This is a genomic window from Streptomyces sp. NPDC107546, from assembly GCF_055639175.1.
Genome location: NZ_JBVKBA010000022.1, coordinates 1 through 56,725, shown reverse-complemented (window position 1 = coordinate 56,725; position 56,725 = coordinate 1). Strand labels below are relative to the sequence as shown.

General features: G+C 70.5%; 50 protein-coding genes and 4 pseudogenes (1 of these 54 cut by a window edge). 23 read left to right on the top strand and 31 right to left on the bottom strand.

The window, feature by feature from the left end; translation table 11 throughout:
• Positions 1-849, top strand: the 3' portion of a protein-coding gene (gene sbnA / locus ACZ7L1_RS27720) for a 2,3-diaminopropionate biosynthesis protein SbnA (protein ID WP_471440737.1). 195 nt of this gene lie to the left of the window's left edge; 849 of the gene's 1,044 nt are visible here — the last part of the coding sequence; its start codon lies beyond the left edge, outside the window; its stop codon occupies positions 847-849.
• A gap of 80 nt (positions 850-929) precedes the next feature.
• Here the strand turns inward: sbnA and ACZ7L1_RS27715 are convergent, their stop codons facing one another.
• The 3 genes from ACZ7L1_RS27715 to ACZ7L1_RS27705 form a co-directional block, all read right to left on the bottom strand.
• Positions 930-1,640 (bottom strand): 4'-phosphopantetheinyl transferase family protein, encoded by a 711-nt coding sequence (locus tag ACZ7L1_RS27715; protein WP_471440736.1) that lies wholly within the window; start codon positions 1,638-1,640, stop codon positions 930-932.
• A gap of 169 nt (positions 1,641-1,809) precedes the next feature.
• Positions 1,810-2,697, bottom strand: a complete 888-nt coding sequence (locus tag ACZ7L1_RS27710; RefSeq protein ID WP_471440735.1) for a YegS/Rv2252/BmrU family lipid kinase — start codon at positions 2,695-2,697, stop codon at positions 1,810-1,812.
• A gap of 61 nt (positions 2,698-2,758) precedes the next feature.
• Complete coding sequence (locus tag ACZ7L1_RS27705; RefSeq protein ID WP_471440734.1) at positions 2,759-4,354, bottom strand: FAD-binding oxidoreductase; 1,596 nt, start codon at positions 4,352-4,354, stop codon at positions 2,759-2,761.
• Between the two features lie 114 nt (positions 4,355-4,468).
• Between ACZ7L1_RS27705 and ACZ7L1_RS27700 the strand changes: the two genes are divergently transcribed.
• The 4 genes from ACZ7L1_RS27700 to ACZ7L1_RS27685 all read left to right on the top strand — a co-directional run bounded on the left by ACZ7L1_RS27700 (position 4,469) and on the right by ACZ7L1_RS27685 (position 7,698).
• The gene (locus tag ACZ7L1_RS27700; protein ID WP_471440733.1) at positions 4,469-5,068 is read left to right on the top strand and encodes a TetR/AcrR family transcriptional regulator; all 600 of its coding nucleotides are present in this window, start codon (positions 4,469-4,471) and stop codon (positions 5,066-5,068) included.
• Positions 5,065-6,663: a glycerol-3-phosphate dehydrogenase/oxidase gene (locus tag ACZ7L1_RS27695; RefSeq protein WP_471440732.1), complete on the top strand. Its 1,599-nt coding sequence runs from the start codon at positions 5,065-5,067 to the stop codon at positions 6,661-6,663. The genes ACZ7L1_RS27700 and ACZ7L1_RS27695 overlap by 4 nt, the downstream gene beginning before the upstream one ends.
• A 160-nt stretch (positions 6,664-6,823) precedes the next feature.
• Positions 6,824-7,549 carry a FadR/GntR family transcriptional regulator gene (locus ACZ7L1_RS27690; protein WP_471440731.1) on the top strand — a complete coding sequence of 242 codons (726 nt, stop codon included), beginning with the start codon at positions 6,824-6,826 and terminating at the stop codon, positions 7,547-7,549.
• Positions 7,546-7,698 (top strand): hypothetical protein, encoded by a 153-nt coding sequence (locus ACZ7L1_RS27685; RefSeq protein ID WP_471440797.1) that lies wholly within the window; start codon positions 7,546-7,548, stop codon positions 7,696-7,698. Before ACZ7L1_RS27690 ends, ACZ7L1_RS27685 begins: the two co-directional genes overlap by 4 nt.
• A 52-nt stretch (positions 7,699-7,750) precedes the next feature.
• Here the strand turns inward: ACZ7L1_RS27685 and ACZ7L1_RS27680 are convergent, their stop codons facing one another.
• From ACZ7L1_RS27680 to ACZ7L1_RS27645, 8 genes are all read right to left on the bottom strand, one after another.
• Complete coding sequence (locus ACZ7L1_RS27680; protein WP_471440730.1) at positions 7,751-9,607, bottom strand: GMC family oxidoreductase; 1,857 nt, start codon at positions 9,605-9,607, stop codon at positions 7,751-7,753.
• Positions 9,604-10,992 (bottom strand): hypothetical protein, encoded by a 1,389-nt coding sequence (locus ACZ7L1_RS27675; protein ID WP_471440729.1) that lies wholly within the window; start codon positions 10,990-10,992, stop codon positions 9,604-9,606. Before ACZ7L1_RS27675 ends, ACZ7L1_RS27680 begins: the two co-directional genes overlap by 4 nt.
• Positions 10,993-11,292: 300 nt before the next feature.
• A complete protein-coding gene (locus ACZ7L1_RS27670; protein ID WP_471440728.1) occupies positions 11,293-12,336 on the bottom strand; it encodes a zinc-dependent alcohol dehydrogenase family protein in 1,044 nt (347 codons plus the stop codon).
• A gap of 216 nt (positions 12,337-12,552) precedes the next feature.
• Positions 12,553-14,805, bottom strand: a complete 2,253-nt coding sequence (locus ACZ7L1_RS27665; protein WP_471440727.1) for an FUSC family protein — start codon at positions 14,803-14,805, stop codon at positions 12,553-12,555.
• A 202-nt stretch (positions 14,806-15,007) separates the two neighbouring features.
• Entirely contained in the window at positions 15,008-16,378 is a 1,371-nt protein-coding gene (locus ACZ7L1_RS27660; protein ID WP_471440726.1) for a vWA domain-containing protein, read from the bottom strand.
• The gene (locus ACZ7L1_RS27655; protein WP_471440796.1) at positions 16,375-17,232 is read right to left on the bottom strand and encodes an AAA family ATPase; all 858 of its coding nucleotides are present in this window, start codon (positions 17,230-17,232) and stop codon (positions 16,375-16,377) included. Before ACZ7L1_RS27655 ends, ACZ7L1_RS27660 begins: the two co-directional genes overlap by 4 nt.
• Positions 17,233-17,440: 208 nt before the next feature.
• A complete protein-coding gene (locus ACZ7L1_RS27650; RefSeq protein ID WP_471440725.1) occupies positions 17,441-17,656 on the bottom strand; it encodes a hypothetical protein in 216 nt (71 codons plus the stop codon).
• A gap of 625 nt (positions 17,657-18,281) precedes the next feature.
• Entirely contained in the window at positions 18,282-19,067 is a 786-nt protein-coding gene (locus tag ACZ7L1_RS27645; protein WP_471440724.1) for a helix-turn-helix domain-containing protein, read from the bottom strand.
• A 64-nt stretch (positions 19,068-19,131) separates the two neighbouring features.
• Here ACZ7L1_RS27645 and ACZ7L1_RS27640 point away from each other — a divergent pair, with 64 nt between their 5' ends.
• Positions 19,132-19,938, top strand: a complete 807-nt coding sequence (locus ACZ7L1_RS27640) for an SDR family NAD(P)-dependent oxidoreductase (RefSeq protein WP_471440723.1) — start codon at positions 19,132-19,134, stop codon at positions 19,936-19,938.
• Positions 19,939-19,982: 44 nt separating this feature from the next.
• The gene (locus ACZ7L1_RS27635) at positions 19,983-20,645 is read left to right on the top strand and encodes an SDR family NAD(P)-dependent oxidoreductase (protein WP_471440722.1); all 663 of its coding nucleotides are present in this window, start codon (positions 19,983-19,985) and stop codon (positions 20,643-20,645) included.
• 482 nt (positions 20,646-21,127) lie between these two features.
• On the opposite strand, the gene ACZ7L1_RS27630 is transcribed toward ACZ7L1_RS27635, so the two are convergent.
• Positions 21,128-22,297 carry a carboxylate-amine ligase gene (locus ACZ7L1_RS27630; protein ID WP_471440721.1) on the bottom strand — a complete coding sequence of 390 codons (1,170 nt, stop codon included), beginning with the start codon at positions 22,295-22,297 and terminating at the stop codon, positions 21,128-21,130.
• Between the two features lie 903 nt (positions 22,298-23,200).
• Between ACZ7L1_RS27630 and ACZ7L1_RS27625 the strand changes: the two genes are divergently transcribed.
• Entirely contained in the window at positions 23,201-24,970 is a 1,770-nt protein-coding gene (locus tag ACZ7L1_RS27625) for a PP2C family protein-serine/threonine phosphatase (protein ID WP_471440720.1), read from the top strand.
• Here the strand turns inward: ACZ7L1_RS27625 and ACZ7L1_RS27620 are convergent.
• The 4 genes from ACZ7L1_RS27620 to ACZ7L1_RS27605 form a co-directional block, all read right to left on the bottom strand.
• Entirely contained in the window at positions 24,958-25,863 is a 906-nt protein-coding gene (locus ACZ7L1_RS27620; RefSeq protein ID WP_471440719.1) for an NmrA family NAD(P)-binding protein, read from the bottom strand. The two genes, ACZ7L1_RS27625 and ACZ7L1_RS27620, sit on opposite strands and share 13 nt — an antisense overlap.
• A 100-nt stretch (positions 25,864-25,963) precedes the next feature.
• A complete protein-coding gene (locus ACZ7L1_RS27615) occupies positions 25,964-26,464 on the bottom strand; it encodes a hypothetical protein (RefSeq protein WP_471440718.1) in 501 nt (166 codons plus the stop codon).
• Between the two features lie 141 nt (positions 26,465-26,605).
• Positions 26,606-27,163: a hypothetical protein gene (locus ACZ7L1_RS27610; protein ID WP_471440717.1), complete on the bottom strand. Its 558-nt coding sequence runs from the start codon at positions 27,161-27,163 to the stop codon at positions 26,606-26,608.
• Between the two features lie 232 nt (positions 27,164-27,395).
• Complete coding sequence (locus ACZ7L1_RS27605; RefSeq protein WP_471440716.1) at positions 27,396-28,058, bottom strand: hemerythrin domain-containing protein; 663 nt, start codon at positions 28,056-28,058, stop codon at positions 27,396-27,398.
• Between the two features lie 290 nt (positions 28,059-28,348).
• Between ACZ7L1_RS27605 and ACZ7L1_RS27600 the strand changes: the two genes are divergently transcribed.
• Both ACZ7L1_RS27600 and ACZ7L1_RS27595 read left to right on the top strand, forming a co-directional pair.
• Entirely contained in the window at positions 28,349-29,410 is a 1,062-nt protein-coding gene (locus ACZ7L1_RS27600) for a type III polyketide synthase (protein ID WP_471440715.1), read from the top strand.
• A gap of 21 nt (positions 29,411-29,431) precedes the next feature.
• Positions 29,432-29,944, top strand: a complete 513-nt coding sequence (locus ACZ7L1_RS27595; RefSeq protein WP_471440714.1) for an isoprenylcysteine carboxyl methyltransferase family protein — start codon at positions 29,432-29,434, stop codon at positions 29,942-29,944.
• Between the two features lie 178 nt (positions 29,945-30,122).
• Here the strand turns inward: ACZ7L1_RS27595 and ACZ7L1_RS27590 are convergent, their stop codons facing one another.
• The 4 genes from ACZ7L1_RS27590 to ACZ7L1_RS27575 all read right to left on the bottom strand — a co-directional run bounded on the left by ACZ7L1_RS27590 (position 30,123) and on the right by ACZ7L1_RS27575 (position 32,483).
• Positions 30,123-30,371 carry a hypothetical protein gene (locus ACZ7L1_RS27590; protein ID WP_471440713.1) on the bottom strand — a complete coding sequence of 83 codons (249 nt, stop codon included), beginning with the start codon at positions 30,369-30,371 and terminating at the stop codon, positions 30,123-30,125.
• A 95-nt stretch (positions 30,372-30,466) separates the two neighbouring features.
• A complete protein-coding gene (locus ACZ7L1_RS27585; RefSeq protein ID WP_471440712.1) occupies positions 30,467-30,742 on the bottom strand; it encodes a DUF6158 family protein in 276 nt (91 codons plus the stop codon).
• 28 nt (positions 30,743-30,770) lie between these two features.
• A complete protein-coding gene (locus tag ACZ7L1_RS27580; RefSeq protein WP_471440711.1) occupies positions 30,771-31,310 on the bottom strand; it encodes a hypothetical protein in 540 nt (179 codons plus the stop codon).
• A 192-nt stretch (positions 31,311-31,502) separates the two neighbouring features.
• Positions 31,503-32,483, bottom strand: a complete 981-nt coding sequence (locus ACZ7L1_RS27575) for an alpha/beta fold hydrolase (protein ID WP_471440710.1) — start codon at positions 32,481-32,483, stop codon at positions 31,503-31,505.
• A 293-nt stretch (positions 32,484-32,776) separates the two neighbouring features.
• Between ACZ7L1_RS27575 and ACZ7L1_RS27570 the strand changes: the two genes are divergently transcribed.
• From ACZ7L1_RS27570 to ACZ7L1_RS27560, 3 genes and pseudogenes are all read left to right on the top strand, one after another.
• Complete coding sequence (locus tag ACZ7L1_RS27570; protein WP_471440709.1) at positions 32,777-36,949, top strand: beta-galactosidase; 4,173 nt, start codon at positions 32,777-32,779, stop codon at positions 36,947-36,949.
• A 193-nt stretch (positions 36,950-37,142) separates the two neighbouring features.
• A complete protein-coding gene (locus ACZ7L1_RS27565) occupies positions 37,143-37,649 on the top strand; it encodes a molybdenum cofactor biosysynthesis protein (protein WP_471440708.1) in 507 nt (168 codons plus the stop codon).
• Positions 37,650-37,726: 77 nt separating this feature from the next.
• A pseudogene (locus ACZ7L1_RS27560) lies at positions 37,727-37,869 on the top strand (carbohydrate ABC transporter substrate-binding protein); the annotation flags it as partial.
• Positions 37,870-37,878: 9 nt separating this feature from the next.
• On the opposite strand, the gene ACZ7L1_RS27555 reads toward ACZ7L1_RS27560, so the two are convergent.
• Positions 37,879-38,301, bottom strand: coding sequence for an ATP-binding protein (locus ACZ7L1_RS27555; RefSeq protein ID WP_471440707.1), 423 nt, complete (start codon positions 38,299-38,301; stop codon positions 37,879-37,881).
• 302 nt (positions 38,302-38,603) lie between these two features.
• On the opposite strand from ACZ7L1_RS27555, the pseudogene ACZ7L1_RS27550 reads away from it, so the two are divergent.
• A pseudogene (locus ACZ7L1_RS27550) lies at positions 38,604-38,783 on the top strand (response regulator); the annotation flags it as partial.
• A gap of 120 nt (positions 38,784-38,903) precedes the next feature.
• Here the strand turns inward: ACZ7L1_RS27550 and ACZ7L1_RS27545 are convergent.
• Positions 38,904-39,218 (bottom strand): annotated as a pseudogene (locus tag ACZ7L1_RS27545) (aminotransferase class I/II-fold pyridoxal phosphate-dependent enzyme); the annotation flags it as partial.
• A 410-nt stretch (positions 39,219-39,628) separates the two neighbouring features.
• Between ACZ7L1_RS27545 and ACZ7L1_RS27540 the strand changes: the two are divergent.
• Together ACZ7L1_RS27540 and ACZ7L1_RS27535 are read left to right on the top strand one after the other, a co-directional pair.
• Positions 39,629-40,366, top strand: a complete 738-nt coding sequence (locus ACZ7L1_RS27540; protein WP_471440706.1) for a flavodoxin family protein — start codon at positions 39,629-39,631, stop codon at positions 40,364-40,366.
• 10 nt (positions 40,367-40,376) lie between these two features.
• Positions 40,377-41,597 (top strand): low temperature requirement protein A, encoded by a 1,221-nt coding sequence (locus tag ACZ7L1_RS27535; RefSeq protein WP_471440705.1) that lies wholly within the window; start codon positions 40,377-40,379, stop codon positions 41,595-41,597.
• 94 nt (positions 41,598-41,691) lie between these two features.
• On the opposite strand, the gene ACZ7L1_RS27530 is transcribed toward ACZ7L1_RS27535, so the two are convergent.
• On the bottom strand, positions 41,692-42,462 hold the full coding sequence (locus ACZ7L1_RS27530) for a helix-turn-helix domain-containing protein (RefSeq protein WP_471440704.1): 771 nt from the start codon (positions 42,460-42,462) through the stop codon (positions 41,692-41,694).
• A gap of 70 nt (positions 42,463-42,532) precedes the next feature.
• Between ACZ7L1_RS27530 and ACZ7L1_RS27525 the strand changes: the two genes are divergently transcribed.
• Positions 42,533-43,345: a phytanoyl-CoA dioxygenase family protein gene (locus ACZ7L1_RS27525; RefSeq protein WP_471440703.1), complete on the top strand. Its 813-nt coding sequence runs from the start codon at positions 42,533-42,535 to the stop codon at positions 43,343-43,345.
• Positions 43,342-43,653 carry a hypothetical protein gene (locus tag ACZ7L1_RS27520; RefSeq protein ID WP_471440702.1) on the top strand — a complete coding sequence of 104 codons (312 nt, stop codon included), beginning with the start codon at positions 43,342-43,344 and terminating at the stop codon, positions 43,651-43,653. Before ACZ7L1_RS27525 ends, ACZ7L1_RS27520 begins: the two co-directional genes overlap by 4 nt.
• 336 nt (positions 43,654-43,989) lie before the next feature.
• On the opposite strand, the gene ACZ7L1_RS27515 is transcribed toward ACZ7L1_RS27520, so the two are convergent.
• Positions 43,990-44,988, bottom strand: coding sequence for a cyclase family protein (locus ACZ7L1_RS27515; protein ID WP_471440701.1), 999 nt, complete (start codon positions 44,986-44,988; stop codon positions 43,990-43,992).
• Positions 44,989-45,283: 295 nt separating this feature from the next.
• Entirely contained in the window at positions 45,284-45,916 is a 633-nt protein-coding gene (locus ACZ7L1_RS27510; RefSeq protein ID WP_471440700.1) for a CGNR zinc finger domain-containing protein, read from the bottom strand.
• Between the two features lie 306 nt (positions 45,917-46,222).
• Here ACZ7L1_RS27510 and ACZ7L1_RS27505 point away from each other — a divergent pair, with 306 nt between their 5' ends.
• The gene (locus ACZ7L1_RS27505; RefSeq protein ID WP_471440699.1) at positions 46,223-47,155 is read left to right on the top strand and encodes a 2-dehydropantoate 2-reductase; all 933 of its coding nucleotides are present in this window, start codon (positions 46,223-46,225) and stop codon (positions 47,153-47,155) included.
• Between the two features lie 141 nt (positions 47,156-47,296).
• On the opposite strand, the gene ACZ7L1_RS27500 is transcribed toward ACZ7L1_RS27505, so the two are convergent.
• The 3 genes from ACZ7L1_RS27500 to ACZ7L1_RS27490 form a co-directional block, all read right to left on the bottom strand.
• Positions 47,297-47,779, bottom strand: a complete 483-nt coding sequence (locus ACZ7L1_RS27500; protein ID WP_471440698.1) for a glycoside hydrolase family 2 protein — start codon at positions 47,777-47,779, stop codon at positions 47,297-47,299.
• 99 nt (positions 47,780-47,878) lie between these two features.
• On the bottom strand, positions 47,879-49,135 hold the full coding sequence (locus ACZ7L1_RS27495; protein ID WP_471440697.1) for a glycoside hydrolase 5 family protein: 1,257 nt from the start codon (positions 49,133-49,135) through the stop codon (positions 47,879-47,881).
• A gap of 110 nt (positions 49,136-49,245) precedes the next feature.
• Entirely contained in the window at positions 49,246-50,268 is a 1,023-nt protein-coding gene (locus ACZ7L1_RS27490) for a glycoside hydrolase family 3 N-terminal domain-containing protein (RefSeq protein ID WP_471440795.1), read from the bottom strand.
• An 882-nt stretch (positions 50,269-51,150) separates the two neighbouring features.
• Between ACZ7L1_RS27490 and phoU the strand changes: the two genes are divergently transcribed.
• Positions 51,151-51,822, top strand: a complete 672-nt coding sequence (gene phoU / locus ACZ7L1_RS27485) for a phosphate signaling complex protein PhoU (protein WP_471440696.1) — start codon at positions 51,151-51,153, stop codon at positions 51,820-51,822.
• A 136-nt stretch (positions 51,823-51,958) separates the two neighbouring features.
• Here phoU and ACZ7L1_RS27480 read toward each other — a convergent pair whose 3' ends face one another.
• The 3 genes and pseudogenes from ACZ7L1_RS27480 to ACZ7L1_RS27470 form a co-directional block, all read right to left on the bottom strand.
• The gene (locus ACZ7L1_RS27480) at positions 51,959-52,873 is read right to left on the bottom strand and encodes a restriction endonuclease (protein WP_471440695.1); all 915 of its coding nucleotides are present in this window, start codon (positions 52,871-52,873) and stop codon (positions 51,959-51,961) included.
• Between the two features lie 397 nt (positions 52,874-53,270).
• Positions 53,271-53,510: pseudogene (locus ACZ7L1_RS27475) on the bottom strand (ATP-binding protein); the annotation flags it as partial.
• A gap of 238 nt (positions 53,511-53,748) precedes the next feature.
• Positions 53,749-54,210 (bottom strand): MarR family winged helix-turn-helix transcriptional regulator, encoded by a 462-nt coding sequence (locus ACZ7L1_RS27470; protein WP_471440694.1) that lies wholly within the window; start codon positions 54,208-54,210, stop codon positions 53,749-53,751.
• Between the two features lie 123 nt (positions 54,211-54,333).
• Between ACZ7L1_RS27470 and ACZ7L1_RS27465 the strand changes: the two genes are divergently transcribed.
• From ACZ7L1_RS27465 to ACZ7L1_RS27455, 3 genes are all read left to right on the top strand, one after another.
• Positions 54,334-54,894, top strand: a complete 561-nt coding sequence (locus ACZ7L1_RS27465) for an NADPH-dependent FMN reductase (protein WP_471440693.1) — start codon at positions 54,334-54,336, stop codon at positions 54,892-54,894.
• A 108-nt stretch (positions 54,895-55,002) separates the two neighbouring features.
• Positions 55,003-56,067 carry an LLM class flavin-dependent oxidoreductase gene (locus ACZ7L1_RS27460; protein ID WP_471440692.1) on the top strand — a complete coding sequence of 355 codons (1,065 nt, stop codon included), beginning with the start codon at positions 55,003-55,005 and terminating at the stop codon, positions 56,065-56,067.
• Positions 56,068-56,353: 286 nt separating this feature from the next.
• On the top strand, positions 56,354-56,506 hold the full coding sequence (locus ACZ7L1_RS27455) for a hypothetical protein (protein ID WP_471440691.1): 153 nt from the start codon (positions 56,354-56,356) through the stop codon (positions 56,504-56,506).
• The last annotated feature ends 219 nt before the right edge of the window (positions 56,507-56,725 follow it).

The window sequence follows — 56,725 nt, the reverse complement described above, 5'->3', positions numbered from 1 at the left end:
GAGTCCTCGTCGGGCAACATGGGCGTGGCCATGAGCGTGATCGCGGCCAGCAAGGGCTACCGGTTCCTGTGTGTGACGGACTCGCGCTGCAACCTGTCGACCCGGTTGTTGATGGAGGCACTCGGCGCCCATGTCCACGTCGTCACCGAGCCCAGCCCGCACGGCGGTTTCCTCGGTGCCCGCCTCGACTACATCCGCAGGCAATGCGCTCGGAGCGGTAGGTACGTGTGGCTGAGCCAGTACACCAACGCGAACAACTGGAAGGCGCACTATCACCGGACGGCCCCGGCAATCGCACGCTCCTTCCCCGGCCTTGACGTGCTGTTCGTCGGAGCGGGCACCACCGGAACGCTCATGGGCTGTGCCCGCTGGTTCCGGCGCTGGCACCGCTCCGTGCGGATCGTCGCCGTCGACACCGTCGGCTCGGTGACCTTCGGCGGAGCGCCGGGGCGCCGGATGCTTCCCGGACTGGGGATGAGCATGCAACCGCCACTGCTGGACACGTCGTACGTGGACGAGGCGATAGAGGTCGAGGAGGCCGACACCATCCGGGCCTGTCACCGCCTGGCCAGGCACGGTTTCCTCTTCGGGGGCTCCACGGGCACCGTGGTCAGCGGGGCGGTCGACTGGCTGGCCCGATGTGACACATCGGACCTCACCGCGGTGGCCATCGCGCCGGACCTGGGTGAGCGCTATCTCGACACCGTCTACCAGGCCAACTGGATCCGGGATCTCTACGGCGACGCCGTCCTGGGCGACGATGTCGTGACGAGCGATGCGCAGATGCCTGCCGATCTCCCTGAAACCAGGCCGGCGTCCGCGGCGCGATGGCCGGGCAAACGGTCGTAGCCGCCGGACGCGGACTCTCGGCGCCTGACAGAACCGACGCGCCCCCCGCGAGGCAGTCAGGGGCGGTGCCGTTCCGGCTGTCACCGGTCTCCCACCCCCGAGGGGAGCGGCCTGGCCCGCGCCACGGTGACGGCCGTCAGCACAAGGTCGGCGCCCACCACGAAACACCCGTCGAAACCAGCCGGCGCCCTCTCGTCGACGACGCGCTCGAGCAGACGCCCGTGAAAGCTCCCATCGGAAGAGTGCACGGTGACGAACACCTCGGTGAAGTCGAGCCACGTACGGGTCAGCGAGAACCACGCCTTGTAGATGCTCTCCTTGGCGCTGAAGAGGACCCGGTCCCAGCAGACGGGCCCCGAGGGCAGATCCTCCAGAGCCGCCCGTTCCGCAGGGTCGGTGATCGCTTCCAGAACACCGGCCGGCAACGCCTCGTGAGGCTCGCCGTCGATGCCCACCGCCGCCAGGTCCTGCTCCAGCGCCACTGCCGCCGCGCAGTAACCAGGGCAGTGCGTGATGCTGCCGACGGTTCCCCGCGGCCACACCGGTTCGCGGTGCGCCCCGACCAGAATCGCCGATGCCGGCAGTCCCAGAGCGCGCAGTGCGCGCCGGGCGCAGGTCCTGCCGGCGGCGAACTCCCACATCCTGGCTTGCGGGACCGGGCCCAGAGCCGTGACCTCCTCGGGCAGGACCCGCACGTCGTCGTCCTGCCCCACGATCTGCGCGGTACGGGCGACGGCCGGCAGCAGCCCGCCCATCGACACCACCGGCTCGGGCACGGAAGGGACGGACATGGCACACCACCCCTGACACGCGCACCGGCCCGCCCCCACACCGGGACGGGCCGGGAGACGGCGACCTTTCCTTCTCCCCAGCACGACCGTGTTGTTTCCCCTTTGCCCCATTATCCGGCGGCCGGGGCGGTTCCGGAGCCGGGAGCCGGCGGGCCGCCTGCGAGCCGGGTCAGTCTCCCTGGCAGAGCACGGCGAGTGCTCCGGGCAGGATCCGGGCCGTGACGGGAAGGACGGCGTCGACCTCGCCGTCGGCGCCGCACGGCACTTCCCGGTCGGCCTCGATGCGAACCTCTCTTCCCTGCGCGATCCGCACTTCGGGGCGGTGGATGTGGGCCCCGGACTTGAGCTCGTTCATCAGGGTGAAGAAGAGCCGGCGTGGCGCTTCGCGGATCATCACCACGTCGAGCAGTCCGTCGTCGACGCGGGCTCCGGGGGCGATGATGCGGCCGGAGCCGTAGTAGGGCGAGTTGGCGGCGACGACGGTGTAGCCGCGGTGCGAGAGCTGCTCGCCGTCGACGGTGACCCGGTAGGCGGCCGGGCGCCAGGTGGCGACGGCTCTCAGTCCGCCCGCGTAGTAGGAGGCGGCGCCCTTCAGGAGCGCGGAGCGGTTGGCGTGACGGTTGGCGAGGGCGTCCACTCCCGCGTACACGCTGCCGAGGACGACACCGCGGCCGTGGGCGGACTCCACTTCGATGGTGTCCACCGACCGGGGAGCGCCGTGCAGCAGTACCCGGGCCAGTGCCTCCGGGTCGGTGGGCAGGCCGAGCGCACGGGCGAAGTCGTTGCCTCGGCCGGCCGGGATCAGGCCGAAGAGCGTGTCGGTGCCGCTGAGGGCCCCGCCGACGCCGCCGACGATGCCGTCGCCGCCGACCGCCAGGACCACGCGGTTTCGCTGCCCTGCCTGGCGGGCGAGCTCACCGGCGTGGGCCAGGCTGCGGCTGTACTCGGTCTCCAGCTCGGCCCCGGCCTCCCTCAGCAGCCGGGCCACGTGGAGCAGCACCGCGACCCCGGTGGATCCGCCGGCGGTGGGGTTGACGATGGCGGTGAACTGTCGCATCGGTGTGCCTCCAGAGGCGCCTGACGGCTTGTGGACGAAAGTCGGGGTGGGCGGGGGTGGGTCAGTCGGCGGGCAGGAGGACGCCGGGGTTGAGCAGACCTGTCGGGTCCAGCCGGCGTTTGACGGCCTGGAGGGCGCCGATGCCGAGTGGACCGGCCTCCCGCACGTACCAGTCGCGGTGGTCAGTGCCCACGCCGTGGTGGTGGCTGATGGTGCCGCCTGCCGTCAGGATCGCCTCGTTGGCGGCGCGCTTCGCCTGGGCCCAGTGCGCCAGGGCCTCCTCGCCCTGGGCGGAGACCACGGTGAAGTACAGGGAAGCGCCGTTCTCGTAGACATGGGAGATGTGGCACATCACCAGCGGCGGTGTGCCGGACCGGGTGAGCGTGCCGGTGAGCGCCTCGCGGACGGCGGCGTACAGTCCGGGGAGGCGGGACCAGAAGGCGGCCGTCTCCAGCGTCTCGGCGAACGCCCCGGCGTCCAGCAGTGCGTCCCGCAGGTAGGGAGCCGAATAGCGGCCGTGGGCCCAGCGCTCTCCCGGCTCCCGGCCCAGACAGGTGCCGCCGCTGTCGCGCAGCACGGCCGCGGCCCGTTCCCGGCGCTGCGCGGTGTCCTCCTCGGTGCCCTCGTATCCGGTGATGGCCAGGCATCCGGCGTTCTGCGGAAGGCCCGAGGCACCGATGGCGTCGGGCTGGGCGAGGCCGATCAGCGACTCCGTCTCGTCCGACAGGCGCAGCACGGTCGGCCGCGGTCCGTCCTGGGCGAGGTGCCGCAGGGCGGCTGCGCCCGCTTCGAAGGAGTCGAAGCGCCACCCTTCGTAGACGCGGGTGTGGGGGAGGGGACGGACCCGTACGGTCACCGAGGTGATGACGCCGAACGCGCCCTCGGAGCCGAGGATCAGCTGACGCAGGTCGGGCCCGGCCGCCGAGCGCGGTGCGCGGCCCACCTCGAGAGTGCCGGACGGGGTGGCGAGGGTGAGGCCGAGGACCATGTCGTCGAAGCGGCCGTACCCGGCGGAGGCCTGACCGCTGGAGCGGGCCGCGGCGAATCCGCCGATCGTCGCCCACTCGTAGGACTGCGGGAAGTGGCCGAGCGTGAAGCCGTGCCCGGCCAGGAGTGACTCGGCGTGCGGGGCGCGCAGACCGGGTTGGAGGGTGGCCGTGCGGGAGACCGGGTCGACGTCGAGCAGGGCGTCCATGCGGCGCAGGTCCAGCGCGACGAAGGGGCGCCGCGACTCGGGGGCGAGTCCGCCGACGACGGAGGTGCCGCCACCGAAGGGGACCAGGGCCAGGTCGTGTGTGGCGCACGCCGTCAGCACCGCGAGGACCTCCTCATGGCTCGCCGGGAGGACCACCGCTGCCGGGAGGTCGCTCACGTCGCCGTCCCGGATGCGCAGCAGATCCGGCGTGGACTTGCCGCGGGTGTGCCGGATACGGGACTCGGCGTCGGTGCGCAGATGCTCTTCACCGCCGACGGCGGTGAGCAGGGCCCGGCGTGCGGCCGGGTCGAGGAGCGGCTCGGGTACGGCGATCTCTTCCAGGGCGATCGGCTCCGCGCTGCGCGGTTTGACCCCGAGCAGGTCGCGCAGCAGCCCGATCACCGAATCGGGCAGCGGTGTCGCCCTGGCCGGGTCACCCCAGCCGCTCCACAGCATGTCCATGGCGCTTGTCCTCACCGGTCGTCGCGACGGGGGCGTCGCGAGTCAGTCGTCGCGGCAGTGCGGTCGCGGAGGAGCCCCGCCCATCGCACCGCCGAGGGCGTTACACTGTGACACATGACGCCTATTCGTCACAACGCCTCGGACGGCGATTCAGTGCTCGACGCGGTCCGCGACTGCGTCCTGGCCGTCGGCGTGCGGCGCACCACGCTGACCGACGTGGCCCGCCGCGCGGGCGTCTCCCGGATGACGCTGTACCGCCGCTGGCCCGATGTGCGCTCGTTGGTGGGTGACTTGATGACCCGGGAGTGGATTCAGGCGGCCACCGGCGCGATGCCGGACCCGAGGCCGGGCACGACCACGCGCACCCGGATCGTGGACGGCCTCGTCCACGGTGTGGACGCCTTCCGGAGCCACCCCCTCTTCCGCAAGATCGTCGACGTGGATCCCGAACTGCTCATCCCCTACGTGCTGGACCGGCGCGGAGCGAGCCAGGAAGCCCTCCTGGAACTGCTCGCCGACGCCCTGCGCGAGGGGCACGCGGACGGGTCGGTACGCCCCGGCCACCCCGAACGGCAGGCCAGGTCCCTGCTCCTGGTCGCCCAGTCCTTCACCCTGTCGCTGCGCACCATGACCGAGGAGGACGACGCCGAGCTGAGCGCGGAGGCCTTCTCCGCAGAACTGCGGACCATCCTCGAGAGGACCCTCACACCATGAGCTCCAGCAGCAGTCCGGCCTCCTCGCAACGAGCGGTTGCCGGCTCGTCCCTGACCGCGGGCCGCCGCCTGCGCGAACTGGCTGAGACCGTCGGTGGCGCGCCCGTGGACGTCCTGGTGGTCGGCCTCGGCGCGACCGGCACCGGGGCCGCCCTGGACGCCGCCGCCCGCGGACTGTCGGTCGTCGCCGTCGACGCCCACGACCTGGCTTTCGGCACCTCCCGCTGGAGCTCCAAGCTCATCCACGGCGGACTGCGTTACCTCGCCTCCGGCCAGCTCGACGTCGCTCACGAGAGCGCCCTCGAACGCGGCGTCCTGATGGAGCGCACCGCTCCGCACCTCGTGCGGGCACAGCCGTTCGTGCTGCCCCTGACCCCGTTGGTCTCCCGGGGCCAGGCGGCGTTGGCCTGGGCCGGTTTCCGCGCCGGCGACACGCTGCGTCTGGCGGCACGCACGGCGCGGGCCACACTGCCCGCACCACGCAGGCTCTCCGCTGCGGAAACCCGTCATCTGGCTCCCGCTCTGCGCGGCTTGGGGCTCCGCGGCGGACTGCTGTCCTGGGACGGCCGGGTGACCGACGACGCCCGCCTGGTCACCGCGATCGCTCGTACGGCGGCTGCGCGGGGCGCACGGATCCTCACCCGGGTGCGGGCGCTGGAACTGACCGCGTCCGGTGCCCGGATACGCGACGAACTCACCGGCGAGGAGGGCGACATCCGCGCCCGCGCGGTGATCAACGCCTCCGGTGTGTGGGCCGGCGGCCTCGTGGACGGGGTCCGCATACGGCCCTCGCGCGGCACCCACCTCGTCCTGCGCGCGGACCACCTGGGCTTTCTGCCGGCCGGCCTGCACATCCCGATCCCCGGCGAGACCAACCGCTTCGTCCTCGTCCTGCCGCAGGGCGACGGCCGGGTCTACGTCGGACTCACCGACGAACCAGTGGAAGGCGACGTACCGGACGTACCCGACGTGCCGGAGACCGACATCGGATTCCTGCTCGACGTCCTCGGCTCCGCCCTGGACGTCCCCGTCCACCGAGAGGACGTGGTAGGCGCGTTCTCGGGACTGCGGCCGCTGCTGGACAGCACCCCGGGCGGCGACTCGGGCGCAGCGCCGAGCACCGCCGACATCTCCCGCAGACACGCCGTGCTCACCTCGTCGGAGGGTGTGGTCACCGTGGTGGGCGGCAAACTGACCACGTACCGGCGCATGGCCGAGGACGCGGTCGACGCCGCTGTCGCCACCCACGGCCTGTCCGCCGGTACCTCCCCGACCAGCGCACTCCCTCTGGTCGGTGCCGCACCGCCCCGGGTGCTCGGCGCCCTCCGCGCGCCGCGACGCCTGATCAACCGCTACGGCACCGAGGCGCCGGCCGTCCACGCGCTGGCCACGGCCGACCCCCGGCTCGCGCGGCCCGTCCTGGAAGGGCACCCGGTGACCCGCGCGGAACTGCTGTGGGCCGTACGCCACGAAGGGGCACTGGACGCGGCCGACCTCCTCGACCGTCGCACTCGTATCGGGTTGGTCCCCGACGACCGAGCCACCGCGCTGGGAGCCGCACGGGAAGTACTCGACGAGTCCGGAGTCGGCGACTGACCGGGACCGTGCCACGACCCGCCCGCGAAGGACGCGGGCGGGTCGTGCTCGGCTGCCACATCGGGCGACAGGCCGGGCCTTGACCAGGTGTCGTGCCACTGTCTAGCGTGTTCGTGGTGGCTGAGCCACTGGTCCAGCGTGAGCAAAGTGGAGATGGTCCGTGGCGGCAGAGAGCATCCCGCGTCAGACGGTGGTCGACCTTCTGGAGTCCAGGCTGCGCGAGGACATCATCAGTGGGACCCACCCCCCGGGGTGTCTCCTGCCGTCGGAGCGGGAACTCGCGGCCGGATACGGTGTCACCCGAACGACGCTCAAGCACGCCCTCTCCCGTCTCGAACAGGCGGGCCTGCTGAGCACGCGGCATGGCGTCGGCACGCGGGTCCGTGACTTTCTGAGGGTCGGAGGGGCCGATCTCCTGCCGATGCTGGCCTCCCAGGACAGCGGCTGGCTGGTGGACATCTTCGAAGTACGGCGACACATCGGCGCACTCATCGCTCGTCGCGCGGCAACCCGGCGCACCGCGCGGCAAGCGCGCAGGCTGGCCGAGTTGTTGGAATCGGTGGACGCGGCAGTCGACGCCGACGCCGCTCAGCTCGCCGATGTGGAAGTCCACCGCGAGCTGGCTCGGTGCACCGGCAACAGGGTGTACCTGCTGCTCACCAACACGCTGTTCAACGCGTACCTGCCCGTCCGGGGCGCCCTGCGGGCGCCCTTCGAGGACCCGGCCAAGGCCGCTGCCCAACTCGGCCCCCTGGTGCGGGCCGTGATCGACCGCAGGCCACAGGACGCGGAGCGGGCAGCGGAGAAGTATCTGCGTGACACGGAGAAGGTCATGCTGGGGGCACCCGGGAATCGACGCTCCAAACAGTCGGCCCGTGTCTCCTGACCGGCCTGCGACCGCGGCAGTGGGTCTGCCTCGACGCCCGTACCGGCATCGACGCCGACGGACTGGGGATGGTGGAGGCCGCACTCCATGACACCCGCGGTGCGATCGGGCGCAGCGTGCAGAGCCTGTTCGTGAACAGCCGTGGGTGAGGCATCGGCAGAACGGCCATTGCGGTGGCTGCCTGCGGGGCGAGCGTGGTGGTCAGGCGGATCGGGTGGCGGCCGAGGCCAGGGCCGAGGCGGTCGCCATGATGGTCAGCTGAGGGTTCACCTCGGGGCAACTCGGCAAGGCGGATCCGTCGGCGATGAGCACACCGCGTACTCCGCGCAACCACCCGTGAGGGTCCGCGGGGGCGACCTGGTCGTTCGCACCGAGGGCGATGGTTCCCGTGGGGTGGAAGGCCGAGAGGTGGAGTTGACGAGGCGTCACATCGCCGAGTGCCGCTTTCAGTTCCCTGACGGAGCGGACTTTGGGCGTCGTGGGGAGTCCTGTGAGGACCTCGTCGGCGCCTGCCGCGAAGAGTACTTCGCCCATGGCGGCGATGGCGCGCAGCAGCGAGGAGCCGTCCTTCGGATCGAGGTCGTAGCGCAGCAGCGGGTACCGGGCGCCCAGGACCTTGCCGCCGGGCCGGTCGGCGATCATCGCTCCCAGGACGGCGAGGCGCTCGGCTCCCTCGAGCTCGGCGCGGAGGTCGCGTCCGGCGCCGGGCAGGACGAAGGAACCCATTCCGGGTGGCGGTGCGGTGGCCTCGATGAGGATGCCGTCGTCGTGCAGCTCCTCGACCGCGACGCTCTGCAACACCGTGGGGCCGTCACAGACGGCGTCAGGGAAACGGCCCGCGACACTGGTGGCCGGATGCACGGCGAGATTCCGGCCGATCCGCGGATGTTGTCCGAGCCCTGAGCGCCTGAGCAGGAGGGGGGATTGCAGGGCGCCCGCCGCGACGACGACCATCGGGCTGAGGATCTCGAACCGAGAGCCGTCGGCACGCCTCGCGGCGATTCCCGCGCACCGCGGACCGCCCGGGCGGTCAGGGTCGGTGAGGATGCGCTCCGCTCTGGCAGAGGTGACGATCCGGGCGCCGGCAGCGCACGCGTCGGGCAGCACCGAGAGCTGAACACTCTGTTTGGCGCCGGTCGGGCATCCCACGACGCACTCGCAGGAGCCCCGGCATCCAGGGGCGTTGCGGCGCACCGGGACGGCTCGCCAGCCCAGACGGCCGGCGCCGTCCAGGGCCAGGAGGCCGTTGCGGCCGAGGACGTCGAGCGGCTGTCGTGCCACACCGAGGACGCGTTCGACGTCGTTGAGGTGTACGGCGAATGCCGACGGGTCTGCGATGCCGAGGCCAAAGGTGCCGTGCCAGCGCGCAAGGACGCGACGAGGTGTGCGATAGCAGGTGCCGGCGTTGACGACAGTGGTGCCGCCCACAGCGCGTCCGGTGGGCAGCAGCACAGGCGGTCGGCCCCACATCACGGTCGTGCCGCCGTCGCGGTAGAGCTCGGTGAAGCGGTCCAGCGGCACACGCCGTGCGAAGTCGGCGGTGGTGTGCCTGCGGCCCTCTTCCAGGATGACGACGCGCATCCCCGCCCGGGCCAGGGTGCGCGCGGCGATCGCGCCGCCGGCCCCCGACCCCACGACGACCACGTCTGCCGTGGACCGGTCCGGCCACTGTGGGGAAGGCACGCAGTCCAGCGGAGGGTCAACCGGTGCCGCAGACGCGGGGCGTGTGCCGGCGGCTCTGTGCAGCATGCGCTCGGTGCTCCCGGCGAGCACGGCAGGGACTTTCAGGGCGTCCAGCAGGGGCAGCAGCGCGGGCCGGGCGGTGAGGGAGGCGAGGACCGCGTCACGGTCGCCGACGCAGAGGCGGTCCAGTCGTGCTCCGGTGCTCAGCGTGGCATAGGCGTCGACGGCGGCAGCCCCGCACCTGATCCCCACGCGGGCCGGCAACGGCAGCGACGCGAGCAGGGACTCCAGCCGGTGCGGGACGGCTGCGAGCCAGTGCTCCGTACCGTCGTCGGCGAGCAACGCGGCGACCAGACCCCGGAGACTGCGGCTCATCGCCGGCCCACTTCCGCATGGGCGGTCCCGGTCAGTGTCCAGCGTGCCTCGGGACGCCAGCCGCCCCACCACCGCTCCACGACGATGCGGGCGTCGGCGCGTTCGCTGTTGTGGCACACCAGCCTGCTGTCGTCGGGGTCGGTGTACTCGAGGGCCAGCGTGCGTTCCTCGGGTTGGGTGACGGTCACGCGGATGCGACGCAAGCCGGCCCGCCCGGTGACCGCCCACACCGGCAGACCGATGTGGGCGCGGAACCGCCCGAGTCCCGCCCACCCGACGGCGGTGCGCAGTCCGCGTCGCGGCCAGGTACGTCCGTCCTTGCTCAGGCGCAGGAACACCAGTGGCGGCAGCTTCCTGAGTCCGGGCCGCATCGCCACCGCGGCGACGACCTCCAGCACGTCTCCGCCACCGAGATCGGCATGCAGCCATGCCCAGCGACGCGCGTTGCCGTGCCCGTAGACCCGCGCGGTGGCTCCCGGCGCGTCGCACAGGTCGAGTCGACCGCCGGGATGCTCCACGACACCGGTGAACCGGGATCTCGACGCGGGGAGCATCTGCGCGGCGGGAAGGAGCGGGCGCCGCCAGGCCCACCGGGGAAAGGTGTAGAGCGGCGCGCCGTGCGAGGTTTGTTCCACGTCCCAGCGGAAGCGCCCGGCCGCACCGGACAACCGTCGCGGCCGCACCGTGACTTCGGTGGTGCCGAACCCCTGCGGAAACGCCACCCAGGGCTCGGGCCCGAACCGTGCGTACTCGACAGGCCCTTCGGGAGGGAAGACCGCGACCCAGCCGTGAGCGTACGCCGTCGCCCCGTCGATGGGCGCCGTGAGCTCATGGTGCAACCACACGCCGGTACCGGTGACGGGATCGGTGAGGGTGGTGTACCAGACCTCCGTCCGCCCCGGCGAGCCGTCCCAGCGCGGTGTGTAAGCGGTGGCGCTGTCGTCGCGGCGGGGAAAGCGCCAGCTCGCCAGGAACGGCACGAGCCGGCTCGCGAGAGGGAACCGCAACGTGCCCTGCCCGACCTGGTTCCCCTCCTCGTAGACGGTGTACGGGAGCACCGTCATCGACGCCACCGGATGGCGCAAGGAGACCGACTTCCAGCCCAGCAGCAGGTACTTGCGGTCACCGGCGGTGAAGCCGACACGGTAGACGATCCTGCGCCGGGCCAGCGGCGATATCTCCATCTCACCGACGGCGCCCGGGTCGTCGACCAGACCTTCTATGCGAACCCGCCCGGACACCCGGGCGGTCGTGCTCCCGAGCGGCCTGAGGGTGGACGCCGCCCGCACGGCGAGGTCCAGCCGGACCCGCCGAGTCCCCGTGTCGCCGGCGAGTCGCACGGTGCCGCACATCATCTCGGTAAAGGCTGTGCTGCGTGAGCTCATCCGGCAGGTCCTCCGCAGAGTGACGTGGCTGAGTGGTGTGGCTGAGTGGCTCAGCCACTGAAGCACCGGGCTCCTCCCGTGTCAATGGGCTCCCGCAGGGCCGAACGGCCCGCCCCGCGGCGGCTCTTGACGTCTGGCCGGCGGCGGGCCCCTACCGTTGCCTGGAGCCGCCGGTACGATCGCCCGCGGCGCGCGGCACCGCGGCGCGCATCGGGTCGGGTTCTTCGGCGGGCTCCGGGACGGGTCCAGGGGTGGTGGGGGTGTCCGGCAGAGCGACACGCTCTGCCGGACGGACCGGGATCAGAAGGTGATCCGAACCTTGAGGGCCGTGCGCTCGTCCATGGCGCGGTAGCCGTCCGGAACGCCGTCCAGATCCACCGTCCGATCGAAGACGAGGCCGGGGTCGATGGCACCGGAGAGCACGTCGGGCAGGAGCTCGGGGATGTACGCACGCGCGGGGGCGACGCCGCCGCGCAGCGAGACGTTCCGGTCGAACATCTGACTGATGTCGACGCCCGCGCTGCCGCCGTGCGGGACGCCGACGTAGCCGACCGCGCCGCCGTCCCTGGCGATGGAGATCGCGGTGCGCATGGACTCCTCGGTCCCGACCGCCTCCAGCACGGCGTGCGCACCCTGCCCGCCGGTCAGCTCCCGCACCGCATCGATCGCCGCGTCACCGCGCTCGGCAACCACATCGGTCGCGCCGAAGGCACGGGCGATGGCGGTGCGCGCACCGTGACGGCCGAGTGCGACGATTCGCCCGGCGCCGAGCCGGCGGGCGGCGAGCACGCCGCACAGACCGACCGCACCGTCACCGACCACGGCGACGGTGGCGCCCGGCCGTACCCCGGCGGCCAGGGCGGCGTGGTGGCCGGTGCTCATCACGTCGGAGAGGGCGAGCAGGGCGGGCAGCAGCTTGTCCTCGCCCGCCGCATCCTTCGGCAGCGCGACCAACGTACCGTCGGCGAACGGCACCCGAACCGCCTCGCCCTGGCCGCCGTCCGAGCCCACCTGCCCCCAGAAGCCGCCCTGCGGGCATGAGGTGTGCAGCCCCTCCCGGCAGAAGTCGCAGGTACCGTCGGACCAGACGAACGGCGCCACCACGAAGTCGCCCGGCCGGAATCCCGCCACCTCGGACCCGACCTCCTCCACCACGCCGAGGAACTCGTGGCCGATGCGCTGCCCGGGCTGCCGGGACGCCACGCCCCGGTACGCCCACAGGTCGCTGCCGCAGATGCAGGCGGTGACAACGCGCACCACCGCGTCGGCGGGGTGCCGGACGACCGGATCGGGCACCTCCTCGATCCGGATGTCGTTGGGACCGTGGATCACAGTGGCGCGCACGAGAAGAACTCCTGACGTTGTCGGCAGGCACAGGACCGTGCCTTTCGGCCAGGGTCGCCTTGGAACGTCCCTGTGTCCAGCCAACCACGACCCAGGGCATCACCTTCGGCGACGCCGACGAGCGCGTGGAGACCGCGCTCGCCGCTGGAGGCCGTCGCCCGCGCAGTCGTGGAAGCCGCCGCACCGCCAGGGCGCCGTCCCCAAAGGCGCCGCCCGTCACGGTTTTCGCGCGGCCACCGGCACACTCAGTGGGCGGGCCAGGCCGACCACCGCCTCGTCCAGGCGCTGCAGATGCCGCAGCACCCGGTCGGTGATCCGCCCGTACCGCGGTGTGCCGGCCGTGTCGGACTCCAGCAGGGAGGCGATGCTCGGCCCCGTCTCGACCTCGTCGGTGGCGTGTTGGTCCGCCACGTGCGCGCTGATCGCCGCGATGTTGTCCGTGATACGGTCACACGCCCGGCGCAGCCGCGGATCTGCCGCGATCGAGGGATGTGTGGCCAGGAGCTCGGCGGTCGCGGCCAGGCAGCGCGCATGGTAGGCGCATGTCTCCAGGACCGCGACGACGTACTGGGCCGTGTTCCGCCGCGCCCGCAGCGGTGTGATCGGGTGGGTGAGCGGCTGCGTGGCCGCCCGCAGGTCGCCGAGTGCCTCGTCCAGGTCGCGCGCCTTGTTGAGCAGACCGGCCCCGGGCCCGCCGCTGAGCTGGTCGACGGCGGCGTCGGTGACTTCGGCGAGCCGCTCCAGGACAGTGGCGAGCAGATCGTTCGTGCGGCGGTCCGTGCCCGTCGGAAGCACCATGGCCGCCGCGACGATCCCGCAGGCCGCGCCGAGCGTCGTCTCCTCCACGCGCAGTACCAGCACCGACAGGCTGTAGGTGTGCAGCAGCGTGTACAGCAGACCCAGCGCCGCGGTCACGAAGAACGACATCAGCGTGTACGACAGCGGGGCCGTGTAGAACATCGCGAAGACGAACAGCAGCACCAGCGCAAGCGCCGTCCACGTGTGGTGCCCCACCAGTCCCGCCAGGACGATGCCGGCCACGACGCCGAGGACGGTGCCCACCAGGCGGCGGTAGCCCTTGACCAGGACCTCGCCCGTCGACGAGGTGTTCATGAAGACGATCCAGCAGGTCAGCACCGCCCAGTACCAGCGATGGCTGGAGAGGAACTCGCCACCGACGATGGCCAGGGCCGAGCCCACGGAAACCTGCACGGCGGCACGCGTGGTGGGCCGCCGCAGCCCTCTCGGCTCCTGCTGTGTCTCCCGCTCGCTTTCCTGGGCGCCCTCGATGGCGGCGTTCTCGGCGTCCAGCTCCTCCCTCGAGCGCGTCGTGGCGGGCGTGTCGTCGGACTCGTCCTGCGCTTCCTCCAGCGCGACCCTGAGCCCCAGCACCGCCCGCGCGGCCTCGCCGACGCCCCGGAAGACGTCCTGCACGGCTCTCGACGCCGACGGCAGGTTCTCCTCGTCCCGGTAGCCGAGCAGCCGGTTGCGCAGATGGGCCGTCCCCGTCCCACCGCGCTGCCCGACGGGCTGCAGCACCAGCAGGCGGAGCGTCAGCAGTTCGCGGCGGAGCGTGTCGATCGCCTCGTCCCGCACCGGCAGGCGGCCGCCCGAGGGCACGTGCGCGCCGGGCAGATGCAGGGTGAGTGTGTCCGCCCGCTCGGCACTGCGGGCGTCGAGGAGGAGCAGCCCGAGCCGCTCGGCGGCGATCTCGGCGTCCGCGATCCGGCGCTGCAGCATCTGCGCCACGGCTTCGTCGGATGTCCCGTCGTCCAGCCGGCCCTGGATCATCATGGCCGTCTCGTGCAGCCGTGCGGTGCCCTCTCGCACCTCCTCCAGAGCCTTGTCCGCGTCTTCGGGGCCCGCGTCCAGCAGCTCCAGCTGCGCCGACACAAGCTGGGCGAGGCGCACGCGGAAGGCCTCGCGCAGTCGTTGCAGGATGCCCGCTGGCGTCTCGTACACGACCGCGAACCGTACGAAGGCGCTGCAGGCGAACGCGAGCGCGATGACGCCGTACAGCGCCGGCAGCGTCGGGACCGTGGCGCCGACGAACAACGACAGGAAGTACACCTGGAAGCCGATCAGCCCGAGCGCGGTGCCCCGGTCACCGAACCGACGGCTGTAGACCGCGCAGAAGATCAGGACGATGAAGAACACGTCCCCGGCCACGACGCGCGCATTCAGCAGCGCCCCCAGGGACACGGACACCAGGGCCACCGGCAGACCCAGGGCGAGCGTGACCGCCTGCCGACCGCGCTGCTTCTCCCGGATGGCGAAGGTGGCCACCATGGCCGCGATCGCGCCGGCCACCAGATGCGGCACGGGGGCGCGCAGCACGGCGAGCACGGCCAGGGTCAGAGCGATCGCGCCCGCCGTCCGCGACCCGGCGGCGAGTCTGAGCAGCCCGGGATCCGACGCGGTGATGCGATCCCGCAGCCGTGCCGCGACCGACCTTCCCGCTGCCTTCACGCCGCCGTACTCTCCCCACTCCGCCGGATGATCTGCTTCCCCAGCATGCCACTGCGAAGGCACCGCACGCGGTTCCGGCCGCGGCAGGCGGCCGGTCCCCGCCCTCACCGTCGTGCCGGCGACCGCAACTCCGCCTGCGGGGTCGTCCCGGCGCGTTGCCAACCAGGTCACTTCGTCCCGGTGCTCGCCGCCTGTCGCCTGGTCAGACCGGCAGCAGCCGTGCGATGAGCGCGCTGAGCTGCCTGGCGTTGCGGCACTCGTACATCGCGATGACATCGGCGTAGGCCGGTGCCGCCGAGTCACCCGTGCCCCACTGGGAGCGCGGCTCGGGGTTCAGCCAGTAGACGCGGCGGGCTCGCTCGGCGATGTGCCGTACAGCCGGCAGATTCGGATCAGCCATGTTGGTGCGGGCATCACCCAAGACGAACACAGTGGTGCGCGAGCCCACGGCCTCGCCGTACCGCTCGCTGAACTCGCCGAATGCGACTCCGTAGTCGCTGCTGCCGTGCCAGCCCGTCAGTGCCGCTTCAGAGCGGATCCGGGCGCCCAGAGCGTCGGGATCGGCCGCGCCGTGCACCAGCATTCTGGTCACCTCGTCGATCCGATTGACGAAGGCGAAGACCCGCACCTTGCTGAACTGGTCATGCAGTGCTTGCACCAGCAGCATCGTGAAGTCCGAGAACCCGGACACCGAACCCGAGACATCGCACAGCAGCACCAGCTCGGGCCGGACGGGACGGCGCCGGCGCAGCACGGGCCGTATCGGCACACCGCCCGTCGACAGCGACCCGCGCAGGGTGCGCCGCAGATCGATGGTGCCGCGCGCGGCACGCCTGCGGCGCGCGGCGAGCCGGGTGGCCAGTTTGCGTGCGAGCGGCTGAACGACCCTGCGCAACTCGGCGAGTCGATCCCGCCCGGCGGACAGGAAATCGACCCGGTCCGCAGTGGTGGCCACGGCCCGACGCGCGATCTCCTCCCGGCCGCGCCGCTCGGCGACACGCCGCCGCGCCTCCGTGGCGACCTGCCCCCGGAAGACCTCGATACGCCGGCGGATCTCGTCCTCGAGCAGCCGGTCGGTGAAGCCGGACCCTCCTTCCTGTGCCCGGATGCTGTCGCGGACCCGCGCCAGCAGCGTCTGCGGGCGGAGCCGCTCGAGCGTCTGGTACGACGACCAGCCGTCCGACCCCGGCGACGAGCCGTATCCGCCGAAGCCGTTCACCGCCTCAACCGCCAACTGCGCCATCATCCCTTGATCGTTGGCGGCCAGTGCCTCCGCGAGCCGGTTCCGCAGTCCCTCCCGGTCCGCAGGAGCTTCGGTGGCGTGGACCCCGACGCGAGCCGGGAAGTACACGTCGAAGACGGCGTCGAACACCCGTCGCTGCCCCTCGCTGTGCAGCAGCGTCGCCGCCAGCCCCTCACGCAGCAACTCGCGGTCGGCCAGGCCGAGTACTTCCACCGCCTGAGCGGCATCCAGGGTCTCGCCCGTGCCGATCCCCACGCCGTGCGAACGCAGCGCGCCGACCAGACCCGTCAGCCGCCCGGCGACACCTGTCGCCGGTGCGGAGGCGCTCACACGGCATCCAGGTCGAGCTTCGACGCCGCCTTCAGGACGTCCTCTTGATGCTTGAGGACCACGCCGAGGGTCTCGCGCACGACGGTCTCCTCGAGCGTGCCGGCGCCGAGGGCGAGCAGGGTGCGCGCCCAGTCGATCGTCTCGGCGACCGAGGGAACCTTGCGCAGGTCCATCTCACGCAGCGCCCTGACCACCCGCACCAGGGACTCGGCCAGCGCCTCGTCGATGCCCGGAACCTTGAGCCGGACGATGCGATGTTCCAGCTCCCCGTCCGGGAAGCCGATGTGGAGGAAGAGACAGCGGCGACGCAGCGCCTCCGACAGCTCGCGGCTCGCGTTCGAGGTGAGGACCACGAAGGGGCGCCTGGCCGCAGTGATCGTGCCCAGTTCGGGGACGGTGACCTGGAAATCGCTGAGCACCTCCAGGAGCAGGCCCTCCACCTCGACGTCCGCCTTGTCCGTCTCGTCGATCAGCAGCACCTTCGGTTCGTCCCCGCGGATGGCGGTCAGCAGCGGACGCGCCAGCAGGAACTCCTCGCTGAAAATGTCCGTGCGCGTCTCGTCCCAGGCTTCGTCACGGCCGGCGCTGATACGCAGCAGCTGTTTGGCGTGGTTCCACTCGTACAACGCCCTCGACTCGTCAATGCCTTCGTAGCACTGCAGCCGCACCAGCCGTGCCCCGGCGACCTGCGCGACGGCCTTGGCGAGTTCGGTCTTGCCGACCCCGGCGGGACCCTCCACCAGCAGCGGCTTGCCGAGCCGGTCGGCGAGGAAGACCGTCGTGGCCACCGCGGGCGACGCCAGATACCCGGTCTCGGCGAGGCGCGCGGAGACCTCGTCGACGGATGCGAACAGCAACGGAGCCTCCATCTTTGCGCGGTACACGTCCGTTGCCATCTAAGCGCTTGCTCACCTTGTTGTCACCCGGGATGGACGCATGCGTTGCCAGTGGCCGAGCCGGTCGCGTACGGCCTGCGAGGTCGGCGATCCGACGAGAGTCAGGCCGGCGGCGAAGGAGCCCACGGAGGCGTAGGTGAGGTCGAGGCACCCGCTTTGTGCTGGATCACAGCCGCCGGTTCCGCCGCTGCCATGCGGCCTGGGGAGCGGTGCTGGTGTAGTCGTCCTCTCGGCCGGCGGCGGGCTGGCAGGTGGAGCACAGCTCGTGGTGGCCCCAGTAGGTGATCACACTGCCCCAGCCGTTGCACACTTCGCAGCCGAGGGCGGAAGCGACGTCGGCACGGGGGTTGGGTTCGGGAGCGGCGTTCGCTCCGTGGATCATGCGGCTCTCCTGGCGTCGAGGCTGTCGGCGAGGGTGCGCGTCTTCGCTAGCGATGCCCACTTTATACCGTTTGCTGTCCGATTGCGCCCGGTTTTGGGATTTTTATGTCTATTTATATTGTGGCGGAGAAGGCGACATCACTGCGTGGCCCAGGCGGCACTTACCGTCACCGGGCCGGCATCGGGCAACGCCTGCCGCCGACAGCGTGCGGCCCGCTGTGTTCAAGGCGTCGGTCGTCGATGCCGTCGAGTGCCACGCAGGGGTCACCGTGGTCCGCGTGGTCCGGTGATATCGGCCGACGTGGCTGCTGCGTACAGCCCTCGTCGACATGCACGGCCCGGTACTCGACCGCATTCTGAGAGCGGCCCGATCAGGGGCCGAGAACCGGCCGAACCGGAGAGGTCTGTGATCCTGCTCGTCTTGCTCCTGCCCACCCTGTTGATCATCGTCCTCATGCGGGCGGCTCCGCACCTCATGGCCCGTCAGGCCCGGCACGTTCTGCATGACCCGCAGCGTCGGGTGCGGTGCCGGCTTCCGCGCCCACCCCCGCGTTGAGGCCCCACCGACGCCCCGTCGACGGCGGGAGCAGCCGTGCTGCCGAACAGGACAGCCCGGTCGGCGTGCGTCAGAAAAGTCGGGCGAGGGCGGCTTCGGAGGGGCTTCCCGGTGCCGCCTGGTAGGCGATGATCACTTGCTCCTCGGCGCCGCCGACGGTGAGGGCCTGCCGTCGCAGGGCGAGCTCACCGACGATCGGATGAACGAACCGCTTGAGCTCGTCGCGCGAGGGTCGCGCGTCGTGCCGCGCCCAAAGACGGCGGAAGTCCTTGTCCGCCTCCAGCTCGGCGACGAGGCGTGCGGTTCTGTGGTCGTGCGGGTCGGCCTCGGCGCGCAGGGCCGCGGCGGTCTGCGCGGCGATCTCCGGCCAGTCCGGGAGGAGTCGACGAACTCCCGGGTCGAGGAACATGTCCCGGGCGAGGTTGTGCCCGGGCTCGTAGATGGGAGCGAGTGCGCGGGCGAGCTTGTTCGCGGCCAGCACGTCGAAGCGCCGGTTGCGCACGTACGCGGGACTGCCCGTCCACGCGTCGAGCAGCTGGTGCACGTCCGGAGTGACCTCGGTCTCCGAAGGCCTTACGGGATGCGGGGCGGCGAGCGCGAACAGGTGCGCCGTCGTGTCGGCGTCCAGCTCCAACGCCCGCGCGAGCGCCCCCAGCACCTGCGGCGACGGGTGCCGGTCGACACCTTGCTCCAGCCGGGTCAGGTATGGCTCGCTGATACCGGCCCGCCGGGCAAGCTCGTCCCGGCGCAGCCCCGCGACCCGGCGCCGGCCGGGGGCGGGCACGTCCGCGTGCGAGGGCGGGACCCGTCCCCGCCGGGCCTTGAGGAACTCTCCCAGGACGTTGTCACTCGCCACGGAAGGGAGGGTAACCCTCCCGGGGTGCTGGCTGCGGAGCGGCGGGTCGCGCAGGGTGGAGGGCATGAAGACCTGGTTCATCACCGGCGCGTCCCGCGGTTTCGGCCGGATCTGGGCCGAAGCCGCCCTGGCCCGTGGCGACCGTGTCGCCGCCACGGCGCGCCGGCCCGAGTCCCTGCAACCCCTCGTCGGCACCTACGAGGACCGCGTCCTCCCACTCCGCCTGGACGTCACCGACCGGGCAGCGGCAACTGTCGCCGTGGAGCGGGCGGTCGACGCCTTCGACCACCTCGACGTGGTCGTCAACAACGCGGGCCACGGCCTCTTCGGCATGGTCGAGGAGACCACCGAGGAACAGGCCCGCGCCCAGCTCGATACCAACCTGCTCGGTCCGCTGTGGGTGACGCAGGCCGCACTTCCGCACCTGCGGGCCCGACAGCGCGGTCACATCGTGCAGGTGTCCAGCCTCGGTGGCCTCGCCGCGTTCCCCACCCTGGGGCTCTACAACGCCTCCAAATGGGCGCTGGAAGGGATGAGTGAGGCGCTCGCCCAGGAGGTCGGCCCGCTCGGCATCCACGTCACCATCGTCGAACCCGGCCCGTACGGAACCGACTGGTCCGGTGCATCCGCGGTGCACACCGAACCCATCACCGCATATGAACCGATCCGCGAGGCGCGCCGGGCCGGGGCCACCGCCCGCGCACCACAGGACCCGCAGGCCACCGCCGACGTCATCCTCGAACTCGCCGACACCGACGACCCACCCCTGCGCCTGTTTCTCGGTACGTACCCCTATCCCGTCGTCGAAGCCGCCTACCGGCAGCGACTGGACACCTGGAACGCGTGGCGACGGCTGGCCGCCAGGGCTTGACCGACGGAGTGTCACATCATGACCAGCCCGGCAGAGGAGCACACGTGCACGGCGAACGACTTGGACCGGTACACATCGTCGGCGCGGGCCCTGGGGTCGGTGCCGCAGTGGCGCGGCGTTTCGCCCGCGCCGGCCACAGCGTCGGACTCGTCGCCCGCGACCCCGACCGGCTTGCCGCCCTGACCCGGGATCTGACCGCGGACGGCATCCCGGCCACGTCGTGCCCGGCCGACGCGAGCGATCCCGCAGGCCTGACGCGGGCACTGGCGGGACTGGCGGAGCGGCAGAGCACGCCTCAGGTGCTGTGCTTCAGCCCCCTGCCGGACATCGGCCTGATCAAACCGGTACTGGAGACCGGAGCCGACGACCTGGACCGGGCCCTGGCACTGAACGTGGTGGGTGCGGCGGCCGCCGCGCGAGCTGTGCTGCCCGCCATGCGTACGGCAGGTCGCGGCTCTCTGCTGCTCGTCACCGGCGGTGCCGTGCTGCGCCCCAGCCCCGACCGCGCGGCGAGCGCGATCGTCGGGTCCGCAGAGCAGACCTACGTCGCGCTGCTGTCCCAGGCACTGGCCGACACGCCGCTGCACGCCGCCCACCTGGCAGTCCTCGGCGCGGTGGGCACCGGACAGAAACACGAGCCGGACACCGTCGCCGACCGCCTCTGGCAACTGCACGCCGCCGCCGAGCCTTACGCGGTGCTGGAGTAACCCGCGTTGGTCGAGTTCTTCCATCTCCTCGGAGTTCGTTCGACGCCGCCTACCGGGACAAGTACGGACAGGCGGCCGGCGCCCTCGTCGCGAGCCCCGCGGCACACGCCGCGACGATACGGATCGACCCGGCGCCCTCCGTCCGGCGAGACCGCTCGACAGGCTGAGAGCGCCACGATCTCCACATCCCGCTGGCCGGCGACGACCAGCAAGGACTGAGTTTCCGGGTCCCCGCCCGTACGGGGCGGTGCGACAGGACCAGAGGTACTGACGCGGAACGCGGTTCGGTGAACTTCGGTACGTCGGCGTCGTCGGTCGGGCAAGGTATGACCCGGGCTACCTGGACACGGGCGCCGGGAGGCGCGTCGAGGCAGACACCGCAGTCTCGCACCCGGTTGGAGGAGAGTGACGGGGCCGGCCCGCCGCGCTGGTGGGGACCTGCGTATGCCTGCCTGCCGGCTCGGGGCCGGTGCTTTCGGTGTTCACCGGTCAGCCGCCCATGCCCCCGGGGACCGGGCCGGGGCGGCCGGTGCCGTGGGCCGGGGCCGGTGCGGACGACGTGGGCCGACCGCACCACGGGTCTCTGCGACCATGAGGTCGATGCTGGCGAGCAGGTCCTCGGCCTCGGCCGTCCGCCGCAGCCGGTGCGCGGCGCTGCCGGTGGCCAGGATCTCCGCCAGGAGCTCTTGGACGACTGCCCAGTCACCGGAGGCTTCCAGCGCCGGGCGCAGCCTGACCATCATTCGCTGCAGGGCCGTGCGGGCCGGGACGGCGCGGCGGGTGACCGGGTCGATCAGGGTTCCCTCGAGGCCGGAGCGGGCGGCCCGCCAGGCCGCGGCGCGCAGCCACTCGTGGTGGCCGTCGCAGGCCCGGCCGCCCTCGCGGGCCCGTCGGTCGCAGGCATCCTGAACCAGCGCCCGGAAGAGCCCGCTGATCAGCACGACCGTCTCGGCACGGGGGCAGGCGTCGCAGATCCGCAGCTCGAGCGTCTGCTGGTGGGCGGAGGGGCGAACGTCGTGGTAGACCATTCCGGTGTCACTGATGACGCCCGAGCGGATCAGGTCCTCGATCGCGGCGTCGTATGCGGCGGCGTCCGGGTAGCAGCCGGCCGGGCCCGCGGTGGGCCAGCGCTGCCACAGCATGGTCCGCCAGCTCGCGTAACCGGTGTCCGTGCCGAGCCAGAACGGCGAGCTGGCCGAGAGCGCGAGCAGCGGTGGCAGCCACGGCGAGACCAGGCACATGGCGCGCACCGCGGTGTCCCGGTCCGGTACGTCGACGTGCACCTGCGCGCTGCAGATGAGCTGCTCGTCGGCGACTCTGCGGTACTCCTCCGCCATGTGCCGGTAACGGGGGTCGGCGGTGACGTCGTCCGAGGTGATCCGGGCCAGCGGGACCGTACCGGCCGCCGCGACCGCGAGGCCCAGTGAGGAGGCCGCCGCGTCCAGACGGCGTCGGGCCCCGGTCAGGTCCTTGTACAGGTCGTCCAGCGTGTGGTGGACCCGGCTGTTGCTCTCCACCACCGATCGATGGAGCTCGGTGGTGAACCCCGGTCGGCCCAGCCGCTCGAGTATGTCCCGGGCGCGCGGCACCAGTCGGCCGCTCTCCACGTTGACCACGTGGAATTCTTCCTCTGCTCCGATGCGCAATGCCACGGCTCTTCCCTTGCCCTGAGGCTTGTCCGGTCGCCGCTGTTCCCAATCCTGTGGGTCGTCTGGCCTCTGGGCACTCTCCAAGTGCCCTGTTGCCGCTTCCGCACGCCTCCTGACTGCACTCTCGTGCCATTGGGCGCTCAGATGAGCAATCACCTCCATTCCAGCGGAAGGAGGTGTGCGGGGGAGTGTCCGAAGTGGGGGAGTGGGGGGCGGGGTGTGTCAGTCGCGAACGCCCCCGGGCACGCACTGCTGATGAGGCGAAGCCGAGGGGGCCTTCAGGTGTATTTTATTCTGTTTTGTGCGGTCATAGATAGTGTCGCTCGTTTCGAGGGCATGGTGCCCATTGCGAGGGGCACTCGCGCCGCGTGGCAAGGGCACGGCGTTGCCGGGTGGCGGCCTCCGATCGCTGGTGGGACGAGGACGACGGCCGCTGGCTGCCCGGAGGCGAGGCGCACGCTTGGGAACCCGGAGCCCACCAGACGCTGTGCGGTCGCTCCGTCCACCGGTCGCGACTCGCCGCCTTCCACGGCGTCGACTGGCCCGCATCCTCCCGGAGACAGGCAGAGCCGCGGACGCCGTCCGCCGGGTCCGTCCCCGCTGTGCCTCCGTAGTCGGACGGCGTGACGTCGCCGCCGGCCGGGGCTGGCGGCGCACGAACCCCCGGCCGTGAGCCCGGCGGGTCTCCTCCAGGACGTCCAGTGCCACCACCCGCATGCCGGGACGCAAGACGCCCTCATGCTCGGCTCTACCGCAATCTCGCTGCCCCGACGCGTGACCGGCTGCGGTGATGCGGCTGATTCGCCTGCAGAGGGGGTAAGCGGGAGACAGAAGCAGGACGCGGCAGCACACCGCGTGCGGACGGCCGGGCGAGTGGTGCGTCCGTCGATGACCAAGGAGGCGCAAGTGGCGGGGCCAGAGGTGACCGAGAGCGTCGACGTGCGGTGCCTGCGCGGTGCTGACTCGGCGTCGGACGGGGCGCTGGCCGCCATCGGCACCGGGGCCTATGTGGTGGACGACAAGGGCTTCATCATCGCGGTCAACGCCCGAGCCGAGCGGTTGCTGAACCGGCCCGCCGAGGATCTTGTCGGCCGTGACGCGCACGATCTGCTGCACAGGGACGCCCATGGCCAGCCGCTGCCGACGAGCCGATGCCGCATGCGGCAGGCCTTCCACGCCGGGCGCAGCGCCCAGGCCGAAGGGGACTGGTTCGCGCGAGGAGACGGCTCCCTGCTGCCCGTCTCGTGGCTGATCACGCCGTACGACCTCGGCGACGACGAGGTCGGCACGCTCGTTCTCTTCCACACTCCCCACCACCTGGCACCAACCGGTTCGTGGCCGGGGCAGGCCGCCGCGCCGCTGTCGGAGCTCGAACGGCTGGCCCTGCTGGCGGAGACCACCACGCAGCTGACCTCCACCCTCGATGTCGACGAGGCGCTGCGCCGGCTCGTGGCGCTGGTCGTGCCCCGGCTGGCGGACTGGGTGGTCATCGATCTGATCACGGAGCGCGACGAGGTGTGGCGCACCGCCGTGGTCCACGCTGAATGCGACACTCTGGTGCACCGTGAGGACCTTCAGGGACCGATGCCGCCGGTGCCGGAGGAATCCCCTATGCCGCTGTCCCGAGCCCTGCGCGGGGTCGCCTCCACCCTGGCCGGCCCGCAGACCTACCATCAGCCACCCGACTCCGGTATAGCGCTCGAACAGCGCCGCCTGTTCGAGGCCACCGGTATCCGTTCCGCGGCCATCGCCCCCATCCGCAGCACCCGAGAGGTCCTCGGTGCCCTCACACTGGGCCGCGCCGACCGGGCGGGGGAATTCACCATGGCGGACCTCCCGCTGATCGAGGACATCGCACGCCGCGCCGCGGTCGCCCTGGACAACGCCCGCCTCTACCAGCGTCAGCGCAAGGTCGCCGAGACCATGCAGAACCACCTGCTGCCCCAGCTGCCGCGCGTGCCCGGGTTGCAGATGGTCGCCCGCTACATGCCCGCACCCGACGCTTCACAGGTCGGCGGTGACTGGTACGACGCCTTCCGCCTGTCCGACCGCTCCACCGCCCTGGCCGTCGGGGACGTCGTCGGCCATGACCTGGAGGCAGCGGCCGGCATGGCACAGGTGCGCAACATGCTCCGCGCCTACGCCTGGTCCCAGCATGAACCTCCCAGCCAGATCGTCGAACGGCTCGACGAGGCGGTCATGCACATCGCCGACGTGACCATGGCCACCATGATCTTCGCCCGGCTCGACGAGGCGGAAGACGGCCAGTGGGAACTCTCCTGGACCAACGCCGGCCACCCACCGCCCCTGCTGATCAGCCAAGACGGACTGGCGCACTACCTCACCGACGGCCACGGCATTCTCCTGGGCACCGGAGCGAGCAGACCCCGCCCCGACGCCACGGTCCGGCTGCCGCCCGGATCCACCCTTCTGCTGTACACCGACGGCCTCATCGAAGCACCACGCCACTCCCTCGACGAGGGCTTGAACCGACTGCGCCAACACGCGGCCGCCCTCGCCCATCGCCCCCTCGCCTCCTTCACCGACGAGCTCCTGCATCGGGTCCGGCCTGCCGAGAACGACGACGACGTCGCCCTCCTCGCCCTGCGAACTCCCACCCGAACGCTCGCACAGGGGCGCGTCCGGCAGGCGACGGGTGGGGTTCAGCCCAGGTAGAAGTCCTTGCGTTGGGCCACGAACGCCTCGATCGTCTGTGCGGGTCTGCCCGTCACGCGTTCGACGGCGTCGGACGCGCGGTCGTAGCGGTTCTCACGGTGCAGTCGGGCCATGGTGGCGATGTGCTGTTCGGTGTGCGGCGGCAGGCCCACCTTGGCGAGCACTTCCGTACGCCACTGCTCCAGTGGCACGTCCACATAGGACACCGGACGCCCCAGCGCGCGAGAGTACTCCTCGGCCATCTCGTTCATGTCGACCGTGCGTGGCCCCGTCAGCTCGTAGACCTGCCCTAGGTGCGGGGCCGGCTCGCGGAGCACCGTGGAGACGACTCGGGCGACGTCCCGTACGGCGACCGGTGATGTGCGCCCGGTCCCGAACGGTAGCTCGATCGTTCCGTTCTTCCGGATCGACTGCGCCGCCAGCGAGGTGAACAGCGGGTTGTCCAGGAACGACGTCGGCCGGATGTGCACCACCGGCAGGCCCGACCAGTTCAGGACCTGCTCTGCCAGCCAGTGCAGCCGCTGCTGGCGGGACTCGGCGGTGCTGGTGGCGGTCATCTGTGACACCGTCATCTGTGACATGTCCACCAAAGCTTCCAGCTCTCCGTGCTCGCGGGCCACGCTGGTCACCACGGTCGTCGCCAGCAGATGGTCCGGCGACACCGGCATGGCGAAGTACATGCGCCGGACTCCGGCGAGTGCGGGCGCTACTGTCTCAGGTCGGGTCAGATCGCCGATGACCACCTCCGCGCCGAGCGCACGCAGCTCCACGGCACGATCGTCCTCGCGGCGAAGCATGACACGCACCGGTGCGTCCAGCGCGCACAGCTCCTCGAGGACCGTTCGGCCGACACCACCGGCGTTCGTGATGAGGACAAGGTCGCTGGCAGGCATGGTCGATCTCCTCATGAGTAGCTGAGTAGCTGAGCAATGGAGTAGCTGAGTAGTGAGTGCCCGAGCAGTCGCGTGAGCAGTTGGGGGAGCTCGGCCCGAGTCAGGCGGCGGGCGTCGTGCGTCGCCGCGTCAGGCGGGCGCGCAGGCCGAGCAGCAGCGCGGCGACGACGGCCCATACAGCGAGTGTGACGACGGGTCCTGCCGCGTGCGAGCCGTCGAAGTAGCTCAGGTCGGTGATCGCGCGGACGGCCGCGCCGGGCGGCAGCAGTGCGGAGACGGCTCGGGCCGCGGTGGGCAGCAGGTCGGCGCCGATGGTGGCGCCACTGGTGGCGTTGCCGACGGTGAGGAGCAGGAGGGTGGCGACCGGAAGCCCGATGGGGCCGAGGTGGGTACCGAGCAGCTTGGTGGTGAAGGCGGCCGCAGCCGCCAGCAGGGTCAGAGTGAGGACGAGCGGAACGACCGGGGCCGGGACCGCTCCCAGAACGGGACCGGCGATGATCGCTGCGACCGTCCCGATGCCCAGCGAGACACTGCCCAGAAGCCAGAACCGATGGCGCAGGTACAGGAGGCCGGCCAGACCGACGGCGTTCGAGCCGAGCACGAAACCAGGCGTTCGGCGCCGAGGACGCTGCCCGCCTGCGAGCTTCCCTGGCAGCCGTCCTCGACACCGGCTTCACGCCCTGGGCCGAGTAAGCGCACCGGGCTCCACGCCTGCCGGATCCGCGCCCGTCCAGTGCGTGGTTCAGCTCCCGGTGGGGCGCGGCTGCCCGCCGTCGGTGAGCAGGTCCTCCAACAGCGCGCGGTAGTGGACCAGGGCGTTGCGCAACTGCTCGGTGTCGGCCTTGTGGCGGGTCCCGAGCTCGTCGATCGCGTGGGCGGCGCGGTAGTGCTCCAGCGTGCGGCTGTGCTCGACCGAGAGGTCCCTCAGCTGTTCCTCGAATTTCTCCGTAGGGTAGCCGCGCTCGCGCATGAGCGAGGTCACCAGGCGGTCCGCGTCGTGCACGGCGTCCTCGGGCCGGTCCACGAACTCCTCCTGCACGGTGGCCCACTCCCGGGTGTAGCGGTCGCGGATGCTGGTGGGCAACGGTTTGACGTCCAGTGCGTCGTGCCGCATCTCACGGTCGATCAGGTCACGCTCGGCGGCCCGTCGGCTGCCGGTCTCCTCGACCGTCCGCCGGTACTCGGGGCCGAAGCGGTCACGAAGGCGGCGACGGCGCATGAGAAGAGAAGAGCCGAGTGCGATCAGGGCGATGACCGCCACGACCGGAACGATGATCGCCAGAATTGTCCCAGTTGTCATCGGGCCCACGTCCTTGAGCCAAGCGCCCGAACGGTTTCATCTCTGCCATTCTCGGGCGGTTTTCCATGAAACAGAAGGCGTCGGCCACGGCGACGTGACCCGCGTCGGGGGGTACGGGCGGCAGGGAGGACCACCCAGCTCCGTACGCGCCGGACGGGGCGATCCCGCCAGGTCGCGTGACTGCGGAACGTGCCGCGCACCGGTGCCGGTGCGCGGCCGCTCCTGCTGAGCGTCAGGAGGCCATGCGGTGGCGGACGGCGTCCAGGGTTCGGTCGAGGGGACCGAGGACTGGCCCGACCAGCTTGTTCGCGGCCTCGTTGTTGACCCAGCGGTGCGGCCGGGTCGGCGCGTATGCCTGGGTGAGCTTGACCTCGGCGCCCAGCATGCGCAGCCGGGCCGGGCTCACGACCTTTCGCAGCGCGGCGAATTCCTCCCGTTCCTCACGTGCCGCGTGCCGGGCGACCGCACGCCGGACCTGGTTCAGCCGCCGCAGATACCCGGCCCCGTTCGGACCGGTACGCCAGAGCGCGACCAGCAGCTGCTTTGCTTCCTTCTCCTCGGTGAGGCGGCGCTGGGCCAGCTCGCTGCCGTGCTGCAGGGCCCGGCGCGCCACCGGGTGGACGTGCGCCTCTTCGGCGGCCTCGTGCACGGCGAGCAGGCGCATCAGCCGGTCGAAGTTCCGGCGGCGCCACGGCCCGGGCAGCGCGGCCTGCAGGAAGCCGAGCCTGATCTGCCGATGCTGACGTGTGAGCACGTCGACGACGTTCTCGCCGCCGAGGGTGCGCACCATCTGCAGGGACCGGGCGGGAACGGTCTTCGCGGCCTTCGCCGTGGCCTTTGCGGTGAGCAGCGGCTTCGTCGCGCTCATCCCGGCCGTCTTTCTGAGCATGCCCATGATCCCTCCTCACTCCTGTGTCGGGAGTGCCGGGTACCCCCACGCTGTCACCCTCACGCGCTCACGTGCGGACCGGCTGATGGTCGACTCGGACCAGCTACCGCACCGCATCGGCACTGACGCGGCGCGTCACAGCCGCCGGACCGCGCGGCGACCCAGATGCCGGACTGGGTACTCGTGTTCCTGAGGCTGGGATCACCAGGGGCTGGGATCACGGCCCGCCCGCGACAACCACGCCTGAGGGCCCACCCAGCAGCCGGATTGCCGTCACACGTCGATCGGAACCTTGTATGAGCCGCATCGTCGCCGTACAGAAGGTCCTGGCACCCCATCGGTACCGTCAGCGCGACATCACCGATCAGGTGCGCTCAAGCCTGACGGGGGCGGACCGGTCGCTGCTCGACCGAGTGCACGCCGCGGCAGGAGTGCGGTTCCGTCATACCGTGCTGCCCTTGGACGCCTACGCCGAGCTGGACGGCTTCGGTGCGGCCAACGACGCCTTCATCGATGCCGCGGAGCGGATGGGGGCCGAAGCGGTCAGGGGTGCCCTCGCCTCCGCCAGGCTGGCATCGGGCGCGGTGGATCTGATCGCCGTCGTCTCCACCACCGGCCTGGCCGCTCCCTCGGTGGACGCCCGGCTGATGGGTCCCCTGGGGCTGCGACCGGACGTCAAACGGCTCCCGCTGTTCGGACTCGGGTGCGCCGCCGGTGCGGCGGGGCTCGCCCGTGTCCATGACTACCTGCGGGGCTGGCCCACGCACACCGCCATCCTGCTGTCCGTGGAGCTGTGCTCGCTGACATTCCAGCGGTCCGATCCCTCGCCGGCCAATCTGGTGGGCAGCGCCCTGTTCAGCGATGGCGCCGCCGCTCTGGTGGCCCAGGGGAGCAGGGCTCCGGACGAGCCAGGGTCCCCGCTCGGCCCCGTGGTGGTGGCAAGCCGCAGCCGCTTCTACCCGGCCACCGAGCGCGCCATGGGCTGGGATGTCACCGACAGCGGGTTCCGTATCGTGCTGGACCCCGCAATCCCGGGCATCGTCCGCGCACATCTGGCGGAGGACATCGACACCTTCCTCTCCGGCCACGGCCTGGCCCGGCACGACATCGGAACCTGGGTGTGCCATCCCGGCGGCCCCAAGGTGCTGGACGCGATCGCGGACACGCTGGACCTGCCGCCCGGGGCACTGGACGTCACCTGGGACTCCCTCGCGGAGGTCGGGAACCTGTCGTCCGCCTCCGTCCTGCATGTGCTCCAGGACACCCAGCGACGCAGGCGGCCCCCGCCCGGCACCTGGGGCCTGCTGCTCGCCCTCGGCCCGGGCTTCTGCGCCGAACTGGTCCTGCTCCGCTGGTGAGACGGAGGGAGGAATGACCGGGTGATCTGGTATGCGCTCCTCGTCGCGGCCATCGCCGCCGAGCGGCTGGCCGAGCTGACTGTGGCCCGTCGCAACACCCGCTGGAGCACGGCCCGCGGGGGCGTTGAGACGGGGCGAGGGCACTACCCGGCACTCGTCGTGCTGCACACGGGTCTGCTCGTGGCCTGCCTGGTGGAAGTACGGGTCGTCGGACGGCCGTTCCTTCCGGGCGTCGGCTGGCCGATGCTGGCCTTGGTCGTCGCCGCCCAGGGGCTGCGCTGGTGGTGCATCGGCACGTTGGGACGGCAGTGGAACACCCGGGTGATCGTCGTGCCCGGCCTGCCCAGGGTGACGAAGGGCCCCTACCGCTTCCTGCGCCATCCCAATTACCTCGCCGTGGTCGTCGAGGGAGCCGCGCTGCCGCTGGTGCACGGTGCCTGGCTGACTGCGACGGCGTTCACGGTGTGCAACACCGGGCTCCTGGCCGTACGCGTCCGCTCCGAGGAATCCGCGCTCTCGGCAGCCGCTCGGTAGGCGCGCCCCCCGGACGAGCGCCACGCTGCCCGACAGGGCGACGCGGGCCGGACGTCGCCGCGATGACGGATGCGCGGACATCAGGCCCGGTCGCAGCGTGCTCAGGGCGGGACGGACTCGGACCAGCGCGCCCTCCTTCTGTCGACGTACGCGGGGCTGCCGACTGCTGCGCCGGGGCTCAGGCTCCCAGTTTCCCGACCATGTCCCTGAGCGCTTGCGTGACGAGGACCAGATCGCGCTCGGTCGGCGCCGAGGTGCCCAGACGGTCCAGGAGCTCGCCCTTCGTCATGAGCACCGCCGCTCCCGCGTCGCGCTGTTCGGCATGCTCGGTGGCGCTCACGACCTCGGCACTGCCCTGTACCAGGATCAGCACCGCATCATCGTCCTGCGCGCCAAGAAGCTCCCGGATGTGCCTCTCTTCGATCACGCGTCGGCCTTTCCGGTCGATCGCGGGTGTTTGGGCTCGCGGTCGGGGGCGTACCCCGGCCGGCGCCTACGCCGAGGAGCGGCACAGAGCGGTGGTCATTCTTCGCGCGCCCGGGCCCCCGCACGGGTCCGATCCGCGGTCACGAGCCGCTGGGGATGGCGCCGGAGGTATTCCTCCTCCAGTTCGGCCATCCGCCGGGTGTGGGCGTCCAGCGCGTCCTCGGAGCCGTGCAGGAAGGTGTCGTGGCGGGTGCGGTGTACGGTCTCCAGTTCCCGCATCAGTTGGTGATCGCCCAACGCCGAGGGGTCCAGGCCTGTCTGGTCGCTCTCGGAGCGCTCGCCGGCCGCCTGGGAAGGGGTGATCTCACTCATCAGCTGCCTCCGATGAAAACCAGTGTCCTCACCTTGTCCGCAACGCCTTCTCGGCATGCTGAAGACGCAGTTCCTCCAGCGTGCGCAGCTGCCGCCGGGCCCGTTCGATCAGGTCGTCGAGCTGCTGCCGGTCAAGACGCCCGTCACTCTCCGCCAGTCGGCGCAGCATGCGCCATCCGGCGGCTTTTCCCTCGACTCCGAGCTGGAGGAACTCGAGTTCGACCACCGAGGTCAGCGCAGAGCGGCGGAGGAGGCGGCCGTTCGGCTTCAGGCGTCCCGCCCTCTCGGCCGTCTCCGCTGCCAGGATCTTGTATCGGCGTGCCGGAACGCCCAGTCGGCTCATGATGTCCAACAAGGTCGCCCGGTCCTGGGCGATCTCGCCGGCGATCGGCCGCAACGCTTCGGCGAGCGGGGAGCCGCGCAGTGCCCGGACCATGTAGTGGATGCGGCGACTCCCGATGGTCGACCCTGCCAGGTGGTCGTTGAGGTAGATACCGAGCAGGTCGGTCCGTGCCTGCCCGTCGGCGTTCTGCGTGCTGGTGCCGCTGCCCTGGCCGACGTCACTCATCCCGGCCCTCCAGGGACGACCGGACCGGCCGAAGGCCGCCGCGACATGAACTGAGCATGGCTGGTCTCTCCCTGACTGTCGTGCCCGCTGATGGCCATGGGAGCGGACGAGTACCCGCATCACCGCATCCCACGTGTGACGCCTCGCATCCGTCGCGTGTTTTCGACAAGGGTTGGCGGGGGCGCGAGTGCGTCAGGCAGGCAGTGTCGTGAGCCAGTCGGTCAGGAGTCGATTGACCTCGTCGGGGCGTTCTTGCTGGATCCAGTGGCCGCAGCCGTCGAGGAGGTGGGAGGAGACCAGGCCCGGCAGCGTGACCGGGTACGCGTCGATCGCGTCGGCCAGCCATGTCGTGGAAGCGTCCAGGCTGCCGCCGATGAACAGGGAGGGCTGGGTCAGGGGGGCACCGTCGAAGGCGGCGAGGTCCTCCCAGTCGCGGTCCATGTTCCGGTAGCGGTTGAGCGCTCCGGTCAGGCCGGTCCGTTCGAACTCCCCGGCGTAGACGTCGAGGTCTCCCTCACTGAGCCAGGCGGGCAGTCGGCCGATGGGGAACCGTTCACGCATCGTCCCCTCCCTGCTGACGAAGTGCGGATCGGGGGCACCGGGCGCGGGCATGGTGTCGGCGGACAGGGCCGCGTAGAGCCCCGCGAGCCAGCCGCGAACATCGGGTTCGATCTCGGCCTCGGCGCGGCCCGGCTCCTGAAAGTACGAGACGTAGAACTCCTCATCCCCGCCCATCCGAGTGAAGACGTCGCTGGGGCGGGGCCCGCCGCGCGGGGTGTAGGGCACGCTCAGCAGTCCCACTGCGCGGAAGACCTCCGGCCTGAGCAGGGCGGAGTTCGCGGCGATGGTCGCGCCCCAGTCGTGGCCGACGACCACCGCCGACTCCTCGCCCAGGGCGTGCACCACCGAGACGTTGTCCTCCACCAGGTCGACCATCCGGTACGCATCCGTCGCGGCCGGCTTGGAGGACCGGCCGTAGCCGCGGACATCGATGGCGACCGCGCGGTATCCCGCCGCCGCGAGCACCGGCAGCTGGAGGCGCCAGGAATACCAGGATTCGGGGAAGCCGTGCACGAGCAGCACGAGCGGCCCGATTCCCTGCTCCGCGAGGTGAATACGGCCTTCCGGCGAGGAAACCAATCGGTGCGTGACCTCCGCGACGTGCTCCGACATGCGTCTCCTCCAGGTCCGTTGGCCTGCTCTTGGCCACCGATCATGCGCAAGACGCTGCCCGGAAGGCGAGTTCGTTTGCCGATTCAGCAAGCCCGGTCCTCTGCGGGCCTCCGTATCCCGTGACGAGCCGTCAGCGACCAGGACAGTGCCGTGACATGCGGCTTCCCAGCCGGCCCCGGGCTCACCTCGACCACGTTGCCCCCGCCCCATTGTGCCGTGCCCCACGCCCCCTTAATGTTCGACTTTGCCTGAGTCTGTTTGATGTTGATTGCTCAGACGGTATGGAGGCCGCAGTGCGGAGTATTCGGATCGGTTCAAAGGCTGCGAGACCCGGCAGCCGTCGATGGTGGAGGGCGGTCCTCGCGACAGCCGCGACCATCGCCCTGGCCGCGGGCATGGCCGCGCCCGCCGCGGCGCAGGACGTCGGCGGGCAGGCATCCGCCGCCGCGCCCGCCGCCGGCCCGCGGGCGCACACGGTGAGTCTCGACGGCTACTCGTTCCTCGTCGACGGCAAGCGCACCTACCTGTGGTCCGGCGAGTTCCACTACTTCCGGCTCCCGAGCCCGGACCTGTGGCGCGACATCTTCCAGAAGATGAAGGCCGCCGGATTCAACGCCACCTCGCTGTACTTCGACTGGGGATACCACTCGCCGAAGCCGGGTGTGTACGACTTCAGCGGGGTGCGCGACGTCGACAAGCTGCTCGACATGGCCCAGGAGGCCGGGCTCTACGTGATCGCGCGCCCGGCGCCCTACATCAACGCGGAGGTCGACAGCGGCGGCCTGCCCGGCTGGATGACCACCAAGGCCGGGCACAACCGCAGTGACGACCCGCAGTTCCTGAAGTACGCGGACGAGTGGCTGACCCAGATAGACCGGATCATCGCCCGCCACCAGATGACCAACGGCAGCGGGTCGGTCATCGCCTACCAGGTCGAGAACGAGTACTACAACGGCTCGGCCGCCGGCCGCTCCTACATGCAGCACCTGGAGGACAAGGCCCGCGCCGACGGCATCACGGTACCCCTGACCGGCAACAACAACGGCACCTTCAACTCCGGCGCGGCCGCCCTCGACGTCGACGGCCCGGACTCCTACCCGCAGGGCTTCAACTGCTCGAACCCCTCGAAGTGGAACGGCGTCCCCGACATCAGCTACGACCACCCGGCCGGCAAGCCGTTGTACTCGCCGGAGTTCCAGGGCGGCGCCTTCGACCCCTGGGGCGGCCCGGGCTACGACAAGTGCGCCCAACTGATCAACGACCAGTTCGCCAACGTGTTCTACAAGCAGAACATGGCGGTCGGGGCGACCGCGCAGAGCTTCTACATGACCTACGGCGGCACCAACTGGGGCTGGCTGGGCATGCCGGAGAACTACACGTCCTACGACTACGGCGCCGCGATCCGCGAGAACCGCCAACTGGACCCGAAGTACTACGAGGACAAGCTGATCGGGTACTTCACGCAGTCGGTCGCCCCGCTGACCAAGACCGACGCGATCAAGACCGCGCCGCCGGACGACTCCGCGGTCGTCGACACCGCCCGGATGAACCCCGACACCAAAACGCAGTTCCACGTCCTGCGGCACGGGAACTCCACGTCCACGGCCCTCGACAGGACCCACATCTCGCTGGACTTCAACGCCCAGCCGTCCACGGACACCACCTACACCTGGGACGACCCCGACTCCGCGCTGCAGTACACCGGTTCGTGGTCGCACGTGGCCGACCAGAGCTACACAGGCGGCGACTACAAACACACCGAGTCGTTCTCCAACAAGGCCGGTGACTCGGTCACCGTCCCCTTCGACGGCACGGCCATCCGCTGGATCGGGCCGAAGACGAACAACCACGGCTATGCCGACGTCTACGTCGACGGCACCAAGGAGGCGACGGTCGACGACTCCGGCGGCGAGAACCAGGCGGTGGTCTTCCAGAAGACCGGCCTGACGCCCGGGACGCACACGCTGAAGATCGTCGTCGACGGGAACCACAGCTCGGGGTCCACGGACAACTACGTGTCCATCGACGCCATCGACGTGCCGACGGCCGGCACCGCGGCGCCGACCTACCCGGTCGTGCCGCAGCAGCCGGGCACCGCGATCATGCTCGACGGACGCGACTCGCATGTGATCGTGGCGAACTACCGGCTCGGGGACGCGCAGTTGCAGTACTCGACGTCCGAGATCATGACCAACGCGACCATCGGGAACCGGGACGTCGCCGTGCTCTACGGCAACCCGGGGAGCGACGGCGAGACCGTCCTTCGCTACTCCTCCGAGCCCACCGTGGTCACCAGCGACGGCACGGCCACGACCACCTGGGACGCGACCACCGGTGACCTGCGGCTGAACTACACGCACAAGGGCCTGATCCGCGTCAGCGTCAGCGGCGGCGGAAAGCGCCCGCTGCTGCTGCTCATCGGCGACAAGGACACGGCGAAGACCTACTGGCGTCAGGACACGGCGACCGGCCCCGTGCTCGTGCGCGGCACCCATCTGCTGCGCGCGGCGACCAGCCTGGACGGAGGCCACACCCTGGCGCTCACCGGCGACAACGCCGATGACAAGAACATCGAGGTGTTCACCTCCGCCGACCACGTCACCTGGAACGGCCGCGCGTTGGACACCCGAGCCACCGACACAGGAAGCCTCACCGGGGAGATATCGGTGGCTGCGCCGATACACCTGCCGACGCTGACGAACTGGAAGCACGCCGCGGAGTCCCCCGAAGCGGCCCCGGGTTTCGACGACTCCAGCTGGCAGGTGGCCGACAAGACGACCACCAACAGCGTCTCCGGTGTCAACTCGCTTCCGGTGCTCTACGCGGACGACTACGGGTTCCACACCGGCAACACCTGGTACCGCGGCCGCTTCCGCGCCACCGGCAAGGAGACGGGCATCCACCTGGTCTCGGACTCCGGCGGAAAGGCCCAGGCGCTCTCCGCCTGGCTGGGCGGCACCTTCCTGGGCAGTTCCACCACGGGCAGCGCCGACTTCGCCTTCCCGCCCGGTTCGGTGAAGTCGAAGGGCGACAACGTCATCTCCGTGCTGACCGTGAACATGGGGCACGAGGAGGACTACAACTCGACCAACGGCAACAAGACCGCGCGCGGCCTGACCAGCGCCTCCCTCGTCGGGGCGCCGCTGACCTCCGTCACCTGGCGGCTGCAGGGCGTACGGGGCGGCGAGGACCTGCAGGACACGGTGCGCGGCCCGCTCTCGACGGGCGGTCTGTACGGCGAGCGGGCCGGCTGGTCCCTGCCGGGCTACCCGGACGGCAACTGGGACCGGGTGTCCCTGCCGACGACCGACACCCGCCCTGGCGTCTCGTGGTACCGCACCGACGTCGACCTCGACCTGCCGCACGGCCAGGACACCTCGCTGGGGCTTACGTTCACCGACGACCCGTCACGCAAGTACCGTGCCACGATCTTCGTGAACGGCTGGCAGGTCGGCAACTACGTCAACTACCTCGGCCCGCAGAGCACCTTCCCGGTCCCGAACGGAATCCTGAATCCGAACGGCCGGAACAGCATCGCCATCGCCGTGTGGAACCTGGACGGCAGCACCGGCGGGCTCGGCAAGGTCTCGCTCACCAACTACGGCAGCTACGCATCGTCCCTGCGCGTCGCGCAGAACGACAGCCCCCGCTACAACCCCCGCACGTACGCGATGCCGAAGCGTCCGGGAGCGGATGTCACCTTGGACGTGCCGGACACCGCTCAGTCGGGGCAGGCCTTCACGGCCGAGGCGACGGTGCAGGTGCCTGAGGACAAACCGTCCGCGTCCCGCCTGACGGCCTCGCTCTCCGCGCCCGACGGCTGGAGCGTGAGTGCCACGAGCCCCATGTCGGTGGGGCGCCTGCTCCCGGGCGGATCGGCCACCTTCACCTGGAAGGTCCAGCCGCCCGCCGGGGAGCTGCCCTCCGCCTCGGCCCTCACCGCCACGGTGCACTACCTGCAGAACGGACGACAGGCTGCCGTCGGTGACGAGCGCGTCGTCGGCGGGATCCCCCCGGCTCCGTCGGCCGGGAAGAACGCCGTGAGCGACCTACCGTTCTTGTCGTCCACCAACGGGTGGGGCCCGGTGGAGCGTGACAGCAGCGTCGGTGAGCAGGCGGCCGGGGACGGCCATCCGATCACCATCGCCGGTGTCAGCTACCCGAAGGGCCTGGGCACCAACTCGATCAGCGACGTCGAGCTCTACCTCGCCGGCAAGTGCAGGCGGATGACGGCGTACGTCGGTGTCGACGACGAGACCGGCGGTGCGGGAACGGTGACGTTCTCCGTGATCGCCGACGGCAAGACCTTGGTCACCACCCCGACGATCCGGGGCAAACAGGCCGCGGTGCCGATCGACGTCGACGTCAGCGGCGCGCAGGTGGTCGACCTCAAGGTCGGTGACGCCGGCGACGGCAACGGCAACGACCACGGCGACTGGGCCGTGCCGACGCTGACCTGCGGCTAGATGTGCGGCCGACGGACGCCTATGACAGCGGGTCCTGGATCTCCTGGTCGTAGGCGTTCGTCGGGGGCCGGCCGGCGAGGCGCCGTGGGCGCGATGACCCGGCCGGCCTCTGGCAGCGTGGCGCGAAGGAGATCTTCAGCGGTCTGGCGTCACCATGCTCCGCCTCGAGGGCCTCGGGGCTAGGCTCGGTGACGTGGAGCAGGTGGAGATCGTTCAGCTGCTGGTCTCTCCCGTGCATCGTCTCCAGGGCCGTCCAAGCGACGGTGTCCCGGAACTGCCGCGGGAGGAACTGGTGGCCACGGCGCAGGCGCGCAAAGGGCTGGGCATCGTGGGCGACCGGTACTTCAACCGTCCGGCCCATCGCAGTGCGTCGGTCACCCTCATGGCCGCCGAGCGCCTGCCGCAGGCGGTCTCCGGCGAGGCCGACCTGTGCCTGACCCGGCGCAATGTCCTGCTGCGCGGCGTGGACATCGACGCGTACATCGGCGAGACGGTCTTCCTGGACTGCGGCAGTGGACCCGTGGTGCTGGCGGTCCGCAGCGCGGCCAGGCCGTGCGCGTGGATGGACAGCACCATCGGACCCGGCGCGCAGCGGGCGCTGCGCGGCGGCGGAGGCGTCCGCTGCTTGCCGCTGTCCGACGGGGTCCTCACCGTGGGGCCTGCTGCGTTCGGGGTGTGCACGGACTCCGGCGAGGAGTGACGAGCTCAGCTTCGGGCAGATGGCGGCCGGGCCCGCCGATCTTTGGTCGGCGGGCCCGGCAGGCGGTGTGCTGTTGGTTCATGGACCGCGACAGCCGCCCGGACTTCACCTCCACGGTGTGCAGCCCGCGCTGCGGAACTTCGTCCGTAACCCCAAGGGCGTGGACGGCATCCTGTCGTCCGTCGAGCGCCAGAAGAAGGCGATCTTCGCGTCCTCGTGAGCACGAGGGTCAGCTCCTGGTGGTGATGTCGGCCCAGTGGATGGCGTGCCCGGCCTCCTGACGGCCACCGTGTGCCTCGGCGAGCAGCTCGATGATCATGAGTCCGCTGCTGTGCTCGTCGTCGGTGCGCTCGGTTGCCCGGCGGCAGTGCGGGACGGTGGGGCCGCCGTCGGACACCTCGATGTGCACCTGCCCGGCCGTGGGGTCGCAGCACAGTGCGAGAACCAGGGGAGGCCGGGCGTGCCGTACAGCGTTGGTGACCAGTTCGGAGACGACCAGCAGCACCGAGTCGGCCACCTCGCCGGTGACCTTCCAATGGGTGAGCAGGCGCCGGGAGAGCCTGCGGGCTTCCCCGGCGGCCTCTGGACGGTGCGCCAGGGCCCAGGTGCGGCCGGGTGTCGACGTGTGCTGGGTTCCAGTCTGCTGGGGCAAGAGACCTGGAGGACAGACGTACATCGCGGCCATCACCTTCTTCGAGCACGTGGTGCCGTCGGTCTCGCGGCGCTGGTTGGGCTGGACGTGACCACCTTCCCGTGCATCCGTGTGGTGTGTCGTCGTGGCCAGCGCCCGACCTCTTTACCGGCCAGCGGGAATACACGGGCCGCAGTCAGCACCAAAGGAGCAGGTAGCCGAAGCCACGCTCGGCCGGCACGTTGCGGTAACAATGGAAGGCATGACGGGAAGGGATCCGGACCCACGAACCCGGGTCCGGGCGCGGTGCTGACGGATCGGTCATGAGCGATCTGCGGGTGGTCCTCGCCGACGATGACGTGCTGCTGCGCGAAGGGCTGGCCAGCCTGCTGCAGCGCTCGGGCCTGGCCATGGTGGGGCAGGCCGGTGACGCCGTGCAGCTGCTGGAGGTCGTCCGGCAGGAAGAGCCGGAGCTGGTGGTGATGGACATCCGGATGCCCCCGAATCAGGCCATGGAAGGGCTCGAGGCGGCGCGCACCATCCGCCGGGACTTCCCCGACATGGGCACCGGCATAACCCAGGTACGCCTCGTCGATCCACCAGCGCGTTCGGACCGGTGCGGTGGCGATCACCGAGCGCAGCTCTGCGGCCGGCGCGTGGCGTCCGGTCGGGTTGTTGGGGTTGACCACCATCACGAGGTCGTATCGGCCGCTCGCGACGGCAGCGGACAGCCGGGCCGGATCGATCCGCCAGCCGTCTTCGCGACGCAACCGGAACCGGTCCACCCGGCATCCGATCACCCGCTCCGTGACATGGGCGTACTCGCCGTAGCTCGGGTCCGTGAGAAGCACCCTGCTTCCCGGGGTCAGCCACCGGCCGAACGCCCTGTAGATCAAGTCGGACGAACCGGCGCCGACCGCGAGCGTCCGAGCCGGCAGTGCCCGGGCCGTGGCGATTTCCGCCAGCAGGCCCTCGGCGCCGGCCGGCGGCGAGGTCGAAGCCGCCCGGCCGGATTCGGCTCATGCTGGCCCAACTCCTGTGCATACACTCGGTGACGCAGTTCGTGGATCCACTCGAGATCCTCCGGAGCAGCAACATGCAGCTGTAGGTCGCGGCCCATAAGCACCTCTCGCGCGGGGGCACTCCATCCTGGGCAACACAGAGCGGCCGCGTCAGGGCCAAGTGACGCAGCCAGCTGAGTCACGTACTCAGGTGCAGTCGCCCCCCACGTGCTTGCGTGCGCGGGACCATTCGGACGCCGGATGGTGGCGCCGCACTCCGCCGGTCCGCACGCTGGACGTGGACGCGCCGCCATGCACAGCGTGGCGGCAGGACTCCGGGAGGACCTGTGACCGTTTCTTCGCCCGCCACCGACACACCGCCCGCCCGGTACGACGACCTGCGGGCCCTGGTGATCAACTGCACCCTCAAGAGGTCGCCGGAGCCCAGCAACACCCAGGGACTCATCGACCGCAGCACCGCCATCATGGACGCACAGGGAGTGCGGACCGATGTGGTACGGGCCATCGATCACGACATCGCCACCGGCGTGTGGCCCGACATGACCGAGCACGGCTGGGAGACGGACGCCTGGCCCGGCCTTTATGAGCAGGTCCTCGCTGCCGACATTCTCATCCTGGCAGGTCCCATCTGGCTGGGTGACAACAGCTCCGTGATGAAGCAGGTTATCGAACGCCTTTACGCATGCTCCAGCTTGCTCAACGAAGCCGGGCAGTACGCCTACTATGGCCGAGTCGGCGGCTGCCTGATCACCGGCAATGAGGACGGTGTCAAGCACTGCGCCATGAACGTCCTCTACAGCCTGCAGCACCTGGGCTACACCATCCCTCCCCAGGCCGACGCCGGTTGGATCGGCGAGGCGGGCCCCGGCCCCTCCTACCTCGACCCCGGCTCGGGCGGTCCGGAGAACGACTTCACCAACCGCAACACGACCTTCATGACCTGGAACCTGCTGCACCTGGCGCGGGCGCTGAAGGACCTTGGCGGCATCCCCGCCTACGGCAACCAGCGCACCGCCTGGGACGCGGGCTGCCGTCGCGACTACGAAAACCCCGAGCACCGGTAGGACGCCGGCGGTGAGTGAACGCGCCGGCGGCCCGCCGGGCGGCAGGGTTCCGGTCGGGCCTTTGCTGCGGACGATGGTCCGGCGGGACCCGACGGAAGCGCACCGCGTCGCGACACCGCTGGAGCTCTTGTTCGATCTCTGTTTCGTGGTGGCCGTCGCGCAGGCCGGTGGCAAGCTGGTGCACGCCGTGGCGGCGGGGCATGCCGGGCAGGGTGTGGCCGGCTACGCCATGATCTTCTTTGCCGTCTGGTGGGCCTGGATGAACTTCACCTGGTTCGCCTCCGCGTACGACACGGACGACGTGCCCTACCGGCTCACCACGTTGGTGCAGATCGCGGGCGTCCTCATCCTGGCTGCCGGGGTGCCGCGCGCCTTCGACCGCACGGACTACTCCATCGTCGTCATCGGCTATGTGGTGATGCGGCTGGCATTGACGACTCAGTGGGTCAGAGCGGCCCGCAGCGAGCGGGGCGGCGCCCGAGTCACCGCCCTGCGGTACGCCGTCGGCGTCGTCCTCGTGCAGAGCGGCTGGGTGGCGTTCGGGTTCCTGCCGCACACGGACGTCAAGGTGTGGGTGTTCATCGTCCTCGCGGCCGCGGAACTCGCCGTGCCCGTGGTGGCCGAGCACCACAGGCCCACTCCCTGGCATCCCCACCACATCGCCGAGCGCTACGGACTGTTCACCCTGATCGTCCTGGGCGAGACGGTCGCCGCCGCGACGGTGGCCGTCCAGGGGGCTCTGGACAGGGGCAGTTCGACGCAGCTGTTTCCGATCGCCGCGGGGGGTCTGCTGATCGTGTTCGCCGCCTACTGGATCTACTTCGTCGTGCCCATCCACCAGCACCTGCGGACCGGCAGACGTGCTTTCCTGTGGGGCTACGGGCACTACCTGGTCTTCTCCACGGCCGCCGGTATCGGCGCCGGACTCGAAGTGGCGATCGAGCAGGTGGTCGGCCAGGCCCACGTCGGAGCCACCGGCGCCGCCGCCTCGGTCACCGTCCCGACGGCCGGATTCGTCCTCTTCACCTGGCTCCTGCACGCACGCCACTACAAGTCGTCACCGCGGCAGCAGGCCGTCCTGCCGCTGGCCGCGGTCGCGATCCTGGCCTGCACGTTCGCGGGCTCCTGGGCGGTGCTTCTTGCCGGACTCGTCGCGGCACTCAGCGTGGCCGTTTCCTTGATCCAGCACCGCCGCACCACCCAGTCGTCAGACGCTGCAGCCGTTCCCTGAGCTTGTTCGAAGTGCCCGACACAGATCCGTCAGGTCGTCCCGCCGCTCCCACCGAGCCGCTCGAGCGAGCCGCCCGCCGGTGCCGGAGCAAACGTCACGTCTCGAACCCGCGCAGGGCACGCGGTGAGGCTCCGAACTCGCGTCGGCACGCCTTGTTGAACGCTTGGAGGTCGGGGATGCCGACGGAGGCGGCGACCGCGGAGATGGAGAGAGTCGAGGCGCGCAGCAGGTGATGGGCGCGGTCGAGTCTCCGGCTGCGGATGTAGCCGACGACCGTGTCGCCGGTCGCGGTGCGGAAGAGCCGTGTCAGGTGGTTGTGCGAGACCCCCGCGGCCCGTGCGACATCCGGCACGGTGAGCGGCGTGGCCAGGTGCGACTCGATGTAGGCGATGGCCGTGCCGACCGCGGGGTGTGGACGGGGCCGCTCGGCGGTGGGAGCCAGGTGGGCGATGCGCCACAGAGCGGTCCAGATCTCGGCTCTGGTGCGCTGCGGATCGCGGGGCAGGGCGGTGACCGCCTGCCGCAACAGGGAGTCGAGGGCCGGGAGTTCTGGGCCGGCGTCCTGGACGACCGGCACGGTGCGGGCAGGGCCGGCGGCCACGATGCGCAGGTGTGCGTAAAGATGCTCGGAGCGGCCCTGGTAGCGGTAGCGGACCGTGGCCCCGGGCGGTACGAGACTCACGCGGCCGGGTCGGATGGCATACGGAGTGCCGTCGACGTCGAGCTCGGCGTCGTACTGGTACAGATGCAGCTGCCACAGCTCAGGGAGCCGGAAGACGTCGGTACGGCTCACGACACCATGGACGCCGACGCCGGCGTTCGCCACGACGGGCGGTTCACCGAGCTGGAGCTCCGTCTTGAGCATGGTGAAAAGCTACCAGTAGTGGTGAGCCGCGCCCACGCGTCGAGCGGCGATTGCTGCTTACGGTGGCCGCATGGCAGACATCCCATTGCTGAGCTCGGTCGAGATGGCCCACTTCGTCGCGCACGGCTCGTTGCGCCTCGACGCCGTCGTGCCCCCGGACATGAACGAGGAGGGGATCGGGGTCCTGCGCGACGGTATCCCCGATGTGCCCTACGGCAGCAGCGTTCAGGACGCCTATCCGGACGGATCGTTCGTCCGGCGTCTGATCGAACTTCCCGCCGTGGCGGGAGCGCTGCATTCCCTCGTCGGCCCCGGGCCGAGCGTCGACCACCACGCCGTGCACGTGCGCGACCCCCACGAGGGGCGGGCTCAGCCGCTGCACGGAGACGCGATCATCGATGTGCGCACGGACGCCTTCGACGTCCAGTTGATGTACTACCCGCAGGACGTGACGCTTGCCATGGGCGGCACCCTCAGCGTGCCCGGCAGTCATCTGCGGCGTACGAACGAGTCGGACACCGGCCGCTACCAGAACCTGCGCGGTCAGTCCAGGCTCGTCTGTCCGGCCGGCACTGTGGTGTTTTTGCACCACGGACTCTGGCACGGTGGACGGCGCAACGACAGTGACGTGGAGCGCTACATGTTCAAGATCCGTTTCAATCCGACGGTGCGGCAGCGGCGCTTGTGGGACACCTCCGACCTCGACGACCCACGTGTCGCCGAGAACCTCACCGCCTACTTCCCCTGGTACGAGCCCGCCACCGCACGCCTGGAGTTCTACAACCGCGTCCTGCTGTGGCGCGAACTCACCGGAGACGACTCCTTCGACCTGGAGCACTGGGTGACCCGGGTCTCCAACCGCCCTACGAAGGAGGTTGTATGAGCGTCCGTCAGCAGGTTCTGGTGCTCTACCTGGCCACCTCCGCGCTGGATTCCGAGACCGTGGGCTGGTCGCGGTACGACGGCACGGCACGCACCTCGCCCACGACCGGGGACGGCGACGAACCGCCGTACAAGTCGGGCGTGCATGCCCTGGAGGACGGCTGGCGGCTGTTCCAGGCCGCACAGTTGATCCCGCCCTATCCGGGACACGAGTACGACGTGTCTTTTCTCAAGCACGAGTTCTTCTTCGAGAAGCTCGTGGAAGCGGACGCGGGAGACGGGACTGCGCGCACGGAGTCCTCCCGGTAGTGTCCGCGTGTCGTGCCGTGAGGACTGGGTGCGCCGCGGTTCCCGGCAGAGACCGAGGGCACGCCATGGTCGGCCGCAGGGGCGCGTTCCGCACGGCCGCACCTGATCGGTGCCGGGGTCGCCGGGGGCGCGACCGCCGCACCGATCGGCTGGTTGCTTCCGGCCGTGATCGTGCGAGGAACCACCGACACTCGTCGGTGGTGCGCGTCTGGCAGACAGTGCAACTCGACGTCGGGTGCCCCGGCCGGCGCGCCGAGCCGGATGTCGGCCCGGACGCTGCGGCCTTCCGCGTCGAGGAAGTCGCAGCCGACTTTGACGGTGAAGCGGTCCGCGGCATCACAGCACCGCCACCGGGGTAACGGGTGAGCCGGTGCCGCCGGGGATGTTCAGGGGGGCCACGACCAGGAGGAACTCGTAGCGACCGGCCTGCGCGCAGGCAGCGGAGAGCGCTTCCAGATCGAGGTTGTCCAGCAGAGGGACGCCCATGGCGGTGATGGCGAGGGCGTGCACGGGGGAGTGCAGCCCCTCGACGGGCGAGGGCCGCACGTCGCTGTCACCGTCGCCGCCGAGCAGGGCGATCCCGCGTCGGGCCAGCAGGGGCATCGCGTCCACGTGGAGTCCGGCGCTGGCGGCGTCGGGGTTCCAGGCGCCCCGTTCGGCGCGGCGGCGGAAGTGACCGGAGCGCAGCAGGACCGCGTCACCGTCGCCGATGGTCACCCCGAGGGCCTTCTCGGCGGCGCGTACGTCCGCGGCGTGGACGGCCGTGCCCGGCTCCAGCCAGTCGATGCCGAGTACGGCGGGCATGTCCACCAGGACCCCCTTGGTGACCAGGGGGCCGAGGGCCGAGACCGACCCGAAGCGGGCGCCGGCGGCGCCGACGACTTCCCGGGCGGTGTGCCCGTCGTAGAGCTGCCCGCGGTAGGCGATGTGGGAGAGGGCGTCGAGGTGGCTGACGCCCTTGCCGTGGTAGTCGGTGGCGATGAAGTCCTTGTGGCAGGAGGGCTCGGGGGCCTCGACGTCCCCCAGGTCGGACATGTAGTGCAGGGCCGGTTTGCCGTTGTCCGGGCCCGGCACCGTGTTCCAGGGCAGCGCCAGCGGGACGGTGGTGCCGGTGCGCACGAGGCCCGTGGCCCGCCGGACGTGCTCCGGAGAGACCCGGTTCCAGGCGCCGCGGTCGGCGTCCTCCGGGGACCAACGGCCCCAGGCCCGTACGGTGTCGAAGAGGGTGTCGAACTCCTCCCGGGTGAGGGCAGGACCGTTGTCCGGAGCGGAATTCCGCAGGGAGCCCGGGGCGGGACCGGATGCGGAGGTGGAATCGTGCGGGCTGCTGGTCATTGCTCAGCGCTCCAAGGCTCAGAGGGTGTCGCCGGCCTGCCCGGAGGGCGCGCTGCGGTCGAGGGTCCTCGCGGGACCGGGTCCGGTCAGGCTCGACGGGCATGTGCGTACGCCGACGGCATTGTCTACGTCCGGATGACGCACTGGTGGCTGAGGACACGTGGGACTTGACGGTCGAGCCGAGGGACGTGGCGATGTTCCAGGAGTACCTGGCACCGCGGTTTTCGCCTCTCCCCGAATGGATGGACCGTCTCGACGTGCTCGTCGAACTCCGCCGTGCGACCATGACGGCTGCTCAGGGCACTGGTAGACCATCGGCCTTCTCACGGTGGCGGCGATGCCTGGCCGCCTTGGTGTTGTTGCCGCAGCGCTGCATGGAGCACCATTTCCGAGGCCTTCCCTGCGCGGCGTCGAGATAGAGCATCCTGCAGATCTGGGAGTCGCACTCGCGCAGCCTCTGCCGTTGCATCGGATCCGAGATCAGCGTGATCAGGTCTCGGGCGATCAGCGAGAGCAGTGCGGGAGCCGACAACCCGGGACTCCTTGCTGCGGTGGGAAGACCATCGGCGTCCGCCTCGAGCTGGGGGGCCGGCGGGTGCACCCGGGCCAGCTGGTTCAGGAGCCGCACCGACTCCTCCTGGGGGGCGTGGCGGTGGAGGTATCCGGCCGCGACGTCGTACGCGCGGGCCCGCAGTTCGTGGAGGGCTTCGAGTAGCCCCGCCAAGTCTTCGTCCGGGTGAACGACGACCCGGACCCCCTCGCACCAGGCCCTGAGCCGCTCGATGTCGCCCATCCGTTCGATCGGCGTAGACGGGCGGCGCCCGACCGTGGCGATGAGATTCAACGACAGGGATCCGGCGTCGAAGCGCAGTTCGCGGAGTTGTGCCGTGATCCGGGTGCGTCGGCCGTCCTGTGCTCCTTCGACCATGCGGCTATAGTAACTCTGTAAAAGGTTACTAAGGGGGAGCCGTGGAGACGCGTCGCCCCGCTCCCCGCTTTTTCCGGTCCACCGCGCGGGGGAGCGGTCTCGGAGTCCGTGGTGACCATGGCCTTCGCGTTGCAGCAGGCTTCTACTGCCCGCGGCGCCTGGGATCCTTGGGTCCGATCCCTTGCGGCCGCGACAGATCGACGACAAGAGGCGCGACCGCGCCGGTCGGCGAGCAGCGAGCGGTCCTGCCAGGAGCGGGAGCCCGGCACGATTCACGTCATCTCCCGTAGGGGAAGGGAACACGTCATGCGCATAGCCGTCGTGGGGGCAGGCGGTGTCGGGGGCTACTTCGGCGCCCGGCTTGCCGCAGCGGGCCACGAAGTCACCTTCGTCGCCCGGGGCCGTCATCTGGAGGCCATCCGGGAACGCGGACTGCTGGTACGCAGCCCGCTCGGCGACCTCAAGGTCCCGGCGACCTCGGTAGTCCCGACCATCGCGGAACTGGAACCCGCCGACATAGTGCTCGTCGCCGTGAAACTGTGGGACACCGAGGACGTCGCGGCCCAGCTGGCCGATGTCGTGGACGAGGGGACCCGCGTCATCTCCCTGCAGAACGGAGTCCGCAAAGACGCAGTCCTGCGTCGGCACCTGCCGACGCAGGCCGTGTGGGGCGGCGTCTGCTACATCTCCGCCGTCATCGAGGAGCCGGGCGTCGTCTCCCACCGCGGCGCAATGCAAAAGGTGGTGTTCGGGCCCTACGGCGACGTGGACACCCCCCGCGCTGGCGACTTCCTCGACGCCTGCGTCTCCTCCGGCATCGAGGCGGAGCTCAGCTCGGACATCGAACGGGTCATCTGGGAAAAGTTCGTCTTCCTGGTGGGGCTCTCGGCGACGACCACCGCCGTACGTCAGCCCATAGGGGTGATCCGCTCCGACGCTCACTGCCGGGAACTGCTGCGCGACGTGATGGCGGAAGCCGTGCAGGTCGGTCGCGCCGCCGGGGTGAGTCTCGATCCGCAGTTCGCCGACGAGCGGCTGGCGTTCTGCGACACCCTGCCGGCCGCGATGACGTCCTCGATGCACAACGACCTGATGCAGGGCAACCGCCTGGAACTGCCCTGGCTCAGTGGCAGCGTCGTCACACTCGGCCGCGAGTTCGGGATCCCGACACCGCGCAACCAGACGATCGCTGCTGTCCTGACCCCCTACGAGCTGGGACGACCCGATCCGGAGCGCTGACCCGCACAGCTCGAGCAGTCGCGGATCCGGCGCCCGCTGGGCCTGGTCAACCGCTGTCTCGAATCAGCCGCCGGCCGGCGGGTGACTCCGTGCCCCCGGCCGCCTCCCGAGCCCGGGAGGCGGCCGGGGGCACGGAGCGTCTCAGCCGCGCAGGGTCGCGACCGGGCTGTTGTACGCCTCCGCCGTCAGCACCGGGTGCCGTGACGAGCAGGCTCCCGTCGGCCAGGACAGGCGGACCGTCCGGGACTCGCCGGGCAGTAGCCACGGGTAGTTGTCGCTGTACGGCGTCGGCAGCACGCGCCGGCCGTGCGGGCCCTCCAGCAGCGAGAGCCGGACCATGGCGGCCACCACCGAGCCCTGGTTGGGGATCACCGCCGTCAGCTCCTGGCGGTCACCGGAGGGCTCCCCGGCCGACACCCCGGTGATCGCCCCCGTCAGCCTCACCTGCTTCACCTTGTTCAGACCCCGCAGTGCGGCGGCCTCGCGGTAGCGCCAGTAGGTGTTCCGTGACAGCTCCCTGCCCCGGGAGTCCTCCAGGATCAGCCGCAGCAGGTGCAGGTCCGCAAGGTCATCCGTCCACGCGGCGGTGAACACCTCAGCGGTGGCGGCCCGCTCCACGTCCACCCGGGCCGTCCTGCTCTCGCCGAGCTCCCGGCCGGACAGGTCGTGGAGCCGGGCGGTGACGGTGCCAAGTGTGGGTGGCGAGGCGGGCGGACGGGAGCGTCATGTGAGACGGCTTGCGTCCGGGTCTGGAAGCACCTGATCGGTGCTGACGACCTCGGTGATGCCGCGTGCGCGGAGGTGGTCCGGGTCCTCCGCCCGGGTGTCGAGCACCGTGGTGGGCCGGGCGCCTTCCGCGACCAGCCGGAAGAAGGCCTGGAAGACGTCGCCGCCGGGCGCGAGCGCCGGGCGCAGCGCCGGGTCGGCGGGCACGACGAGGGCGGTGGTCCGCGGCGCCGGGGTGTGGGCGGTGTCGCGGGCGGTGCGGGCCAGGACGTGCGCGATGTCCTTGGGCTGCCGGTCGTTGCTCAGCACGCCGAGGGTGTACTCGAGCTCCGGGAAGTCGGCGAGGCTGCGGGAGACGTCGTGGGAGCACCACCAGGTGACGCCCCACAGGTCGGGGCAGTCCAGCACGTGGGTGAGGGTCGCCTCGGCGAAGGCGGCGGCGTGCTCGGCGGGGACCAGCGGGGCGGGCGCGCCGACCTCCTGGAGCCAGACCGGGCGGCGCGGGTCGTCGGCCCAGGCCCTGCTGAGCTCGACGAGGTAGGCGGCGTGGTGTTCGCTCGGGACGGAGGCACGGCCGTGTCGCTGGGCGGTGCCGTTGAACACCCAGGAGTGGACCGCCGTGACGGCGCCGCGCCGGGCGGCCTGGGCCGGGGTGAACGGCATGTCGTGCTGGTACCAGGTGGCGTCGTACTCGGCGTGCAGGTGCAGTCGACCCGGCGCGCCCTCCTCGCAGGCGGCGAGCATACGCTCCAGCCAGGCGTCGATCTGTCCGGGCGTGGCCCGGTCGGGATCGGGGTGGGGGTCGGCGGAGAACTGGTTGATCTCGTTGCCGAGGGTCATGCCGATGAAGTTGGGCCGGTCGGCCAGGGCCGCTGCGAGCGTGCGCAGGTAGGCGGCCTGGCCGTCGATCACGTCCGGGTCGGTGAAGAGGTTGCGCCGGTGCCAGGTCCGCGTCCAGGCGGGCAGGAAATCGAAGCTGGACAGGTGCCCCTGCAGGCCGTCCACGTTCACGTCGAGGCCGCGTTCGGCCGCCGCGTCGGCGAGCACCACAAGCTGCTCCACGGCGCGCGGCCGGATCAGGGTGCGGTTGGGCTGGAAGTAGGGCCACAGCGGGAACACCCGGATGTGGTCCAGGCCCAGTGCGGCGATCGAGTCCAGGTCGGCGCGTACGGAGTCCAGGTCGAAGTCGAGCCAGTGGTGGAACCACCCCTCGCTGGGGGTGTAGTTGACGCCGAAGCGCACGGCAGAAGGCATGCACAGTCCTAGGGAGGTGGATGGGGAGGGTGGTCAGCCCTCTACCGCTTGCGTTCACCGGTGGCGCGGGCGGGCGCTCCGTCCTTGTCCCGCGGCGGACGGGAACGGGCTCAGCGACAGACGAGCAACCCCGCATCGTGCTTCGCGGCGAGGATCCGATGCACGCTGTCCTCCACCTTGGCTCGGAAGGAGGCGTCCTGCTGCATCCGGGTCCGGATCGCCTGAGCCATCGCCGGTACCGTGCTCGGCCGCACGGTCAGGATCATGTCTCCGCCTGCCGAAAGGAAGTTCAGCGCCCGCTGCGCCGGGGTGAAGGACCGTACCGCGACCGCGTTCCCGAGGTCGTCCGAGATCACCACCCCTTTGAAGCCCATGTCACGGCGCAACAGTTGACCGATGACAGTGGGCGAGAAGGCTGCCAGGTGCTTTGAGTCGATCTTGGTGTAAGTGGCCGACGAGACCATGACGAACGGCGAACCGGCACGGATCCCTGCCCGGAAGGGCATGAGACCGGAGCTGTCGGCGGTCGTCACCGAGTCCACGACGTTCGCGCTGACGTCGGTGTTGCCGATCACCTGGCCGAGTCCCGGAAAGTGCTTGAGTGTCGTCATCACGCCCGACTGCGCGAAGCCGGCGGCGAAGGCGTTGCTGTGGGAGGTCACGGTGCCGGCGGTGTGGCCGTACTCACGGGCGTACTGGCCGATGGGGCCGTTGCGGGTGCCCAGGCCTGCCGGGACCACGTCGGCGACCGGGGCCAGATCGAGGTCGACTCCGGCAGCCTTCAGCTGCTCCGCCCAGCCTGCGGCCCGTGTACGCAGTGTCGTGACCGGCCAGCTGCCCTGGGTCAGCCCGCTGGGTATGACCGAGAAGCCCGGGCCGCTCAGCACCTGCACCCGGCCGCCCTCTTGGTCGGTGGCGACCATCAGCCCGACCCGCCCACCGGCGACCTGGTCCGCCTGACCGCGAAAACCGTCGACCAGCCTTCTGGTCACCGTTGTACCGGCGCTGCTGCGCCCGGTGAGCATGATGGATCCCACGTGATGGTCACGCAGAGTGCGCAGCTGGGCCTCGTCAGGGTGGGCCGCGGAGACTCCACCCATGAAAAGCTGCCCAACCCGCTGAGCCGGAGTCATCCCGGAGAAGTACCGGTCCGCGCAGGTGGCAGCGGGTGTCGGAGCGGTACTTGTGGCGGCCGGGGAGGCGGCCCCGGTGGTGGCCGAGGCGGCACTGGTCGCGGTGCGGCTGGGCAGGGGACCGGCGGTACCAGGGGTTTTCGTGCCAGAGCCGGTGGCGAGAGGCCGCGGGGAATCGGCCGGTCCTCCGTGCGTGGCCGATTCGCCGCAGGCGGCGGCGGTCAGCGCCAGGCTGATCAGCAGGGTTATGGTGCGCAGGGATGCGGAGCGGCGACTTCGCGGTCGGCGGACACGCGTGGTCATGTATTTCTCTCCTGAGCTTGTTGCTCGGATCGCTTCGGTCCGCGGGGCTTGGGAGCCGCTTCCGGCACGGCGAGCTTGGGCCGGCTGTTTCCATCACACCGTACGTCGATTCACAGGTGGCCGATGCCCCTGCTGGCTGAGGCCCGGCCACCGCTGCCGGCCCGATGACGCTCGGCCGACCTGCTCCGATGGAAACGGAGGTGGCGGCACAGTTGCTCGCGAGCAACCCGCGGGCCGGGTGATCAGCCCTGGAACCACGGACGGAACGCTGGACGACCACGGGCTGCAACGCCGGCGAGTTAGCGTGTGACTGTGGGATGAAACGGTCAGCATATAGACGAAAGCCTCGATTCCCTCCTCTTTTGGACGGTGCCTTGCACGGGCAATCACGAGCGGGCCGTCAGCGGTGCCGCACTGCACCACGCTCGCGCGATGCCTGGCAAGTGGAGGTGCGGTGAAGCGGCGTGGGATGGCCGCCTGCCGCTTTGAAGATCCTCAACTCTTCTGGCGTGTGCGAGTCTGACAACGGGACAACGGGGCTAAAGGCCGGCGAACACACGATTGGACGGTGAGGACGCGATGCGGGAGGCCTATCACGAGGAGTTGGGTGCGATCAGTGATGGGCTGGTGGAGATGGCGAACCTGGTCGGCTCGGCCATCGGTCTGGCCACCACTGCGCTCCTGGACGCCGATCTCCAGCTTGCCGAAAGCGTGATCTCCGCCGACCAGAAGGTCGATGACCTGCAGCGTGACCTGGAGAACCGGGCGATCGCGGTGCTGGCGCGGCAGCAGCCGGTCGCCACCGACCTACGCATCGTGGTCACCTCGCTGCGCATGAGCGCGGACCTGGAACGCTCGGGAGACCTTGCCCAGCATGTGGCCAAGCTGGCGCGGATGCGTTATCCCGAACGTGCCGTGCCCCGCGATCTGCGCCGCACGATCCTGGAGATGGGCCAGCTCGCGCAGCGCCTGATGGCGCAGGCAGCCGAAGTGATCCTCACCCAGGACGTCAAGGCGGCCCTCCAGCTGGAACTGGACGACGACCGTATGGACGAGCTCCACCGCGCGACCTTCCAGCATCTGATGGACGAACGCTGGCAGCACGGAGTGGAGACAGCCGTGGACGTCGCGCTCGTCGGCCGCTACTACGAACGGTTCGCCGACCACGCGGTGTCGGTGGCTCAGCGCGTCGTCTACTTGGTCACCGGTGAGCACGCGGACCAGCTGCCCACCGACCGGCCTTCGGCGTGACGCGGCGAGTGCGTGATCTTGGCGTTACGTCCTGGTGGCGCGATGGGCGGTGACGTGTGGTCGTTCGCCGTCGCAGAGGTCGAGGCTGAGGTCTCCGATCACGACGGTTCCCGGCGACGAGGCCGTGTGCCTGGCGCTACAGGTCAGCGTCCGTGTCCGGCGTCCGTGGCCGCCAGGGTTCCGGCCCGGTGCCGTCGCTCCACGCCTGCAGGTCCTCCCGGTCCCAGCACACGATCCCGCACTGCTCGGCGTACTCCAGCGCTGGAGCGGTGAAACCGCTGGTGGTGACGATGATCGCGACATCCGCCTCGTGAACGGTGAAGCACGTGCCACCGAAGCGCTGGAGGTCCTGGGAACCGACCCGATTGGTATCACCGTATCGCTTGCACTGGATGACGACGCGCCTTCCGTCCGGAGCCGTGGCCACCACGTCGGCGCCGAGGTCTCCGGCTCCGCCGACGACCTGCACCTCCGTGCATCCGTCGCGCTCGCACAGGGCGGCTGTCGCCTGCTCGAACTCATCGGGATCCAGGGTCTCGAGGTCGAAGGGCCCGGTCTTCAAAGGGGCGGTCGCCACGTCGGGTGTGAGCGTGACGGCCTCCTCGGCGTCGCGGGAGGCGGCGGGTGCCTCGTGGGGATCGGTCCGCCCGGCCAGTGCCTCGTGGGGGTTCCTCGGCCCGGCGGGTGCGACGAGCGGTTCGTCGGCCGTGGCGGATGCGGCGGGGGCCCGGCCGGGAGAAGGGCCGTGATCCAGTACGTCGAGTGCCGTCCGGGTCGCCTCGTCCAGCGCGGCGGTGGCCTTGCGCGCGGTCCGGGCCACGGAGAACGGATGCCGCCGACGCCGCCGCGGGAGCAGCGCGGCTGTCAGAACGAGAACTCCGAGGACGACGGCCCAGGCGGGGCGGTGCTCTGCGACACTGATCGCCGTGCGGGCGGTCAAGCCCACGAGGCTGACGACAGCGGCCAGGAGGCCGAAGAACAGGGCCGTGTAGCGCAGATCGAAGGCGCGCCGACGGGTGACTGGTTGCCTACGGCGGACGGGCGTTGCCACGAGGTTTTCTCCCCCCACGGGACCGACACGAAGATCACTTCCCGTCTGCCCTGGATCTTGGGGTTCACCACCGTTGTGGCGGCCCGGCGATCTCCGTGACACAGGGGCGCGTCCAGCACCGGTACCTGCTCGCCAGAGCCCGCCGCCACCTTGCCTCGTGCTGCGCGGCCCCCCGGGGTACGGGCCGTACTTGCCGATCGGCAGGTACGGCCCGATGGACTCCCATTCCTCATCCGTCAGTTGCGCTCGCGTCGCGCAAGAGGGTCTACCAGCCCAGGCCCGCCACGAGGGCGAATCCCGCAGATTGATCACGACTCGATACGCGCCCTAGTGCCGCATCAAGCTACGTTCGCCCTGTTCACTACCTCACGGAGGCGGTCGTCGGCATCTTGGTTCAGCCAGAGAGCGACTCGTTCGCAGCGATGGCCACGCTGTTCTTCTCCTCCCGCTCCCTCAGAACCTGGAAGAGAAGCTCGGCGCCCCTCCGGTCGAGCTCCATGTAGCCGAGCTCATCGATACACAAAAGATCAGCGCGGCCGTAGCGGGCGATGGTCTTGGTCAGCCGCCTCTCGTCGGCGGCCTCGACCAACTCGTTGACGAGCTTGGTCGCGAGAACGTACTCGACCCGGTAGCCGGGGCGGGAAGAAGCGGTGTCAGGCAGGGCGCCCGGCGGGACACGCCCCCGACTGTCCCGCGACGACCCGCTCCTGTCCCAGTCGTACGACACCGATCGACACGCCTCGTATCGCCACCAAGCGTGGCGGGGGCGGCGGCCACGGGCGGCGCTCCTGCAGGGTGCCACGGGCAGCAGGGTCGACGAAGGAACGCCGCCCGCCGCTACACGACGCCTGGCCCGCGACGGGTAGCTCCACGCCTCAGCATGCTTTCGCGATGTGCCGCAGCGCGGTTGCGAGTTGAGTGAGGTCCTGGCCGGCGAGGTCGTCGAGCACGCGCCGCCGCACGCTGGCCAGATGGGCGGGCCACGCCTCCCGCAGGCGGGCGAGACCGTCTTCGGTGAGGACAGCGTTCCAGCCGCGCAGGTCCTCGTCGCACCGGACCCTCTGGACGAACCCCTGTTTCTCCAGGCGGATGACGACACGGGTCATTCCGCTGAGCGTGAGGTTGCAGGCCTGGGCGAGTTCGCTCATCCGCATCCGGCTGGCAGGGGCCTCGGACAGGAACATCAGGGGGGTGTACTCGGAAAGCCGCAGGCCTCCGTCGCGGATCATGTCCGCGTCGACGGCGCGCGGCAGCGCCATCATGACATCGCCCAGCGCGCGCACCAGTGCTTCTTCGGCGGCATCCAGGGGGCGCAGGGTCTGCTCTGGAGGGGACATGCCTCACACCCTATCTCCTTGACACGTCAATCAAACTCCCCATCTACTTGACACGGCAAGTACCTGCCACCATGTAGGCATGTACTTGACTCGGCAAGTACCTCCTCTTGTAAAGGTGAGCACATGACGAAAATAGGCATCATCCTCGGCAGTACGCGGCCCGGGCGTAACGGTGAGGCCGTGGCCCACTGGGTGCTCGAGCACGCCCGGCGCCGCACCGACGCCGAGTACGAGCTCGTCGACCTGCTGGACTACAAGCTGCCGCTGCTGGATGAGCCCTACCCGCCGGCGATGGGCCAGTACAGCCAGCCGCACACTCACGAGTGGGCCGCGAAGATCGCCTCTCTGGACGGCTTCGTGATCGTCACACCCGAGTACAACCACTCGGTGCCCGGTGCGCTGAAGAACGCCATCGACTTCCTGGCGGCCGAGTGGGCCAACAAGTCCGTCGGCTTCGTCAGCTACGGCTCCACCGGCGGCACCCGGGCCGTGGAGCACCTGCGCCTGATCGCCGGCGAGCTGCAGATGGCGGACGTCCGCTCCCAGGTGGCGCTCTCCCTGTTCACCGACTTCGAGAACTTCAGCGTCTTCAAGCCCGCCGACGCCCAGGCCGATGCCCTCGCCGGCACGCTGGACCAGGTGGTCGCCTGGAGCAAGGCTCTGGCGCCGCTCCGCGCCGGCTGACGAACCGCCCAGCCCGAGGCCGCCCCCGTATCCGTGCCCGACAACACCGGTGCGGGAGGCGGCCCGTGCCCCACCTTCCGCCCGTTATCGCACGTGAGAAGCCTGCCCATGACCAACGAAGATCCCTCCCCTTCGGGCGGCCACCCCATCACTCTCGGCCTGGACACGTTCGGCGACGTGTCCCACGATGCCCAGGGCCGGCCCCTGCCGCACGGCGCGTCCATCCGCAATCTCGTGGCCGAGGGTGTCCTCGCCGACCAGGTCGGGCTCGACCACTTCGCCATCGGGGAACACCACACCGACTGGATGCCCCTGTCCGCGGCGGACGTGGTCCTCGCTGCGATCGCGTCGCGCACCTCCCGCATACGGCTGGGATCCGGTGTGACCGTCATCAGTTCCGACGATCCCGTCCGGGTCTACCAGCGCTACGCCACGCTCGACGCCGTCTCCGAGGGCCGCGCAGAGCTGATCCTCGGCAGAGGCTCCAGCACCGAGTCCTTCCCCCTGTTCGGCTACGACCTCGCCGACTACCACCTCCTCTTCGAGGAGAAGGTCAATCTCTTCGCCGAACTACGCAAGGAAAAGCCCGTCTCCTGGTCGGGAAGCACCCGGCCGGCCCTGAACGACCAGCCCGTTTATCCACACAGCGAGTCCGGGGCGATCCCGACCTGGATCGGCGTCGGCGGAAGCCCCCAGTCCGTGGTCCGCGCCGCACGCTACGGATTCCCGCTCATGCTCGCCATCATCGGCGGCCCCCCGGCGCGGTTCGCTCCCTTCGCACAGCTCTTCCGGCAGGCACTGGAGCAATACGGACACCTCGACCAGCCCGTCGGCGTGCACAGCCCCGGACATGTGGCCGCGACCGACGAACAGGCGATCGACGAATTCTGGCCCCACTACGACACGGCCATCCGCAAAGTCGCCCGGCAGCGCGGATTCCGCCCTCCCACCTTCGAGCAGTTCACGCACGACGTCGGCCCCGGAGGCGCACTGTTCGTCGGATCACCCGAAACCGTGGCCCAGAAGATCGTCACCACCCTGAAGGACCTCGGAGCCAGCCGCTTCGACCTCAAGTACGGCATGAACGGCCTCCCCCACGAGGCACTCACGACCAACATCGAACTCTTCGGCACCGAGGTAGCCCCACGCGTCCGAGACCTGATGAGCCCCTGACGCGCATCACCGTTCCACTTTCACCTCAACCACAGCGGCAGCACCTGATATCCCGTGTCAGTGCGGCAGGAGTCGACGGCGGACCAGAAGGGGCAGCCCCTCGCGGGCGCTGTGTGCAGTGGACGGCCGGGCGCCGGTCGCAATGACCACGCCCGCCTGGCGGGCGATCGCGGCCACCGCCCGGGCACAAGCGAGCGGCGATCCACTCGCCACCGGCCGGCCTTCCCCCCGGCCGGTGGCGACCATGCGGACCACAACGGCCCGCGGTGGATGAGCCGCGGCCCCGGTGCATCGCAGTCAACACGCCTGGTTGGACTGGGAAGAGGGGCAGATCGTGGTGAAGAACCCCGATGAGATCCTGCTCAAGAAGATGCTGGAGATCGCGCGGGTCTTGGGGGCGCGTGTCCAGGGCGACGACTGCGAGTACTACGACGAGTGAATACTGCCCGTCCGCAGCAGGGACGGCCAGCGCGTGATCATCGGGGGCTGTGTGGACACCGCTTCGCGCCGCCCTCGAGGCACGCGGCATCGGCTACGTGATGGCCGTGGAGCTGGTGCTGTGGCCGGAAAGGTTCACCGGCTCGCGACGCCCGGCACGGCACCTCGCCGCGTTGTCGCATCGCCCGAGTACATCCAGTACGCGGGCGACGCTCCGCCT

Coding starts and splice junctions, on each gene's coding strand:
- ACZ7L1_RS27715 (WP_471440736.1), bottom strand. CDS start 1,640: ATGTCCGTCCCTTCCGTGCCCGAGCCGGTGGTGTCGATGGGCGGGCTG.
- ACZ7L1_RS27710 (WP_471440735.1), bottom strand. CDS start 2,697: ATGCGACAGTTCACCGCCATCGTCAACCCCACCGCCGGCGGATCCACC.
- ACZ7L1_RS27705 (WP_471440734.1), bottom strand. CDS start 4,354: ATGGACATGCTGTGGAGCGGCTGGGGTGACCCGGCCAGGGCGACACCG.
- ACZ7L1_RS27700 (WP_471440733.1), top strand. CDS start 4,469: ATGACGCCTATTCGTCACAACGCCTCGGACGGCGATTCAGTGCTCGAC.
- ACZ7L1_RS27695 (WP_471440732.1), top strand. CDS start 5,065: ATGAGCTCCAGCAGCAGTCCGGCCTCCTCGCAACGAGCGGTTGCCGGC.
- ACZ7L1_RS27680 (WP_471440730.1), bottom strand. CDS start 9,607: ATGAGCCGCAGTCTCCGGGGTCTGGTCGCCGCGTTGCTCGCCGACGAC.
- ACZ7L1_RS27675 (WP_471440729.1), bottom strand. CDS start 10,992: ATGAGCTCACGCAGCACAGCCTTTACCGAGATGATGTGCGGCACCGTG.
- ACZ7L1_RS27650 (WP_471440725.1), bottom strand. CDS start 17,656: ATGATCCACGGAGCGAACGCCGCTCCCGAACCCAACCCCCGTGCCGAC.
- ACZ7L1_RS27640 (WP_471440723.1), top strand. CDS start 19,132: ATGAAGACCTGGTTCATCACCGGCGCGTCCCGCGGTTTCGGCCGGATC.
- ACZ7L1_RS27620 (WP_471440719.1), bottom strand. CDS start 25,863: ATGCCTGCCAGCGACCTTGTCCTCATCACGAACGCCGGTGGTGTCGGC.
- ACZ7L1_RS27610 (WP_471440717.1), bottom strand. CDS start 27,163: ATGACAACTGGGACAATTCTGGCGATCATCGTTCCGGTCGTGGCGGTC.
- ACZ7L1_RS27605 (WP_471440716.1), bottom strand. CDS start 28,058: ATGGGCATGCTCAGAAAGACGGCCGGGATGAGCGCGACGAAGCCGCTG.
- ACZ7L1_RS27600 (WP_471440715.1), top strand. CDS start 28,349: ATGAGCCGCATCGTCGCCGTACAGAAGGTCCTGGCACCCCATCGGTAC.
- ACZ7L1_RS27585 (WP_471440712.1), bottom strand. CDS start 30,742: ATGAGTGAGATCACCCCTTCCCAGGCGGCCGGCGAGCGCTCCGAGAGC.
- ACZ7L1_RS27580 (WP_471440711.1), bottom strand. CDS start 31,310: ATGAGTGACGTCGGCCAGGGCAGCGGCACCAGCACGCAGAACGCCGAC.
- ACZ7L1_RS27575 (WP_471440710.1), bottom strand. CDS start 32,483: ATGTCGGAGCACGTCGCGGAGGTCACGCACCGATTGGTTTCCTCGCCG.
- ACZ7L1_RS27530 (WP_471440704.1), bottom strand. CDS start 42,462: ATGCTCAAGACGGAGCTCCAGCTCGGTGAACCGCCCGTCGTGGCGAAC.
- ACZ7L1_RS27525 (WP_471440703.1), top strand. CDS start 42,533: ATGGCAGACATCCCATTGCTGAGCTCGGTCGAGATGGCCCACTTCGTC.
- ACZ7L1_RS27520 (WP_471440702.1), top strand. CDS start 43,342: ATGAGCGTCCGTCAGCAGGTTCTGGTGCTCTACCTGGCCACCTCCGCG.
- ACZ7L1_RS27515 (WP_471440701.1), bottom strand. CDS start 44,988: ATGACCAGCAGCCCGCACGATTCCACCTCCGCATCCGGTCCCGCCCCG.
- ACZ7L1_RS27510 (WP_471440700.1), bottom strand. CDS start 45,916: ATGGTCGAAGGAGCACAGGACGGCCGACGCACCCGGATCACGGCACAA.
- ACZ7L1_RS27505 (WP_471440699.1), top strand. CDS start 46,223: ATGCGCATAGCCGTCGTGGGGGCAGGCGGTGTCGGGGGCTACTTCGGC.
- ACZ7L1_RS27495 (WP_471440697.1), bottom strand. CDS start 49,135: ATGCCTTCTGCCGTGCGCTTCGGCGTCAACTACACCCCCAGCGAGGGG.
- ACZ7L1_RS27490 (WP_471440795.1), bottom strand. CDS start 50,268: ATGACTCCGGCTCAGCGGGTTGGGCAGCTTTTCATGGGTGGAGTCTCC.
- phoU (WP_471440696.1), top strand. CDS start 51,151: ATGCGGGAGGCCTATCACGAGGAGTTGGGTGCGATCAGTGATGGGCTG.
- ACZ7L1_RS27470 (WP_471440694.1), bottom strand. CDS start 54,210: ATGTCCCCTCCAGAGCAGACCCTGCGCCCCCTGGATGCCGCCGAAGAA.
- ACZ7L1_RS27465 (WP_471440693.1), top strand. CDS start 54,334: ATGACGAAAATAGGCATCATCCTCGGCAGTACGCGGCCCGGGCGTAAC.
- ACZ7L1_RS27460 (WP_471440692.1), top strand. CDS start 55,003: ATGACCAACGAAGATCCCTCCCCTTCGGGCGGCCACCCCATCACTCTC.